Source organism: Nocardia sp. NPDC059236, from assembly GCF_042754085.1.
GTDB lineage: Bacteria > Actinomycetota > Actinomycetes > Mycobacteriales > Mycobacteriaceae > Nocardia.
The window spans coordinates 1-57,671 of sequence record NZ_JBHZAF010000025.1 but is presented as its reverse complement, the minus strand read 5'-3'; the positions used below and the strand labels follow the sequence as shown (position 1 = coordinate 57,671).

At 65.0% G+C, this 57,671-nt stretch carries 52 protein-coding genes (1 of these 52 running past the window's edge); 20 read left to right on the top strand and 32 right to left on the bottom strand.

Annotated features, from left to right (window positions below; all coding sequences use genetic code 11):
- From ACFXIV_RS40995 to ACFXIV_RS40980, 4 genes are all read right to left on the bottom strand, one after another.
- A protein-coding gene (locus tag ACFXIV_RS40995; protein ID WP_379402258.1) for an NAD(P)/FAD-dependent oxidoreductase crosses the window boundary here: on the bottom strand, positions 1-937 show its 5' portion. It extends 470 nt beyond the left edge of the window; the window shows 937 of its 1,407 coding nt (coding positions 1-937); it begins with the start codon at positions 935-937; its stop codon lies off the left edge, out of view.
- Between the two features lie 45 nt (positions 938-982).
- On the bottom strand, positions 983-1,780 hold the full coding sequence (locus ACFXIV_RS40990; RefSeq protein WP_379402259.1) for a MoaF C-terminal domain-containing protein: 798 nt from the start codon (positions 1,778-1,780) through the stop codon (positions 983-985).
- A gap of 103 nt (positions 1,781-1,883) precedes the next feature.
- Positions 1,884-3,587, bottom strand: coding sequence for an FAD-dependent oxidoreductase (locus ACFXIV_RS40985; RefSeq protein ID WP_379402260.1), 1,704 nt, complete (start codon positions 3,585-3,587; stop codon positions 1,884-1,886).
- Positions 3,588-3,598: 11 nt separating this feature from the next.
- Positions 3,599-4,870 carry a cytochrome P450 gene (locus ACFXIV_RS40980; RefSeq protein ID WP_379402261.1) on the bottom strand — a complete coding sequence of 424 codons (1,272 nt, stop codon included), beginning with the start codon at positions 4,868-4,870 and terminating at the stop codon, positions 3,599-3,601.
- Between the two features lie 170 nt (positions 4,871-5,040).
- On the opposite strand from ACFXIV_RS40980, the gene ACFXIV_RS40975 reads away from it, so the two are divergent.
- The 10 genes from ACFXIV_RS40975 to ACFXIV_RS40930 all read left to right on the top strand — a co-directional run bounded on the left by ACFXIV_RS40975 (position 5,041) and on the right by ACFXIV_RS40930 (position 16,975).
- Entirely contained in the window at positions 5,041-6,558 is a 1,518-nt protein-coding gene (locus ACFXIV_RS40975) for a fumarylacetoacetate hydrolase family protein (RefSeq protein WP_379402262.1), read from the top strand.
- 29 nt (positions 6,559-6,587) lie between these two features.
- Positions 6,588-8,093, top strand: coding sequence for a 5-carboxymethyl-2-hydroxymuconate semialdehyde dehydrogenase (gene hpaE, locus ACFXIV_RS40970; RefSeq protein ID WP_379402263.1), 1,506 nt, complete (start codon positions 6,588-6,590; stop codon positions 8,091-8,093).
- Positions 8,094-8,133: 40 nt separating this feature from the next.
- Positions 8,134-9,288, top strand: a complete 1,155-nt coding sequence (gene hpaD, locus ACFXIV_RS40965) for a 3,4-dihydroxyphenylacetate 2,3-dioxygenase (protein WP_379402264.1) — start codon at positions 8,134-8,136, stop codon at positions 9,286-9,288.
- Between the two features lie 35 nt (positions 9,289-9,323).
- The gene (gene hpaH, locus ACFXIV_RS40960) at positions 9,324-10,112 is read left to right on the top strand and encodes a 2-oxo-hept-4-ene-1,7-dioate hydratase (RefSeq protein ID WP_379402266.1); all 789 of its coding nucleotides are present in this window, start codon (positions 9,324-9,326) and stop codon (positions 10,110-10,112) included.
- Entirely contained in the window at positions 10,097-10,900 is an 804-nt protein-coding gene (locus tag ACFXIV_RS40955) for an HpcH/HpaI aldolase/citrate lyase family protein (RefSeq protein ID WP_379402267.1), read from the top strand. The genes hpaH and ACFXIV_RS40955 overlap by 16 nt, the downstream gene beginning before the upstream one ends.
- A 73-nt stretch (positions 10,901-10,973) precedes the next feature.
- The gene (locus ACFXIV_RS40950) at positions 10,974-12,434 is read left to right on the top strand and encodes an NAD-dependent succinate-semialdehyde dehydrogenase (RefSeq protein WP_379402268.1); all 1,461 of its coding nucleotides are present in this window, start codon (positions 10,974-10,976) and stop codon (positions 12,432-12,434) included.
- 54 nt (positions 12,435-12,488) lie between these two features.
- The gene (locus ACFXIV_RS40945) at positions 12,489-14,390 is read left to right on the top strand and encodes an FAD-binding monooxygenase (protein ID WP_379402269.1); all 1,902 of its coding nucleotides are present in this window, start codon (positions 12,489-12,491) and stop codon (positions 14,388-14,390) included.
- A 60-nt stretch (positions 14,391-14,450) separates the two neighbouring features.
- On the top strand, positions 14,451-15,176 hold the full coding sequence (locus ACFXIV_RS40940; protein ID WP_379402270.1) for an IclR family transcriptional regulator: 726 nt from the start codon (positions 14,451-14,453) through the stop codon (positions 15,174-15,176).
- Positions 15,177-15,555: 379 nt separating this feature from the next.
- Positions 15,556-16,233: an MspA family porin gene (locus ACFXIV_RS40935; RefSeq protein WP_379402271.1), complete on the top strand. Its 678-nt coding sequence runs from the start codon at positions 15,556-15,558 to the stop codon at positions 16,231-16,233.
- A gap of 106 nt (positions 16,234-16,339) precedes the next feature.
- Positions 16,340-16,975 (top strand): MspA family porin, encoded by a 636-nt coding sequence (locus ACFXIV_RS40930; RefSeq protein WP_379402272.1) that lies wholly within the window; start codon positions 16,340-16,342, stop codon positions 16,973-16,975.
- Between the two features lie 95 nt (positions 16,976-17,070).
- Here the strand turns inward: ACFXIV_RS40930 and ACFXIV_RS40925 are convergent, their stop codons facing one another.
- On the bottom strand, positions 17,071-17,799 hold the full coding sequence (locus ACFXIV_RS40925; RefSeq protein ID WP_379402273.1) for an IclR family transcriptional regulator: 729 nt from the start codon (positions 17,797-17,799) through the stop codon (positions 17,071-17,073).
- Positions 17,800-17,848: 49 nt separating this feature from the next.
- Positions 17,849-19,294 carry an aldehyde dehydrogenase family protein gene (locus ACFXIV_RS40920; RefSeq protein WP_379402318.1) on the bottom strand — a complete coding sequence of 482 codons (1,446 nt, stop codon included), beginning with the start codon at positions 19,292-19,294 and terminating at the stop codon, positions 17,849-17,851.
- Between the two features lie 339 nt (positions 19,295-19,633).
- On the opposite strand from ACFXIV_RS40920, the gene ACFXIV_RS40915 reads away from it, so the two are divergent.
- Positions 19,634-20,269, top strand: coding sequence for a 3,4-dihydroxy-2-butanone-4-phosphate synthase (locus tag ACFXIV_RS40915; protein ID WP_379402274.1), 636 nt, complete (start codon positions 19,634-19,636; stop codon positions 20,267-20,269).
- Between the two features lie 98 nt (positions 20,270-20,367).
- Here the strand turns inward: ACFXIV_RS40915 and ACFXIV_RS40910 are convergent, their stop codons facing one another.
- A complete protein-coding gene (locus ACFXIV_RS40910; RefSeq protein ID WP_379402275.1) occupies positions 20,368-21,966 on the bottom strand; it encodes an ABC transporter substrate-binding protein in 1,599 nt (532 codons plus the stop codon).
- A 217-nt stretch (positions 21,967-22,183) separates the two neighbouring features.
- On the opposite strand from ACFXIV_RS40910, the gene ACFXIV_RS40905 reads away from it, so the two are divergent.
- A complete protein-coding gene (locus ACFXIV_RS40905) occupies positions 22,184-22,756 on the top strand; it encodes a helix-turn-helix domain-containing protein (RefSeq protein WP_379402276.1) in 573 nt (190 codons plus the stop codon).
- A 51-nt stretch (positions 22,757-22,807) separates the two neighbouring features.
- Here ACFXIV_RS40905 and ACFXIV_RS40900 read toward each other — a convergent pair whose 3' ends face one another.
- From ACFXIV_RS40900 to ACFXIV_RS40890, 3 genes are read right to left on the bottom strand one after another with little or no spacing between them, the layout of a single operon-like run.
- Complete coding sequence (locus ACFXIV_RS40900) at positions 22,808-23,122, bottom strand: DUF2218 domain-containing protein (RefSeq protein WP_379402277.1); 315 nt, start codon at positions 23,120-23,122, stop codon at positions 22,808-22,810.
- A 21-nt stretch (positions 23,123-23,143) separates the two neighbouring features.
- Positions 23,144-23,791, bottom strand: coding sequence for an NAD(P)-dependent oxidoreductase (locus ACFXIV_RS40895; RefSeq protein WP_379421430.1), 648 nt, complete (start codon positions 23,789-23,791; stop codon positions 23,144-23,146).
- A 47-nt stretch (positions 23,792-23,838) separates the two neighbouring features.
- Positions 23,839-24,342 (bottom strand): flavin reductase family protein, encoded by a 504-nt coding sequence (locus tag ACFXIV_RS40890; RefSeq protein WP_379402280.1) that lies wholly within the window; start codon positions 24,340-24,342, stop codon positions 23,839-23,841.
- 124 nt (positions 24,343-24,466) lie between these two features.
- Here ACFXIV_RS40890 and ACFXIV_RS40885 point away from each other — a divergent pair, with 124 nt between their 5' ends.
- Positions 24,467-25,099, top strand: a complete 633-nt coding sequence (locus ACFXIV_RS40885; protein ID WP_379402281.1) for a TetR/AcrR family transcriptional regulator — start codon at positions 24,467-24,469, stop codon at positions 25,097-25,099.
- On the opposite strand, the gene ACFXIV_RS40880 is transcribed toward ACFXIV_RS40885, so the two are convergent.
- The 17 genes from ACFXIV_RS40880 to ACFXIV_RS40800 form a co-directional block, all read right to left on the bottom strand.
- Positions 25,049-26,710 (bottom strand): ABC transporter ATP-binding protein, encoded by a 1,662-nt coding sequence (locus ACFXIV_RS40880; RefSeq protein WP_379402282.1) that lies wholly within the window; start codon positions 26,708-26,710, stop codon positions 25,049-25,051. The genes ACFXIV_RS40885 and ACFXIV_RS40880 overlap by 51 nt on opposite strands.
- Positions 26,707-27,612, bottom strand: a complete 906-nt coding sequence (locus tag ACFXIV_RS40875; RefSeq protein WP_379402283.1) for an ABC transporter permease — start codon at positions 27,610-27,612, stop codon at positions 26,707-26,709. Before ACFXIV_RS40875 ends, ACFXIV_RS40880 begins: the two co-directional genes overlap by 4 nt.
- Positions 27,609-28,562, bottom strand: a complete 954-nt coding sequence (locus ACFXIV_RS40870) for an ABC transporter permease (protein ID WP_379402284.1) — start codon at positions 28,560-28,562, stop codon at positions 27,609-27,611. Before ACFXIV_RS40870 ends, ACFXIV_RS40875 begins: the two co-directional genes overlap by 4 nt.
- 216 nt (positions 28,563-28,778) lie before the next feature.
- Positions 28,779-30,131 carry an LLM class flavin-dependent oxidoreductase gene (locus ACFXIV_RS40865; RefSeq protein WP_379402285.1) on the bottom strand — a complete coding sequence of 451 codons (1,353 nt, stop codon included), beginning with the start codon at positions 30,129-30,131 and terminating at the stop codon, positions 28,779-28,781.
- On the bottom strand, positions 30,128-30,943 hold the full coding sequence (locus ACFXIV_RS40860) for an alpha/beta fold hydrolase (RefSeq protein WP_379402287.1): 816 nt from the start codon (positions 30,941-30,943) through the stop codon (positions 30,128-30,130). The genes ACFXIV_RS40865 and ACFXIV_RS40860 overlap by 4 nt, the downstream gene beginning before the upstream one ends.
- Before the next feature lie 18 nt (positions 30,944-30,961).
- Positions 30,962-31,999: a hypothetical protein gene (locus ACFXIV_RS40855; protein ID WP_379402288.1), complete on the bottom strand. Its 1,038-nt coding sequence runs from the start codon at positions 31,997-31,999 to the stop codon at positions 30,962-30,964.
- The gene (locus tag ACFXIV_RS40850) at positions 31,996-32,382 is read right to left on the bottom strand and encodes a Rid family hydrolase (protein WP_379402289.1); all 387 of its coding nucleotides are present in this window, start codon (positions 32,380-32,382) and stop codon (positions 31,996-31,998) included. The genes ACFXIV_RS40855 and ACFXIV_RS40850 overlap by 4 nt, the downstream gene beginning before the upstream one ends.
- A 29-nt stretch (positions 32,383-32,411) precedes the next feature.
- A complete protein-coding gene (locus ACFXIV_RS40845) occupies positions 32,412-33,149 on the bottom strand; it encodes a metal-dependent hydrolase (RefSeq protein WP_379402290.1) in 738 nt (245 codons plus the stop codon).
- Complete coding sequence (locus tag ACFXIV_RS40840) at positions 33,146-34,204, bottom strand: hypothetical protein (RefSeq protein ID WP_379402291.1); 1,059 nt, start codon at positions 34,202-34,204, stop codon at positions 33,146-33,148. The genes ACFXIV_RS40845 and ACFXIV_RS40840 overlap by 4 nt, the downstream gene beginning before the upstream one ends.
- Positions 34,201-35,499 (bottom strand): LLM class flavin-dependent oxidoreductase, encoded by a 1,299-nt coding sequence (locus ACFXIV_RS40835; RefSeq protein ID WP_379402292.1) that lies wholly within the window; start codon positions 35,497-35,499, stop codon positions 34,201-34,203. The genes ACFXIV_RS40840 and ACFXIV_RS40835 overlap by 4 nt, the downstream gene beginning before the upstream one ends.
- Before the next feature lie 38 nt (positions 35,500-35,537).
- Positions 35,538-36,761: an acyl-CoA dehydrogenase family protein gene (locus ACFXIV_RS40830; protein WP_379402293.1), complete on the bottom strand. Its 1,224-nt coding sequence runs from the start codon at positions 36,759-36,761 to the stop codon at positions 35,538-35,540.
- A gap of 17 nt (positions 36,762-36,778) precedes the next feature.
- Positions 36,779-38,215, bottom strand: coding sequence for a DHA2 family efflux MFS transporter permease subunit (locus tag ACFXIV_RS40825; RefSeq protein ID WP_379421429.1), 1,437 nt, complete (start codon positions 38,213-38,215; stop codon positions 36,779-36,781).
- Between the two features lie 8 nt (positions 38,216-38,223).
- Positions 38,224-39,795, bottom strand: coding sequence for an ABC transporter substrate-binding protein (locus ACFXIV_RS40820; RefSeq protein ID WP_379402295.1), 1,572 nt, complete (start codon positions 39,793-39,795; stop codon positions 38,224-38,226).
- A gap of 36 nt (positions 39,796-39,831) precedes the next feature.
- The gene (locus ACFXIV_RS40815; protein ID WP_379402296.1) at positions 39,832-41,208 is read right to left on the bottom strand and encodes a flavin monoamine oxidase family protein; all 1,377 of its coding nucleotides are present in this window, start codon (positions 41,206-41,208) and stop codon (positions 39,832-39,834) included.
- The gene (locus ACFXIV_RS40810; protein WP_379402297.1) at positions 41,205-42,554 is read right to left on the bottom strand and encodes an LLM class flavin-dependent oxidoreductase; all 1,350 of its coding nucleotides are present in this window, start codon (positions 42,552-42,554) and stop codon (positions 41,205-41,207) included. Before ACFXIV_RS40810 ends, ACFXIV_RS40815 begins: the two co-directional genes overlap by 4 nt.
- Positions 42,551-43,351 carry an alpha/beta fold hydrolase gene (locus tag ACFXIV_RS40805; RefSeq protein ID WP_379402298.1) on the bottom strand — a complete coding sequence of 267 codons (801 nt, stop codon included), beginning with the start codon at positions 43,349-43,351 and terminating at the stop codon, positions 42,551-42,553. Before ACFXIV_RS40805 ends, ACFXIV_RS40810 begins: the two co-directional genes overlap by 4 nt.
- Positions 43,352-43,457: 106 nt before the next feature.
- Positions 43,458-43,811: a VOC family protein gene (locus ACFXIV_RS40800; protein WP_379402300.1), complete on the bottom strand. Its 354-nt coding sequence runs from the start codon at positions 43,809-43,811 to the stop codon at positions 43,458-43,460.
- A gap of 670 nt (positions 43,812-44,481) precedes the next feature.
- Between ACFXIV_RS40800 and ACFXIV_RS40795 the strand changes: the two genes are divergently transcribed.
- The 5 genes from ACFXIV_RS40795 (at position 44,482) to ACFXIV_RS40775 (ending at position 48,680) form a co-directional block, all read left to right on the top strand.
- Positions 44,482-45,066, top strand: a complete 585-nt coding sequence (locus ACFXIV_RS40795) for a VOC family protein (RefSeq protein ID WP_379402302.1) — start codon at positions 44,482-44,484, stop codon at positions 45,064-45,066.
- A 22-nt stretch (positions 45,067-45,088) separates the two neighbouring features.
- Positions 45,089-46,048 (top strand): fumarylacetoacetate hydrolase family protein, encoded by a 960-nt coding sequence (locus ACFXIV_RS40790; RefSeq protein WP_379402303.1) that lies wholly within the window; start codon positions 45,089-45,091, stop codon positions 46,046-46,048.
- Positions 46,041-46,427: a carboxymuconolactone decarboxylase family protein gene (locus tag ACFXIV_RS40785; protein WP_379402304.1), complete on the top strand. Its 387-nt coding sequence runs from the start codon at positions 46,041-46,043 to the stop codon at positions 46,425-46,427. The genes ACFXIV_RS40790 and ACFXIV_RS40785 overlap by 8 nt, the downstream gene beginning before the upstream one ends.
- Before the next feature lie 101 nt (positions 46,428-46,528).
- The gene (locus ACFXIV_RS40780) at positions 46,529-47,983 is read left to right on the top strand and encodes an NAD-dependent succinate-semialdehyde dehydrogenase (RefSeq protein WP_379402305.1); all 1,455 of its coding nucleotides are present in this window, start codon (positions 46,529-46,531) and stop codon (positions 47,981-47,983) included.
- A gap of 457 nt (positions 47,984-48,440) precedes the next feature.
- Complete coding sequence (locus tag ACFXIV_RS40775; protein WP_379402306.1) at positions 48,441-48,680, top strand: hypothetical protein; 240 nt, start codon at positions 48,441-48,443, stop codon at positions 48,678-48,680.
- Positions 48,681-48,766: 86 nt separating this feature from the next.
- Here the strand turns inward: ACFXIV_RS40775 and ACFXIV_RS40770 are convergent, their stop codons facing one another.
- From ACFXIV_RS40770 to ACFXIV_RS40760, 3 genes are all read right to left on the bottom strand, one after another.
- Positions 48,767-52,012: a protein kinase gene (locus ACFXIV_RS40770; protein ID WP_379402307.1), complete on the bottom strand. Its 3,246-nt coding sequence runs from the start codon at positions 52,010-52,012 to the stop codon at positions 48,767-48,769.
- 524 nt (positions 52,013-52,536) lie between these two features.
- On the bottom strand, positions 52,537-52,764 hold the full coding sequence (locus ACFXIV_RS40765) for a transposase (RefSeq protein WP_379402308.1): 228 nt from the start codon (positions 52,762-52,764) through the stop codon (positions 52,537-52,539).
- A gap of 79 nt (positions 52,765-52,843) precedes the next feature.
- Positions 52,844-52,993, bottom strand: coding sequence for a hypothetical protein (locus ACFXIV_RS40760; protein ID WP_379402309.1), 150 nt, complete (start codon positions 52,991-52,993; stop codon positions 52,844-52,846).
- Positions 52,994-53,251: 258 nt separating this feature from the next.
- Between ACFXIV_RS40760 and ACFXIV_RS40755 the strand changes: the two genes are divergently transcribed.
- Both ACFXIV_RS40755 and ACFXIV_RS40750 read left to right on the top strand, forming a co-directional pair.
- Positions 53,252-54,688 carry an NF041680 family putative transposase gene (locus ACFXIV_RS40755; protein WP_379421428.1) on the top strand — a complete coding sequence of 479 codons (1,437 nt, stop codon included), beginning with the start codon at positions 53,252-53,254 and terminating at the stop codon, positions 54,686-54,688.
- 138 nt (positions 54,689-54,826) lie between these two features.
- The gene (locus tag ACFXIV_RS40750) at positions 54,827-55,972 is read left to right on the top strand and encodes a transposase (protein ID WP_379402311.1); all 1,146 of its coding nucleotides are present in this window, start codon (positions 54,827-54,829) and stop codon (positions 55,970-55,972) included.
- Positions 55,973-56,290: 318 nt separating this feature from the next.
- On the opposite strand, the gene ACFXIV_RS40745 is transcribed toward ACFXIV_RS40750, so the two are convergent.
- Positions 56,291-57,211 (bottom strand): IS3 family transposase, encoded by a 921-nt coding sequence (locus ACFXIV_RS40745; protein WP_379402313.1) that lies wholly within the window; start codon positions 57,209-57,211, stop codon positions 56,291-56,293.
- A complete protein-coding gene (locus ACFXIV_RS40740) occupies positions 57,208-57,504 on the bottom strand; it encodes a transposase (protein WP_379402314.1) in 297 nt (98 codons plus the stop codon). Before ACFXIV_RS40740 ends, ACFXIV_RS40745 begins: the two co-directional genes overlap by 4 nt.
- Positions 57,505-57,671: the final 167 nt, after the last annotated feature.

Genomic DNA, 57,671 nt, shown 5'->3' with positions numbered 1-57,671 from the left:
ACGGCACCCGCGGATCGTCGCCGCCGATGGTGATCCGGTCGTCACTGGTGAACTGCAGGTGCAGGAACGGATGCTCGGCGAGCAGCGCCTCATGCCCGGACCAGCGCAGCTGCGTGATCTGGTCGGCGGTGAGCACCTCGGTCGCGAGCATCGAGGTATGAATGGGCACCACGGCGCGTTCATGCCCCTCGATGGAGCGGCTGTAAGCCTCGGTCGCGCGAATGACATACCTGGCGTGTACCGCAGCGCGGGCGGTGATCGCCTTACCCGGCTCGATCCGGACGACCGCGGAGTTCTCGTAGATCACGCCGCCGCGACGCTCCACGGCTTGCGCCAGCCCGCGGGCCAGCCGGCCGCCGTCGACGCTGGCGCAGTGCGCACTCCAGCGCGCGCCCAGCGCACCCGCGATCTCGATGCGCTCGAGCACCTCGGCCTGCTCGAGATAGCGGGAGTCCTCCGGACCGAAACCGTAGGTGCGATCCTCACGCACGCCCGCGCGAAAACGCTCTGCCTCCAAGGGAGTTCGCGCCACCATCAACACGCCGTTGTGGGCGTAACCGCAGTCGATGCCCTCCGCCTGGATGACCTTCCCGACCTCGGCCACCGCATCCTGAACCGCCCGCTCCATCGCGCCCGCGGCATCCCGGCCGCCGCCCTGCTTGGCCCAGAACGCGCGGGAACCGTTCATCTGCGCGATGACCGCGCCGCCATTGCGGCCCGAAGCGCCGAACCCGGCGACATTGGCGTCCAGCAGCACGACTTTCAGCGTCGGCTCCGCCTTCAGCAGCTCGAGCGCAGTGTAGAGACCGGTGTAGCCGGCGCCCACGATCGCGACATCGGCTTCCTCGTCGGCCTCGAGCGCGGGACGTTCCGCGATCGGGCCACCGTTGGCGATCTCCATCTTGTGCCACCAGTGTGAAATCAGCGACTTGTCCATGTCCTCTTCTTCTCTGTTCTGTCTCACGTTCTCAGCCGTTCTGGGTCACGCGAAGGGTTCGGGGTAGGTGGTCACGTTCAAAAGTGCTCCGCGAGCGCTGAATTGGTGATGCAGGATCTCGCCGGTGCGGGCCTCCCAACCGAACATCCGGCCGCTGGTCCGCAGCTCGCGCAGGTCGACGAACAGCATCGACTCGACCGGCTGCACATGCTCGCTCCAGCCGAAGAAGTACAGGCCGTCGGCGACCTCGTAGGTCCGGGTCCGGTCCAGCTCGGTCAATCCCGCTTCGACGCCGGATACGCACTGCCACGCGAAATTGTGTGCGTTTAGATACACGTGGTCGTAGCGATCGGTATCGCTGTACTGCCAGATCACCCGCTTGCCGGCCAGTCCGGACGAGGGTTCGTGGCGGCCGGCGCGCGGGCCGTCCGCCAGCCACATGTGCCGATCGACGCTGCGGACCCACCACTGTCCGTCGGTGCGCTCGCGGACGAAAGACGTTGTGGCCGTTACTCGCCCGGATGTCAGATCGAGGGCCCAGGTCTCGTTGACCGGCAGGCCGGGCACCGCGTCCGGGTGGCTCGATCGTTCCCACATCATGTCGACCAGGTAGATGCCATCACGAATGACCGTGGCGTCGTAGGACCCGGCGCCGATACCGTCGGTTCGCACGGTGTGCGCGTCCTCGAAGTAATAGGCGCGCCCATCGCCGTCGCCATCGACGAGGGTGAGCGTGCGGCCGGCGAGTTCACCGGTGAACGGCAACCGATATTGCGTCTGCTGACTGATGCCTACCGCCAATAACGGAAGCTCATCGAGCGATTCCCAATTGACCAAACTCATGAATCATCCTTCGGATGCGTTTCTCATCCCCGCTCAGACCGGCCCCGCCGTTCACTTTAGATGATACGTATGTAGTACTCAAATAAACGCAGTATGGCTCGGGTCACACGCAGGCAGGCACCCCGAGCAGGCCGGTAGGACCCTCAGGCCCCCCACGGGCAACCGCCAGCATGTCGCCGATATCGACGAGCTTGACCCGGGGACGTGCCACCGACCGACCGGCGACCCGCTCGTACTGATCGATGCGACGCCAGCCTTCGGCCAGGATGTGGCCGGGCGCCAGACGTGGAATGTCCTGTGCCGCACGGTCGGGAGTGCCGAGACGACCTTCCCGGTAGTGCGCAAGAATGCCGGCGACGGTCTCCTGCGCGCAGGTCTTGTTGGTGCCGATGACGCCCGACGGCCCCCGTTTGATCCAACCGACGACGTACCTGCCCGGGACCGCCGCGTCGGTCGACGGATCCACCACCGTCCCGCACCGATTGGGGATGACACCCCGAACATCGTCGAACGGGATTCCGGGTACCGCCGAGCCACGGAAGCCGACCGCGCTGAGCACCAGGCCGCAATGCAGGTCTTCGACGACATCGGTTGGGACGGCCTGCACTTCGCCCGATGCCCTGAACTCGAGCTCGGTCCGCCGCAGCCGGATGCCTTCGACCTCCGTGCGGCCGAGGATCTCGATCGGTTCGGCCAGGAACCGCAGCACGACTTTTCGGTCGCCGCCCCTCGAGCCCTCGGTCAGACCGCGCAGCAGGTCCAGCTTGAACCGACCGGAAACCGAACCGGATCGCGACAATTCCTCGCCGAACTGCTCGATGTCCAGATCCTCGGCGAGTTCGACCGATATCCCTGGCGTCCGGACCAGCGACAGCAGCTCCTTCGCCGCGAAGGCCGCCTGACCGGGACCGCGCCGGCCGATGATTGTGACTTCCCTGATCTTGCTGGAACCCAGTGCGGCCCAGGCATGATCAGCGATATCGGTCCGCGCGAGATGATCCGCGCCGGAGACGAGAATCCGCGCCACGTCCAACGCCACATTGCCGTTCCCGACGATCACCGCCCGCTCGCCCGAGAGGTCGAAGGCGCGGTCGCGGAAATCCGGATGACCGTTGTACCAGGCGACGAACTCGGTCGCCGAATGGCAGCCGGCCAGCTGTTCGCCGGGCACACCGAGCGGACGATCGCGCAGCGCGCCGGTGGCGACGATGACCGCGTGATAGCGCTCGGCCAGATCCGACATGGACAGGTCCGCGCCGATCTCGGTATTGAGATACAGCCGGAAACCCTTGCGGGACATGGTCGTCTCGAACAGTTCGGCGACGGACTTCGTGTCCTGATGGTCGGGCGCGACCCCGTAACGCACCAGACCGCCCGGCACGGGCAGTCGCTCGAACATATCCACCTCGACGTCGAGGCCGTGCTGGGTCAGCAGTTCATCGGCCGCGTAGAAGCCCGCCGGGCCGGAACCGACGATCGCGACCCGCAGGTGACCGGCGCTCCACTTCTTCGCGGTCAGCGGGATCGGCGTGCGGCTGTAGTCGGCATGACCGGGCTCGGCGAACCACAGCGCATTGATATCAAGGTAGGGCTGCTGATCCTCGGACAGTTCGTATTCGTGGACGATCGCGGCCGCGGGGCAGGCCGCGACGCACGCACCGCAGTCGACGCACACCGCCGGATCGATGTAGAGCATCTCGGTCTTGCCGAAATCCGGCTCGCCGGGCGAGGGATGAATGCAGTTGACCGGGCAGACCGCAATACAGGACGCGTCCGTGCAACAGGAGCGAGTGATCACGTGAGCCATGAGGATTCCTTTCAGACCGCAGCGCGGAAGGTCAGATGGACAGCGGTCGGGATTCGGAATCCGTAGCTCAATTTGGGCAGCAGATCGCTGGACTCGGTGTCGAGGCTGATCTCGGAAAGTCGGTCGAGCAGGCGATTCACGGTGACGTCGACCTGTAGTTTCGCCATCTCAGCGCCGACGCATCGATGTTCACCCCGGCCGAGGGTGAGGCCGTCACGCTCGATATTGGGTCGATCGATATCGAATACCTCCGGATCCGGAAACTCCTGCGGATCATGGTTTCCCGACACCTGAGCGACCATAACGACTGCGCCCGCAGGGATTTCGACACCGCCGAGCGTGGTGTTCGCGATGCAGCGGCGAAACAACCACGGCAGCGGGCTCTCGATGCGCAGCGATTCATTGGACAGGGCGCGGACCAGTGAGCGGTCCTCGCGCACCCGTCGCTGCAGTTCGGGATCGCGGCCCAGCCGCGCGACGATATCGGCCAGGTGGCCGCCCATGGCGTGATCGGCTCCGAAGACCGTCGCGGCGAGATGTTTGGACAGGGCATTGAGATCGAGTGCGCCGTCACGTGACACCTGCCGCTGAACCAATTCCGATACGTAGTCACCGTCGATCGGCCGCGCTTCACGGCTCAGCAGGAGGTCTGCGTTGAGATTCAGGACGCCCGTCCACGCCTCCCGCAGCTCGGCGACCATATCCTCGGTCTGATTCGGGTTGTTGTCATTGATCTCGAGCGCCGCGGAGAGTCGCTTGATCATCGGATCGGCGGCCTCGGGCAGGCCCATCACCCTGCGGACGACCTTCATCGGCATCACGTCGCTGAACTGTGCGCGGAAGTCGCAGCGGCCGTCGCCGATGAAGGTGTCGATCAGCGTGTCGACCTCGGCCTCGACCATGGGACGGACCCGCGCCAGCCGGGCGCGCGACACCAGCGGCGTCACCCAGGATCGCTTGACCTTGTGATCCAAGCCATCGGAGAAGAAGACGCTGTTCTCGTGGTAGAAACTGCCGGCGTCGGGCGCAACCAGCGGCTCGCGATTGTTCTCGAAGGCTTCCATGCCGTCGAGGCCGCTGACGAAATCATCCGCACGCAGCAGGACTTCGACGCATTCCTCCCAGCGGGACACGACATACAGGTGGCCGCCGTCGGGACCCGGTTCCGGGAATCGATGAACCGGCGCGGCCTCTCGTAGCTGGGCAAAGTAGCCGAATGGGCAGCGCACCGTCTCCTCCGACGGCGGCCACGCGGTGAACTCCGCGAGTGTGTGTGAGTCCATTTGCCACCTCCACCTTCCTTCATGTACCGATGTACAGAATGGTTACTATAAGCGTACGCTCGTTTACTGTCGACACGTGGTGCACGTCACCACCCACCCGCTAACGACCGAGCGGCAGACCACAACCACCACACCCCGCCAGCGGGTCTGATAGCAGATTGATGTGAGACATGAACCAGGATGAAGCGGATCCGGCCACCGGACAGGCCGGAAACCGGCAGCGCACCGGGCCGATCTCCACGCCGGGCAAGATCATCGCGGTCCACCTCAGCTATGAGTCGCGAGCCGCCCAGCGCGGCCGGCGACCGGCCGCGCCGTCGTACTTCTTCAAACCCGCCAGCTCGGTCGCGGCACCCGGATCCGAAATCGAACGCCCCGCCGGAACGGAGTTGCTGGCCTACGAGGGCGAGGTCGCCCTCGTAATCGGCACGCCCGCACGCAATGTCACCGTCACAGACGCCTGGAACCACGTCGCATGGGTGACCGCCGCGAACGACTGGGGGCTCTACGATCTGCGCGCCAATGACAAGGGCTCCAACGTGCGAAACAAGGGGCGCGACGGGTACACCCCGCTCGGCCCGAAACTCATCGACGCACGGCAGGTCGACCCCGCCACGATCCGGGTACGGACCTGGCACAACGGGCGACTGACGCAGACCGACACCACGGCGGCCCTGATCTTCCCGCTCACTCAGATCGTCGCCGATCTGTCGCAACACTTCACGCTCGACACCGGCGATGTCATCCTCACCGGCACCCCGGCGGGATCATCGGTCGCGCAACCCGGTGACATCGTCGTGGTCGAGGTCGATGCGCCGACCGCCGCGGACGCCCCCACCAGCGGCCGCCTCATCAGCCGCGTAGTCGAGGGTTCCGCGGCCTTCGATCCCACACTCGGCTCCCTCCCATCGGTCGACGACCGGCAGCGCGAAGAGGCGTGGGGATCACGAACGGCCGCAGGGCTTTCCGACGAACCAGCACTCTCACCCGGCCTCCGTGCGAAGTTGATGGAGGCACCGGTGGCGGGCCTGTCGCAGGCACTGCGCAGGCACGGCCTCAACAATGTCGCCATCGACGGGGTGCACGCGATCCGGCCGGGCACCAAACTGGTCGGAACCGCCAAAACCCTGCGCTTCGTACCGAACCGCGAGGACCTGTTCCACAGCCACGGCGGCGGCTACAACGCGCAGAAACGCGCCTTCGACACGGTCGCACCCGGAGAAGTCCTCGTCATCGAAGCCCGCGGCGAACGCGACTCCGGCACGCTCGGCGACGTACTCGCACTCCGCGCCCGGGCACGCGACGCCGCGGGCATCGTCACCGACGGGGGCGTTCGCGATATCGCCGCGGTCGCCGCGATCGGCATCCCCGTATTCAGCCAGGGCGGGCATCCCGCCGTCCTCGGCCGCAAACACGTCCCGTGGGACATCGACGTCGCCATCGCCTGCGGCGGCACGACCGTGCTCCCCGGAGACGTGATCGTCGGCGATGACGACGGCGTCATCGTCATCCCCGCCACACTCGCCGAGGACATCGCCGACGCGGCGCTCGCCCAGGAAACCGAGGACGCCTGGATCGCCGAACAGGTCGCGGCGGGACATCCCGTGGACGGGCTGTTCCCGATGAACTCCGAATGGCGGGCCCGCTACGACCGCCGCCACCACGACTCCCCGGCCGCAACCCGTTGAACAGCGTCCGAACGCATGAAGGAAAACCCATGACAGACAACATGACTCAGCATCACATCCCGTCGGGACTACCCGAGATCATCCGGCACTACATCGACGGGGAATTCGTCGACTCCATCGACGGCGACACCTTCGACGTGCTCGACCCGGTCTCGAACGCCACCTACGCGCAAGCCGCCGCGGGCAAGAAGGCCGACATCGACTGCGCCGTCGCCGCGGCCCGCAAGGCGTTCACCGAAGGCCCATGGCCGAAGCTGCTCCACCGCGAACGCTCCCGGGTGCTGCACCGCATCGCCGACCTCGTCGAATCACGGGACGCCCGGCTGGCCGAACTGGAGAGCTTCGACTCGGGCCTGCCCATCACCCAGGCGCTCGGCCAGGCCCGCCGCGCCGCGGAGAACTTCCGATTCTTCGCCGACCTGATCGTGGCCCAGGCCGACGACACCTACAAGGTGCCCGGACAGCAGATCAACTACGTCAACCGCAAGCCGATCGGCGTCGCGGGCCTGATCACCCCGTGGAACACGCCGTTCATGCTGGAGAGCTGGAAGCTTGCGCCCGCACTGGCCACCGGAAACACCGTGGTGCTCAAGCCCGCGGAGTTCACTCCGCTGTCGGCGTCGCTGTGGGCCGGCATCTTCGAGGAAGCCGGACTGCCGCGAGGCGTGTTCAACCTCGTCAACGGCCTGGGTGAGGACGCCGGCGATGCGCTCGTGAAACACCCTGACGTGCCGCTCATCTCGTTCACCGGGGAGAGCCGCACCGGCCAGATCATCTTCGGCAATGCCGCGCCGTATCTGAAGGGTCTGTCCATGGAGCTCGGCGGCAAATCGCCCGCCGTGGTCTTCGCCGACGCCGATCTCGACGCCGCGATCGACGCCACCATCTTCGGCGTGTTCTCCCTCAACGGCGAACGATGCACCGCGGGCAGCCGCATCCTCGTCCAGCGCGAGGTGTACGACGAGTTCGTCGAGCGCTACGCCGCCCGGGCCGACCGCGTGCGGGTCGGATACCCGCACGACCCGCCCACCGAGGTCGGCGCACTGGTGCACCCCGAGCACTACTCGAAGGTCCTCGGCTACATCGAGATCGGCAAGGCCGAGGCCCGGCTGGTGGCAGGCGGCGAGCGCCCGGCCGAGTTCCCGACCGGAAACTTCGTGCGGCCCACCGTGTTCGCCGACGTGAAACCCGACACCCGGATCTTCCAGGAGGAGATCTTCGGCCCCGTCGTCGCGATCACGCCCTTCGATACCGACGACGAGGCGCTCGCACTCGCCAACGGCGTGAAATACGGCTTGGCGGCATACATCTGGACCAACGACCTCAAGCGTGCGCACAACTTCTCCCAGGCAGTCGAGGCCGGAATGGTCTGGCTCAACTCGAACAACGTGCGCGACCTGCGCACCCCGTTCGGCGGCGTGAAGGCCTCCGGCCTCGGCCACGAGGGCGGCTACCGCTCCATCGACTTCTACACCGATCAGCAGGCCGTCCACATCACGCTCGGCAAGGCACACAACCCGACCTTCGGTAAATGAGCACCGACTCCAATTCACCAGCACAGCAAGGCATTACACGATGAATGAACGTATCCCCACCTCCTCCGGCTTCTTCATCACCCAGGAAGCCCCCATCGTGTCGGCGAATCCGGTACCAACACCGTCCGCAACACCGCCGGACATCCTGCGCGTCGCCTACGCCGAGCTCATCGTCACCAACCTGGCGGCCTCCCGCGAGTTCTACGTGGACGTGCTCGGCCTGGTCGTCACAGATGAGGACGAGGACGCTATCTACCTGCGCACGCTCGAGGAATTCATCCACCACAACCTGGTGATCCGCCGCGGCCCGGTCGCCGCGCTGGCCGCACTGTCCTACCGGGTGCGCACCCCCGAGGATCTCGATCACGCCGAAGCGTTCTACACCGAGATCGGCTGCCGCGTGGAGCGGCGAAAGACGGGCTTCACCAAGGGCATCGGCGATTCCGTGCGCGTCGTCGACCCACTCGGCTTCCCCTACGAGTTCTTCCACGACACCGAACACGTCGAGCGCCTGGCCTGGCGCTACGACCTCCAGACTCCCGGCGCGCTGGTCCGGCTCGACCACTTCAACCAGGTCACACCCGACGTGTCCCGTGCCGTCAAGCACTACCAGGACCTCGGCTTCCGCGTCACCGAGAACATTCAGGACGAGGCGGGCACCACCTACGCCGCGTGGATGCGCCGCAAGCCCACTGTTCACGACACCGCCACCACCGGCGGCGACGGCCCGCGCCTGCACCACGTCGCCTTCGCCACCCACGAGAAGCACAACATCCTGGCAATCTGCGACAAGCTCGGCGCACTGCGCCGGTCCGACCGGATCGAACGCGGTCCCGGCCGGCACGGCATCTCCAACGCCTTCTACCTATACCTGCGCGATCCAGACGGGCATCGCATCGAGATCTACACCCAGGACTACTACACCGGCGACCCCGACAACCCGGTGGTGACCTGGGACGTGCACGACAACCAGCGCCGCGACTGGTGGGGCACCCCGGTCGTGCCGACCTGGTACGCCGAGGCCTCCCTCGTCCTCGATCTGGACGGCAACCCGCAGCCGGTGGTGGCGCGGGTCGAATCCAGCGAACTCGAGGTCACCGTCGGCGCCGACGGCTTCAGCTACACCCGCGCGGGCGACCAGAACGACATGCCCGAATGGAAAAAGGGCGAGTACAAGCTGGGCCACCAGCTCTGACACCCGAAACTCGGCCCGACTGAAAGGAATTGGGGATGGCGCTCGACGCCGAAACCATCACGGCGATCGCCGGCGAACTCGCGGCGGCGGAACGCGACCGCACCACGGTGCCGCTGCTGACCGCCCGGCACCCCGGCATGACGATCCAGGATTCGTACGCCGTGCAAAACGAATGGCGACGCCGCGGCATCGCCGCCGGCCGCAAGCTGGTGGGCCGCAAGATCGGGTTGACGAGCAAGGTGATGCAGGCCGCGACCGGCATCACCGAACCCGACTACGGCGCGATCTTCGCCGACGCCGTCTTCGCGAACGGCTCGGTGATCGAGCATGCGCAATTCTCCAACGTCCGCATCGAAGTCGAGTTGGCGTTCGTCCTCGCCGAACGGCTGCAGGGCCCCGACGTGACGGTCTTCGACGTGCTGCGCGCCACCCGCTACGTCGTCCCGGCGCTGGAGATCCTGTCCTCCCGCATCGAGCTGCCGGGCCGCACGATCGTCGACACCATCAGCGACAACGCGGCCTTCGCCGGCCTGGTGTACGGCGGAAATCCAATGCCGCCCAGCGAGATCGACCTGCGCTGGGTATCTGCGCTGCTGTACCGCAACGAAACCATCGAGGAGTCGGGGGTCGCGGCGGCGGTGCTGAACCACCCGGCCACCGGGGTCGCATGGCTGGCGGACAAGCTGCACCAGCACGGCGATCGACTCGAGGCCGGCGAGATCGTGCTGGCCGGGTCCTTCACGCGGCCGATGTGGGTCGAATGCGGCGACACCGTCCTCGCCGACTACGGACCGATGGGAACGATCTCGTGCCGCTTCGTCTGAACCCGACCTTCCGCGACCGGCTCGGCGGCACCGACTGCACCCTGTACGGCGGCTGGATCTGCTCGGGCTCACCGGTCTCCGCGGAGATCATGGCCGGAGCCGGACTGGACTGGCTGCTCATCGATATGGAGCACGCCCCCAACGGGCTGGAATCGGTACTGGCACAGCTGTATGCCGTGTCCGGGTATCCGGCGACGCCGATCGTGCGCGTGCCCGAGGGCGACACCGTGATCATCAAGCAGGTGCTCGACCTGGGCGCGCAGAACATCCTCGTGCCCATGATCTCGACCCCCGAGCAGGCGCGAGCCGTCGCCGTGATGACCCGGTACCCACCGGCCGGCGTCCGCGGCGTCGGCAGTGCGCTGGCACGATCGGCCCGCTGGAACCGGATCGAGGGATATCTGCGCGACGACGCCGAACACGTCTCGCTGTTCGTGCAGATCGAGACGGCCGAGGGTGTGGCGAACGCCCGCACGATCGCCGAAACACCTGGCGTGGACGGAGTTTTCGTCGGACCGAGCGACCTCGCCGCCTCGATGGGCCTGATCGGGCAGCAAACCCACCCCGAGGTCATGGCCGCCGTGAAGGAGGCCTTCGCCGGTATCGCCGCCGCGGGAAAACCCATCGGCGTCAACGCCTTCGATCCCGCCGCGGCCCGCGACTACGCCGCGGCCGGCGCACGCTTCATCCTCGTCGGCGCCGATGTGGCGCTGCTCGCGCGCGGCTCCGAACAGTTGGCGCGGGCATTCATCGGAAACACGGACTCAGCTAGGCCGACCTCCTACTGACCCGAACCAGGCGAGAACCATCCACAACCTGGCCGCGCCGTGCGCTGCCGACAAGATCTTCAGGAGTGATGACGTGACCGAACGTGAGAAGACACTGCTCTCCCTTGCGCCCCGCCAACTGTTCATCGGTGGCCGATGGGTCGACGCCGCCGGCGCAGCGGTGTTCCCGGTGCACGACCCCGCCACGGGCGAGGTCGTGTGCGAGGTGGCCGACGCCTCTGCCGAGGACGCGATCCTGGCGCTGGACGCCGCGGTAGCCGTCCAGCGGTCATGGGCGGCGACCCCACCGCGCGGGCGCTCCGAAATCCTGCGCCGGGCCTGGGAACTCGTGCAGGAGCGGAAGGAAGACCTCGCTCTGCTGATGACAGTGGAGATGGGCAAGCCGCTCGCCGAGGCCCGCGGCGAAGTCGCCTACGGCGGCGAATTCCTGCGATGGTTCAGCGAGGAGGCCGTCCGGATCCAGGGCAGGTACGGGCTCAACCCGGAGGGCACCGGGCGGATGGTGGTGTCCCAGCGGCCGGTCGGGCCGTCGTTCTTCATCACCCCGTGGAACTTTCCGTTCGCGATGGCGACCCGCAAGATCGCTCCCGCACTGGCCGCCGGGTGCACGGTCGTGATCAAGCCGCCGCAGCTGACCCCGCTGACCACCCTGTACTTCACACAACTCCTGGCGGAGGCAGGGCTGCCCGCGGGCGTGGTCAATGTCGTAACCACCACCTCGTCGCGTCGGGTCGCGACGCCGATCATCGCCGATCCGCGATTGCGCAAGCTCTCGTTCACCGGGTCGACCGAGGTCGGCCGACAACTGATCGCGCAGACCGCCGAGAACGTGCTGCGGGTCTCGATGGAACTCGGCGGCAACGCGCCGTTCGTCGTATTCGATGACGCCGATCTCGACCAGGCGGTCGAGGGCGCGCTCGCGGCGAAATTCCGCAATATCGGGCAGGCGTGCACCGCCGCCAACCGGTTCATCGTGCACGAAGCCGTCGCGGCGGAATTCGCCGAGCGGGTGACCGAACGCGTCAAGTCGATGCGGATCGGCCGCGGCACCGAGGACGGCGTCACCATCGGCCCGCTCATCGACGACGACGCGGTCCGCAAGGCGGCCGAACTCGTCGCCGACGCGACATCGCGCGGCGCGACGGTGCGCACCGGCGGCGCGCGGGTCGAGGGACCCGGCAGTTTCTACCAGCCGACCGTCCTCACCGGAGTGGCCGCGGGCAGCGACATCCTGCGCGAGGAGATCTTCGGCCCGGTCCTCGCGATCTCGACCTTCGCGTCTGAGGAAGAGGCCGTGCGCTTGGCGAACAACACCGAATACGGTCTCGTCTCCTACGTTTACACGCGCGACCTCGCACGCGGTCACCGCATGATCGACGACCTGGAGACCGGCATGATGGGCCTGAACGCCGGCGTCGTCTCCAACGCCGCGGCTCCCTTCGGCGGTGTCAAACAGTCGGGCATCGGCCGCGAGGGCGGTTTCGAGGGCATCCACGAATTCCTCGCCACCAAGTACACCCTCATCCCCGGCTGAACGCCGATCCCTCGCAAGTCTTTCGAAACTCAGCTCCCACAGGGAGGACAACCCATGCAGTTCCATCACCACGGCTACGTATCCACCGATCCGCGCGTCCGACCGCCCGCCGGCACCGGCATCGAACGCCCCGCCGACCTTCCCGACCAGGTCGACGTGCTCATCGTCGGCGCGGGGCCGGCCGGCATGATCGCCGCGGCCCAGCTCGCCCAGTTCCCGGCCATCAGTACCCGCATCATCGATCGCCGACCCGGACGCCTCGACGTCGGGCACGCCGACGGCATCCAGGCCCGCAGTGTGGAGACATTCCAAGCCTTCGGCTTCGCCGAACGCATCACCGCCGAGGCATACCGAATCACCGAAACCGCCTTCTGGAAGCCCGATCCGGAGCAGCCGGCCAATATTGTGCGTGTCTCCCGCACACCCGACGACGACCGCGGCATCAGCGAATTCCCGCACCTCATCGTCAATCAGGCGCGGGTCCTCGACTATTTCGCGGAGGTGGCCCGTAACGCGCCGACCCGGCTCGAGCCGGACTACGGCTACGAGTTCGTGACGCTGGAGGTCGCCGACGAGGGTGAACGACCGGTCACCGTGACCCTGCGCAACACCACCGGAGAGCACGCCGGCCAGGATCGAATCATCAAGGCCAAGTATGTGATCGGCTGCGACGGCGCGCGCAGCCGCGTCCGGGAAGCGATCGGGTGCCGGTTCATCGGCGATCAGGCGAACCACGCCTGGGGCGTGATGGACGTCCTCGCCGACACCGACTTCCCCGATATCCGCCTCAAATGCGCCATCCAGTCCAACGACGGCGGCAGCATCCTCAATATCCCGCGCGAGGGCAACTTCCTGTTCCGAATGTACGTCGATCTCGGCGAGGTGCCCGCCGGCGACAACGGCAGGGTCCGCGAGACTTCACAGACGGACGTCGAAGCCCAAGCCAACAAAATCCTGCACCCGTACACGCTGACCGTGAAGCATGTCGCCTGGCGCAGCGTCTACGAGGTCGGCCATCGCGTGACCGACCGGTTCGATGACGGGCCCGCCGAACACCGAAACCCGCGTGGGCCACGGGTTTTCATCGCCGGTGACGCGTGCCATACGCATTCGGCCAAGGCCGGCCAGGGCATGAACGTGTCCATGCAGGACGGGTGGAACATCGCCTGGAAGCTGGCTCATGTGCTCGACGGCCGGGCACCCGAATCGCTGCTGGACACCTACTCCGCCGAACGACAGGTGGTCGCCCAGAACCTCATCGACTTCGACCGCGAATGGTCGACCCTGATGGCGACCCGGCCCGAGGAGATGGCCGACCCCGGCCACCTCGAGGAGTTCTACCTCGAGACCGCCGAGTTCCCAGCCGGGTTCATGACCCGATACGCGCCGTCGATGCTGGTCGCCGAGGCCGGGCACCAGGAGCTCGCGACTGGGTTTCCACTGGGCAAGCGGTTCAAATCGAACATGGTGACGCGGGTGTGCGATGCGAATCCCAAACACCTCGGTCACCACGCGACCGCCGACGGCCGGTGGCGGATCTATGTTTTCGCCGACACGCCCGCTGCGGGCGAACCCTCGAAGACGAGCGAGCTCGCCGACTGGCTCATCACGTCGGCCTCGTCGCCACTACTGGCCCATTCCCCCGACAGTTCGGACCTCGACGCGTGGTTCGACGTGAAGGTCATCTACCAGCAGGACCACGCCGGCGTCGATCTGAGCAGGGTGCCCGCGGTCTTCCTGCCGAAGGTCGGGCCGTTCCGGGTCACCGACTACGAAAAGGTATATGCGGCCGCGCCTTCCGACGACATCTTCGCGGCGCGCGGTATCTCTCGCGACGGCGTGATCGTCGTCGTGCGGCCCGACCAGTACGTCGCCGACGTCCTTCCTCTCGACGCGACCGACGAGCTCAGCGCGTTCTTCGACGGCGTGTTCGTGAAACGACGCCAGCGCGTCTGAAGCACCGCACGGAATGCCCGTTGCATAAGAAGGTGTTCGAATAACGGTACGATGCCGGGCATGGCCGAGATCGCTCAGACTGCCGACCACGCACTGCGGATCCTCCTCGAACTGGGGAACGGGGAACCGCTGAGCCCAGCCGTGCTCGCCGAACGTCTCGACCTCAACCGCACCGTCGTCCACCGGCTGCTGGCCACCCTCGCCGCGCGCGGCTTCGTCTCACGCTACGGTTCGCTGTACCGGCCGGGCCCGACGCTCATCAGGCTGGCGAAAGTCATTCAGCCCGATCTGCGATTGATCGCGGCCCCCGTGCTCGAAGCCCTGGCTCAGCAGACGGGCGAGTCGGCGGTCCTGCACGTCCCGGACAATCAGGATGCCGTCGTCCTCGACCAGGCGGTTTCCAACCGACACATCGTGCAGGTCAACCACGAGATCGGATCTCGCCACTCGCTGGCCGTCAGCGCCAGCGGCAGGGCGATTCTCGCCTATTCCGAACCGGCTCTCATCAAGCTGATGACCCGAAACTCCGACCAGCCCGCCGGCCTCGAGCGTACGCTCGAAGCCGTTCGGCAGCTGGGTTATTCGACGTCGCACGATGAACTCCAGCAGGGTGTGCACGGGGTCGCGGTGCCGATCCTCACCCCGGACAACACCCCCCTCGGCAGCCTGGCGGTGCTGACCCCGGTCATTCGCTCGACCGGGATCGAGCAGTACATCGACGCGCTGCTCGCGGGGGCGAAGCAGATCACCGCAGCCCTCTTCGCCGGTCCGAGCGACGAGGGCTGACGGTGTCATCGCGGCACTGATCATCGGCTGACCCACGGGTTCCGTGGTTGCCGCATGCGCCAGAAATAGAGCCCATCATCCGATGATTTGCGCCCATCAATCGGTGATCAATCGTTTCCGATATTCGAAATCTCTTGATCTATATACGGTCTCATGTGCTAATGTCTGAGCCACTTCCAAGGCACTGGTTCCCTCGAACGAGGACACTTCGGCCGGAAGCAAACACCCCCCACCCCGTCGAAGACCGTCCAACCGTTGAAACGGCGACATTCATTCACCGAGCGAAACCGCCATGACGCATGGCCGGTATTCGCCGATAACGAATTCGGTTGGTCCAGTGTCTTCCGACCCCAAGACCCCTTTTTCACGGAGGATCTCCATGGCCCGCAACCGGACGCAGAAAAGGACCCAGGTCCTTGCTTCAGTCGGCACCATTGCCGCGTGCGGAACATTTTTCGGCACCGTAACAATCGGGCCGGCCACGGCCGACACATTCGTTCCGCTTCCTGACGGTCAGCGCCAGGGCCCCGATTCGGTCACCATTACCCGCAATGGCGAACACGCCATCATCTCCCCGTCCCTGGCGGCCAACGGAGCCGGCCGGAACGTATGGGTCAGCGGAAATGTCAGCGCCGATGTTCCGAACGCGCCCTCGACCACCCCCGGCCCGTTCAACTTCCCGTCCGGAAATCCCGGCACGAACAATTCGTCCACCCACGGAACCTCGCAGCTCAACACCGGATACATCATCGGATGCCAGGTCAGCATCGCCGACGACGCGATCAGCGCCGGTATCGCGGCGGGCATCTCCACCACCGGCGCGAATGCCTCGGGCTCCCTCGGCGTCAATATCGGTCCCGGCGAAGTCAAATTCGTTCCGATCGATTTCAAGGACATCACCGCGCCCGGCACCTACTCCGTCGAATACCAGGACGTCCAGATGGATATCCAAGGCTGCGCCGGCTATGCCCAAGCCCGCGCGTACACCGTCGTCGAGGTCGTCGGCGACCACTATTCGAAGACGTCCTTGTACGGTCAGCCCTTCAGCATCGGCTGACCGCATCCATTTCGGAAACCACCAAATCCTCGCAGGACATCAATAGGGAGAGGGACACTCCATGAAATTTCATAGCATTACAGGCAGATGCGGTGCCGCCGGCGTAATGGCCGCCGCATCGATTGTTCTCGCCGACACCGCGATCAGCCACGCCGACACCATCGTCCCGCTGGCGGGCGCGGAACTGACGAAAACGCTGTCCGACGGCACCGCGGTCACCGTTCGCATCGCCGGCGAGTCCGCGAATATCAACCCCTCACTGGGCGATACGCCGCTGCACCGGAACGCATGGGTCTCGGCGAGCGCACAAGTCGAACTGTCGGGCAACAACTCCGACGTCGGCGGGTCGATCTACCCCGGGTACATCGTAGGCTGCCAGGTCAATATCGCCGGCGGCAACGTCAACGGCGGTCCGAGTGGCGGACTGGACTGGAGCGACGGCCAGACCGTGCGCCCGAGCGCCGGAGCCAATGGCGGAGCCAGCCTGACTCTCGGTCCGGGACAGGCGAAGTCGTTCTATGTGCTGGATCTGGAAGCACCCGATCCGTTCGGCGCCGACACCCACAACAACTTCAACATGTTCAAAGGCAACAACGGCTCGGTGACGTGGGCAGATGAGACCATCGGGCTCAGCGGCTGCGCCGGGTACGCGCAGGCTCGCTCCTTCGTCAGCGTCGAGGTGATCACCCCGACGGTCACCTCCTGGATCACCGTCTACGGGCAGCCGTTCAGCATCGGCTGATCCGGACGGAACCGAACGAGCGCCCTGATCTCCGCCATCGGCGAGGATCAGGGCGCTCGTCGCTCGGCGTATTGCCGGAATTCCCAGCACAACCCCTAGTGGGATCCGCCGATCACACTGCGCGACAACGCATTCGAGATCTCGGCACCGACCGTCAACAGCACGTCGGCATGCCTGGTCAGATCCTCCGAACGCGATGTCGGCACCAGGATACCCACGCTGGCCACAGCCCGTCCGTCGTCCCCGAAGACGGGAACCGCCAAACCGTGTACGCCCTGCTGCAATTCATCATGTGACAGCGAATAGCCGAGCCGCCGCGTCCGGTCGAACTGTTCCAGCAGGACCTCCGGATCGCGCAGCCGCTCGACCACGCGCCGCACCGACGCATCATCGAGGAACGCGAGAATCGCACGGCCACTCGCCCCGTCCTCGAGCGGATGGCGGGAACCGATCGTGTGCTCCACCCGCACGATGTGCCCGGTGGACACCACCTGTTCGAGCACCACCGCCTCCTCGCCATCGCGCACATGCATCACGATGCTCTCCCCGACCTCCTCCGCCAGCCTGGTCATCGCGATGCGCCCCAACGCCCGAAGCTCCGGCTGCACACGCTCCGAAAGCCGCAGCAACGAGATCCCCGGGATGTATCCGCCCTCAGCGCGAGTGACGAAACCGCGCTCGCGCAGCGTGGAGAGCAGCCGGTGCACCACCGTCCGGTTCAATCGAAGATCGCGCGCCAGCTGAGCCGATGAGCGCGGCCCCCGCTCGGCCACCGCGAGCAGGATCGTCAACGCCTGATCGGCCGTCTTCGAGATCTCCGCCATCTCCCCACCTCTTCACCCAGCGAATTCACAGTGATAGCGCGGCCACGGGTCAACCGCTGATGAAGTTGACCGTCTTCTCGACGGTGTTCGCCGTGATCGCCTCCGTACCCAACTCCACGCCGACCCCGCTCGACCGCTGACCCGACCACGGCAGCGCCGGATGCGGCGGACCCCAGGCGTTGATCCAGACGGATCCGGTCTTCAGTGCCTTCGTATAGCGGGCGATCGCGGTCGCGTCGTTCGTCCACAGCACCGCGGTCAGGCCGTAGGCCGTATCGTTCGCCAGCCGCAGGGCTTCCGCGTCGTCGGCATAGGGGATCACCGTCGCGACGGGGCCGAAAATCTCTTCCCTGGCGATCGTCATATCGTTCGTACCGATGAAAACCGTTGGCGCGAAGAAGAATCCGGTATCACCGATCTGACTGCCGCCGATGATCAGGCGGGCGCCCTCGGCGATGCCGGACTCGACGTACCGCCGTACCCGATCTAGTTGAGCGCGGCTCGCCAGTGCACCCATCGTAGTCTCCGGGCTCATCGGGTCCCCGACGACGATCGACCGCGCGATCTCTGCCAGACCCGCCGCGACCTCCTCGACCCGCGATTCGTGCACCAGCACCCGCGACCCCGCCGCACAGGTCTGACCCTGATTGGCGAAATTCGCGTTGGCCACCACGGGCAGCGCCTGCGCGAGATCGGCGTCGGCCCTGATGATCTGCGGCGACTTGCCGCCGAGTTCGAGGGTGACCTTCTTCAACCCGTCGCCCGCGATCGACGCGATCCGCCGGCCGACCTCCGGGCTGCCCGTGAAGCTGATCTTGTCGACGTCGTCGTGCCGAACCAGCGCCTCGCCGGCCACCGCCCCCGATCCGGTCATCACATTCACTACACCGTCAGGAAACCCGGCCTCCTGAATCAACTGCGCGATATGCAGGGTGCTCAGCGACGCCAGCTCGGCGGGCTTCACGACCACGGTATTGCCGACTGCCAACGCGGGCGCGAGCTTCCACGACAGGATCATCGTCGGCGCGTTCCACGGGGTGATCGCCCCGACCACGCCCACCGGCTGGCGCAGCGTGTAGGACATTCTGTCGCGACCCGCGAACGGCGGCAGCGAGAACGTCGACCCCGTGACCTTGTCGGCCAAACCCGCGAAATAGCGGAAAGTATCGGCCGCGAGCGGAATCTCGAAGAGGAACGGTTCATTGAACGGCCTGCCGACATCGGCGGCTTCGAGACGAGCGAGCGTCTCGCGGTCACGTTCGATCAGGTCGGCCAGCTTCCAGAGCAGTCGTCCCCGTTCGCTCCCGGACAGCTCCGGCCAGGGGCCGCTCTCGAATGCCCGCCGAGCCGCCTGGACGGCCGCGTCCACGTCGGCGGCGGTTGCCGCGCTCAGTGTGGCGAGCGGCTTTTCGGTGGCGGGATCGACGACATCGATCTCCCCTCCATCGGCGGAGGGTAGCCAGACGCCTCCGATGAACAGGCGCGTATTCGGCATTCGGATACGAGTCACGGTGTCTCCTCACTCAAGTCGATCCAATCGGATCGATTATCGCACAGCATGTTCGTTATACGAACACTTTCGGTGGAGCCTATACCAGCCCACAGCCCGTTGCCGCAGCCCGTTATCAACGGGCCGAACCGAGATCCAAGCAGGCTGCTGTCTCGACCCAGACCATCCCGCGATGCTTGACGGATCGCCCGGCCTGCCGCACACTCACAGACACATTGTCCGATTTTCGGTACATTGTTCACCATATTCGAACTTTCCGATCGATGGCGATCATGCCGCCGGAGCCCGGCCATGCGCACCATGAACCCGCAGTAGGAGCAGCAGATGACCGAACCCCGCTCAACCCTGGACGACTGTCTCCATGATCTGACTGCGGGCCGAGCCATAGTGCTACGCGAAGATCCGGAGCTGGCCACCCGCACCGCCCTCGTTTTCGCCGCCGGAGCCGCGACCACTGAACTCTGCGCCTTCGCCATCCGGCACACCTCCGGACTGCTGACCGCCACCCTGTCGTTCCAGCGAGCCACGCAGCTCGGGATACCCGCCCTCGCCCCGTCCTTCTTCGCCGCCGAACAATGGTGTGTGAGCGTCGATGCCGCCGACGACATCACCACCGGCATCTCGGCGGCCGACCGCGGACTCACCGCACGCCTGCTCTCGCGGGAGAGTTCCACTGCGGATTCCTTCCGTCGGCCGGGCCACCTGATGGTTCTCGCGCTGGATCCACAGGCGCGGACACCCGGATTCGCCGGTGCGGCAACCGCTCTCGCCGTTTGCGCGGGACTGCCGCACACGATCGTCATGGCCGATCTCGTCGGCCTGTCGAATCCGACCGGCCTGGCGAACCTCGATGACGCGGCAGCTTTCGCGAATCTGCACTCCCTGCCGCTCGCCGACGCCGGCGATATCCGCCGCCGGGTAGCCGCGGAGTCCGACGGCCGGGTCCCGTCTCACCATTGATTCCGATCCGGACATCGAAGCAGAGCGGAGTATCGACTCCGCTCTGCGATCCGCGTTGACCGCTGTCCTCACCTGACCGTCTTCGGTTTATCCGACCGTCAGACCTTGTAGACCTGCTTGAACTTCGCACGCCCCAGACCGAAGCCGGTGAGATCTGGGGTGGCCCATCCCGCGAAAGAACCGCTGTATGCGTCCACCGAGTTCGGGAAGAACGGGATCAGATAGGGGCCCCGGTCGAAGAGGATCCGCTGCATCTTCTTCACCAGCACGCTCCGCTGACCCGCATCCAGCGTCGCCTCGGCCTGCTTGTAGACGGCGCGATACTCCTCATCGTTGTAATTCGACGGGTTCCCCTCGGTCGCGTCGGCGACTGCCGCGGTGGTGAGGAAGGACACCGACGGCCACGTCGTGACTGCCAGTGGCCATTCCGCGCTGTTCTGCGCGCCCACACCGAACAGGGTGGCCGGATCCACCTTGCGGACGACGAGATTCAACCCCGCCTTCTTGGCGTTCTCCGCGATCACCGAACACACCTCGACGACACCCGCCGCGATCGGGCTGGTCACCAACTCGATCGGCGCACCGTTGTATCCGGCATCGGCCAGCAGCTTCTTCGCCGCCGGAATGTCCTGCTTGCGCACCAGTGACGTATCGAACGCCGCGTCGTAGGGCGAATACACGTCGCTGGCCGTGACGCCGTGACCGGACAGCGCCACCGCGACGGCCTGATCTCGGTCCACGCACAGCCGCAGCGCCTGCCGCATCCGCGGATCCGCGAAAACTCCCTTGTCGCTGCGCATCACGATCGGCGAGAAGGCCCCCGTCTTGGATTCCAGCATGTTCAACCCGTTCTGCTTCAGCACCGGAATCTGCGCGTACGGCACCTGCGTGATGGCATCCACCTGACCACTGATCAGCGCGTTCACCCGCGCCGCGTCGTCGGTAATGTCGACCAGCACCAGACTGTCCAGCAAAGCCGGTGTGTCCCAGTAGTTCTCGAACCGATCGAACACGCTCTGCTGCCCCGGAGTGAAGCTCACGAACTTGAACGGTCCCGTACCGACCGGCTTCAGCGGGTCGTAACCCACCGGAACCACATTGCACAGCTGGCCGTCACCCAACCGGGTGGCGAAGGTCGCGCACGGCTGCCGCAGCGGAACCTGAACCGTCCGCGCGTCGATCTTCTTCAGGCCGGCCACATCCACCGGGCCCAGCTGATTCGCGCCGAACGCGACCAGCTTCGGGTCGAAGATGCGCTGCAGCGTGAAGATCAGATCATCGGCATCGAGGCTCTTGCCGTTGTGGAACTCGATCCCCTGCTTCAAACGAATGGTCCACGAATCCGCGGTGGCGTTCGATTCGACAGTCTCGGCCAGCCGGAAGCTGAACTTGAACTCGTTGTCGATCTGTGTCACCTGGTCGTAGAGGTTCGCCAACCGGAAACCGTCGGGAACCGTCGCGGTCTGATGGGCGTCGAGCGAATCGGTCACGCCGCCGCCGGCCAGCCCGACCCGCAGGGTTCCGCCCTTGGTGGGGTTGCCGGTCAGGCCGGGGGCCGAGCCGTTATTGCCGTTACCACATGCCGCGAGCAGCCCGCCGAGCACCAGAAAGGAGGCTCCGGCGGTCGCACCCTGCAACAGGCGACGACGAGACAATGGCTGCTCGAGCCTGCTCGACGCAGATCCATTTTCATTCATGTCTTTTCTCCACTGTCTGATATCGCCTGGAGCTGCGGCACGGCAGGCCGATGATTTCGCCGATAAGCACAGCCGCCCATGCGCGGGCGGTCTTATCGGGAATTGCGGTAGGGGGCCACTCCATGGGAGCGTTTCCTCTGAGAGTATATACGTAATTCTTTAGTAGACAACCGGTACGACAAAGAAGTTGCTCCGCAACCATGGAAGGATCGCTGGCATGACAGACCACCTCCAGGCACTCGCTGCCAACGTCAAACGTCTGCGCGAGGTGCACGGACTCTCACTGGCGCAGTTGAGTGACCGGTGTGGCGTCGCGAAGGCCACGTTGTTCAAGGTGGAACAGGCTCGAACGAATCCGACCCTGGAAACCATGGTCGCCATCGCCGACACCTTCGGCGTTCCGTTCGCCGACCTCGTCGGCGTTCCCGACCGGGCAATCGTCGAGGTGGTCCGGCCCGGCGAGGGCCAGAACATCTCCGACAACGCCTCCGACGGGAGCATTCTGCGCAGCCAGGTGATCGGCGCGGGCACCCTCGAGGTGCACTCGCAACGCTTCCACAGCGGCGTCAGCGAGGTCTCCCCTTCCCACGGCACCGGCGCCCGCGAACACGTCCTGGTCCGAACGGGATCGATCACACTCGGCCCGGTCGGGTACGAGGTGACGGTGACGGCCGGCGACTACGTCACCTACCCCGCGGACCGTCCGCACCGCTGGCAGGCCGTCGACGGCGACGCCGAACTGTGGATCGTGCACACCTATCCCGGTGGCACAGCGCATATCGAAATCTAGTGCGCCGCATGGATTCTCACCCGCTCATCGATGGGCGGGTGATCGATCCGCTCAGGCATCGCTCCACGACCAGGTGATATCCAGCTTGTCCGTCTTGGCCGAGAATCTCACCAGATGCTCGGTGAGCGCCTCGCAGATCGCCTCGACCGTGCCGGCGTCTGCCGCGCTCACCCGGAGCTCGAGGGCCGCATCGGAACTGGCAAACTCCACGACACACGCCGAGAACTTCTCGTCGGCATCGAAGTGCATCGTGGCCTGCCCCTCCGAATCCTCCAGCCTCGCCGCACGCCGGCCCCAATGGCCGACGAACTGCTTGACGTAACGGGCACCGCGGTCCGTCGCGATCGATGACGTATTGGTGAACATTATTATTTACCTATCGTTGTTCTAATATCCGACAGTGAATCTCTGGTCCACGAAATGCGGTTCCTCGATCTCATCGAGAATGGCGGTGGCGAAATCCTCATACGAGATCGACGATCTCCCGGCCGCGTCCACGACAGGGCCATCGAGTCCCGTGCGATACATACCCAGACGTTGCCCCGGCTCGAAATACACCGGAGGCGGCGAGATGAAAGTCCAGCTCACGCCACATGCCGATGCATGCTCCCGATAGTGATCCAATGCCGCGGCCTGCGCCCGGGCAGACCCCAGGAAGGCCACCGGAAATCCGGGCGAATCGACAATTCGCGTTCCATCCGGGGTGAGCAGACTGCCTCCGCCACCCATATGAATCAACCGCGGGCGCGGGACCTTCGCCGCAGAAACTACCGCGACCATATTCTTCGCGACTTCGAAGGCCGGATTGCCGTCTCGAGATCCCACCGCGATCACGATAACGTCGACACTCGGACAGATTCCGGCCACGAAGTCCGCATCCAGTGCATCTCCCTCCACCAACTCCGAGCCGGGCATAATTTGTGTGGATGCCGCATTGCGAACCACCGAAAGCACCGTATGCCCACGAGGCAGCGCTTCACCGGCGATACGCACTCCAGCCGTTCCAGCGGCACCGAATATTGCGATTCTGGACAAAATACCTCCACCTACCCGGTCAGAACTTCGGTAATCGGCCGGCCCGATCAATCCCGCTCGGCGCCGACAATCCGATGGAACCCGCTGCGATGAAAGACGAGCGGATCGGAGTGCGCGCCGATATCGATGAGATTCAGTGCGAGAACGACGATCAGATGGTCACCGGCGACCGTCGACGAATGAATCGAGCCTTCCATCCACGCCGCCGCGTCATCGATCAATACCGCTCCCGACGGACGCGCCGAATAGCGCACGTTCGCGAACCGATCGCCTTCCTTGGCAGCCAGATCCCGCGCGATCGACCGGTTCGCCTGACTGAGCACGCTGACCCCCAGCACCGCACTCTCGGCCAGGATCGGCCAGGTCCGCGACGTATCCTGAATGCACACCGCTACCAGCGGGGGATCCAGGGACACCGGCACGAAGGTGCTGACGGCCATGCCCACCGGCGACTCGCCGTCCAGGGCGCACACCGCGACCACGCCGCTGGGGCATTCACCGAATACCCGCCGCAGTTTCACGGAGTCGAACTCTCTCGTAGCAGACATCATCAGTATTGCCTCTCAATTCGAGACGACCGGATTCGAGGCGAAGTAGGTACCACGACATCGAGTCGTCCATCGTATAATCTTGCGCACATTCCGGTATCTGTGACCGATGTTCTATGCTTGGGCCATGGCCAAACGAACCCCAGGGTCCTCCGAGCACGACTCGGATACGAAGTCCAAGGAGAAGCCTGCCAATCCGGGTTCATCGGATCGGTCGACCTGGCGGCCGCGTGACCCGAAGGCCCGGCGCGCACTCATAATCGCCACCGCCAGGGATCTCATCATCGAAGTCGGCGTTCGACAACTGACCCACCGCCTGGTCGCGGAACGCGCGAATATTCCGCTCGGATCGACCACCTATTACTTCGCTTCATTGGAAGACCTCCTCGCCGAAGCCATGGAATATCAAATGCAGCAGCAGGACGCCACCATGCAGTATTGGGATGACCGGCTGATGAGTTCGACTGATCTCGCCGCCGAAATGGCCGATCTGGTCGCCACTTATCTGGAGGATGGCGGAATGCCGACCGCTGAATTCGAACTCTTTGTCGCGGCATTCCGGTCCGAACGTATTCGCGGCATCGCGAAAGAATCACTCGGCCGCATAGTCGGGGTGCTGACCCCGCTGATCGGAGCCGAGTCCGCGACCGAATTGGCGAGCTTCAGCGAAGGAATCATCCTGCGTTCTCTCATCACCGACGTCATTCCGTCACGACACGATCTGCGCCGTTCCTTCGCGAAGATCCTCCGTACCGACTGAGTCTGCTCGAAAATCGAGGACCAGCTCGGTCGGCAGGACCGGAGTGTCGGCCAGCAGTCCGCGGGTATACGCGGCCCGGGGGCTGAGCAGCACTTCGGCCGCGGTCCCGATCTCGTCGATGCTGCCCTGATGCAGGGACATGACAGTGTCGGCGATCTCGCTGACCACCGCGAGATCGTGGGTCACGAACACCAGCGCCAAGTGCTCTTCTTCTTGAAGCTCCTTCAGCAGCCGGATGACGCCCTGTTGCACGGACACATCCAGCGCCGAGGTCACCTCATCGCACACCAGCACCCGCGGCCGGCTGATGAGCGCACGGGCGATCGCCACCCGCTGCCGCTCGCCGCCCGAGAGCTGAGCCGGGTATTCGCTGGCGATCGATGCCCTGAGCTGGACCCGATCCAGCACGCTGCTGATCCGCGCGTCCTTCTCCGACCGCGACAGCGAGGTCAGCAGGTCGAGCGGCGCGCCGACCGAATCCCGCACAGTACGACGGGGATTCAACGCACTGAACGGATTCTGGAAGATGTACTGGATCTCGCGTCGCTGATCGCGGGTACGCCGCCGCGCGTGCGGGCGCAGTTGCGCACCGCCGAGTTTCACGGTTCCGGCATGCTGATGATGCAGGCCGACGATCGACCGCGAGAGGGTCGACTTTCCAGAGCCGGACTCCCCCACCACCGCGAGACACTCGCCCGCGTTGAGGGAGAAGCTGATACCGGACAGGATCGGCGTCCGCCCATAGGAGGCGCTGAGGTTCTCCACGGTCAGCACGGGCGGACCGGCCGCGGTCACGGCCCGCACAGGCGTTTCCGTGCGTGTCGCCGCCGTCATCAGGGTCGGCACCGCCGACAGCAGCCGGCGCGTGTATTCGTGCTCCGGCCGGGTGAAAACCTGTTCCACCGCACCTGACTCGACGATGCATCCCTTGTACATCACCATCAGGCGGGTCGCCATATTCGCGATCACCGTCAGATCGTGGGTGACGTAGAGGGCGGCGACGCCGTGCGCGCTGCTCATCTCCTTCACGATCTTCAGGACCCGCGCCTGGGTGGTCACGTCGAGCCCGGTGGTCGGCTCGTCCAGGACCACGAGTTTCGGCTTGAGCAGAAATGCCATGGCGATGGAGACGCGCTGCTGCTGGCCGCCGGAAAGCTGGTGCGGAAAGCGTTGTGTCACATTCATTTCCGGGCCCAGGCCCACCTCGACCAGGGCGTCCGCGATGCGCGTCTCGACCTCCGATTTCGCCAGGCCCGGTTCATGGAATTCGAACAGCTCGCGCAGCTGAGTTCCGATGCGGTGCGCCGGATTCAGCGCAGTGGCCGGGTCCTGCGGAATGTAGGCGACCGTCCGGCCGCGCATGTCCCGCAGCTCCTCCGCGGACATCTCGGCGATATCGCGACCGTCGATCACGATATGGCCGCCGGATATCTCGGCGCCGGCGCGAACGTCACCGAGCAGGGCGACACCCGTGGTCGTCTTCCCGGAGCCGGTTTCCCCGACCAGTCCGACGATCTCGCCAGGAGCGATCTCGAAAGCGACATCCTCGACGATGACGGTTCCGCTGCTCTCCAGCCGGACCTGCAAACCATTGACGGAAACTGTGTTCATTTTCCGGCAGTTCCCTTCTTGCGATTGCGACGCGGACCGATTCGGCCGATGACGCGACCGACGCCCTCGGTCAGCAGATTGGTGCCCAGCGTGAAGACGGCGATACACAGCACCGGTGCGATCAGGCCCCAGGGTTGGATGGCGAGTCCGAGGCGGTTCTGATTGACCATGAGCCCCCAGTCGGCGGCGGGCGGTTGCAGGCCCTGACCGACGAAACTGATGGCTGCGACGACGCCGATCGACCAGGTCAGCCGCAGGCCGAACTCGACCATGATCGGGGTGATCACGTTCGGGAGAATCTCCCGGAACAGGATGTAGGGCGTCGACGCCCCCAATGCCTGTGCGGCCTGGGTGTATTCGCGTTTCGCGACCTCCATCGTCGCGCCGCGCACCACGCGGGCGACACCGGGAATCCACGCCAGCGCGACGACGCCGGAGATCAGCAGGGGTTTCGGGCCCAGCAGGGACACGAACAGCAGCACCAGCACAATTCCGGGGAAGGCCAGAATGATGTCCATGATCCGCATGAGCGTGTTGTCGACGAGGCCCGACGAATAGCCGGCCAGCAGCCCGATCGCCGAACCGATGACAACGCCCAGAATGGTTGCGAGCGCGGCCATCCACACCACGCTGCGTCCACCCAGCAGCGTGCGCGACAGCACGTCCTGCCCGAGGTAGTCGGTGCCCAGCGGGGTCGCTGACGAAGGCCCCTGATAGGGCATTCCGACGAGATCTCCCGCGCTGTGCGCTGCGAAAACCGGTCCGATGAAGGCGATTGCGAGCACGATCGCCGTCAGCGCCAGCCCGGCCACGAATCGCGGTTCGCGTAGACAGCGGGACCAAAGGGTGTGCCGGTCAACCGTTTTCGGCTCGGAAGTGATTGTTTCTGCGGTTGCGGTCACAGCTGCTCCGTCCTGAGCCGGGGAGAAACATAGATCGTGACGACGTCACCGATCAGATTGAGAACTACATAGGCGAGGGCGAACAGCAGTGTGACCGCCTGGATCACCGGGAGATTTCTGTTCGACACCGCGTCGGAGAGGGTCCGGCCCAGACCCGGATAGTTGAACAGGTATTCGACCACGACCGTGCCGCCGGTGAGATAGGCCAGCGTCATGGTCGCACCCTGAATGGTCGGCACCAGGGCGTTCGGAAGCACGTGTCGGCGGACGATCGCGGATGCCGGGACACCCTTCAATCGCGCCATCCGCACATATTCACTTTCGAAGACTTCGATGACCGAGCCGCGGGTGAGCCGGGTGAGATACGGGAAGCCGGCCAGTACCAGTGTCGCGACCGGCAGGATCAGCTGCTCCGGCTTGTGGAACGGGCTCTCCCCCGCGGCGATGACGCTCACCGCCGGAAGGACGTGCAGGATCGATGTCGCGAACACCCCGACGAGGATGAGCCCGACGACGAATTCGGGGATCGCGGTCAGCGCGACCGAGGCGCCGAGCACACCGACATCGACCGCGCTGTCGCGCCTCGCGCCCGCGTACGCGCCCAGCAGGATCGACAGCGCCACCACGATCCCACCGGCCAGCAGGACCAGGGTCAGAGAATTGAACAGCGGTCCCGAAATAACCTTCGTGACCGGTTCCTTGCCGCCAAGCAGCGAGTTTCCGAAGTCCCCGTGGAACAGGTTGCCCAGCCAGGAGAAATACTGTTCCACCAGCGGCCGGTCCAGACCGAGCTGGTTTCGCAGGGCCGCGACCCGCTCGGGTGTCGCGGAATTTCCCAGGATTGCGCTGGCCGGGTCGCCCGGTAGCGCCTGGGTCGCGGCGAATACCAGGACCGTCACCGCGAAGGTGGTGAGAAGCCCGTATGCGACCCGCTGCGCGGTGAAAACCAACCTGGCTCTCCCACCCCCAGAAGCCCGAGCCGGTCGTTCAGTTTTGCCAATATGCACCGACGATCCGCGGTGCAGATCGTCGCTACTCACCGGTTGTTCATCGGTATCTGGGTGGTGAGAAAGAGTCATGTTGGATCATTTCATCTTGGATTTGTGCAATGACTGCGACGCAATTCCCGGAAAGCCACGCACCGGCGAATTCGATCGCGACTCATATCAGATGACCGGCACCCGGAGTTCGTCCACGTGCGATGTCATCACATCGAGCATTCCCTCGCCCTCGACATGCGCGTGCGCCGGACGCGGCGGACGCGGCGACCGTGCGCCGGCCTCGGCCAGGGTCTCGTAGCCGGCTGGCGGGGTGTGGGCCCAGAACGGTCGTCCGCCCGGGGCACGGAAACGTGGGATCACCTCGCGGGCGAACATGCTCATGCTCTTGCGGGTCATCCACTCCGGCATGGTTCCGCCATCGGCGGTGACGACCACCTGTCCGGCGCCCAATTCGTCGACGACCTGTTCCAGGCCCGCCGCCACGGTGTCGGGAGAGCCGACGATGGCCATGCCCTCGCGCACCAGATCATCGAAATTCAATTCCGACGGCGACTTGGAGCGATATCCGCCGCCCATCATGCCCTGCAATGACTCGACGCTGGTATATCCGGGCGGGAACGCATCGTGGAAAGCGGACCGCATCAGGTTCTGGTGGAACCACATCAGATGCGGTTCGGCTTCCTTCCGGGCCTGCTTATCGGTCTCGGCGACATAGATATGGACGACGGCGGCGATCTGGTCTCGGTTCGTCTCGTAACCGTATTGGTCCGCCGCGATCTGACGGAACGTCTGCGTATTGCGGATGAGGGTCTTCCGCGGATTCATGATCGCCATGTAGGTGTGCTGGCCGGCGGCCGCCACCTCCAGCGATTCACGGGAACCGGCCGCACGAATCCACATCGGCGGCACCCGCAGCGGCCGCGGGTAGATATTGGCGATGGGGAGGTGGAAGTACTCGCCGCGATGCTCGAACGGGCCCGGCTCCGACAGCGCCCGCTTGATGAGCGACAGGCTCTCCTGGTACCGGCCGCGCGCGGTGGTCGGGTTGACGCCCATCTGGTGGTAGGCGGGACCGATGCCGAGCGGGAAGCCCACATAGAAGCGTCCACCCGACATGATGTCGAGCAGCGCGATCTCCTCGGCGACCTTCAGCGGGTTGAGGTAGGTGTTGATGACCGGACCGACCGCGCCGACATGAATGCGGGACGTGCGGGCGAGCAGCCACGAGGCCAGCAGCATCGCGCTCGGGAACGGGCCCGGCGCACGCTGTTCCATGGTGACCATGCCGTCGAAGCCCAGCTGCTCACCCATTTCCAGGGTGGTCAGATACCTGGCGAGGGCCTGCTGGGACAGCAGGGGCTGGCTGAACTCCCCGTTGGGAAGGTCGACGTAATTGGATTTGCGACCCTCGTTGATGTCGGGGATGTAGCCGTCGTTTCCCGACATGAAGAGGTGGAATTTCAGCCGGGACAGCTCGGCCGCGCCGCTATTCGATTCGGTGTCAACGGTATTGGTCACGAGTGCACTCCCGCGGTCGTCGCGATCTGCGCCGCCAGGCGCTTGGGTTCTTGAATGATGAGCAGATGCTCGGTGGGGGCCGCGGTGCCGGTCAGCGTCGTGAGACTGGCCTGCGGAAGGATTTCGGAGTACTTGCGCGCGATGGAGAGCGGCAGCACCCCGTCCCGCTCGGGGACGATGACCTGGGCCGGCACCTGGACCCGCGGCAGTCGCGTCTCCAGCTTGAGGTTGTAGCGCGGGTTCCAGGACACGCGGGCGAGCGCCGTCGCCTCCTTGTAGTTGTGGATCATCTGCGCGGCGGGGTCGCCCTCATCGAGATAGGCGACCCAGTTCGGGCCGTCCGCGCCGAGCATGGCGTCCAGCCCCTCCTGTTCGTTCATCCGGAACAGGTCCGGCATGGCATCTTCCGCGTCGGGCCGCAGGCCGCCCGGCGCGACGAGGGTCAGCGACCGCAGGCGCTCGGGATAGAAGGACGCGAATTCGGCGGCGATCCAGCCACCGAACGAATGACCGACCAGGTGCACCTTGTCGAGCTCGAGCGCGTCGAGGAGATCGGCGTAGTGGATGGTGAGGTCGTCGAACGTCGTCACCCAGTCGGGCAGCGGGGTGTCGCCGAAGCCGGGGTGCTCGGGGACGATGACGTCGAAGGTCTGCGACAGTTCCTCGTACAGCGGCAGCCAGCGCCGCGTCAGGCCGGCGCCGTGCAGGAACAACAGCGGTTCACCGGATCCTTTGCGCCGGTAAGCGGTCGGCAGTCCGCGGACATCGAGGGTGGACGGCGGGGTGTAGTCGTCCCATGTGGGTTCGCTCATCGGAGTTTCCTCTTCTCTCTAACTGGACTGAATGCCGGCGGTTTCGGGTCGCGCTAGGTGATGCCGGTATTTCGGGGTGGGCAGACTCGACGCCTGGATGTATCCCGGGGGCGCGGCGAGCACATCGGGGATCCGGTTGATCACGGTCGCGTTGACCGCGTCGGGTCCGGGCACGATTTCGTGGCCGAGGGTGATGGACGGATCGGCGTCGAGGATCGCCTCGAAGGTGGCGTCCACGTCCGGTCGCCGTGCGGTCGTCGAATGGTCGGCGGACAACACGAATCCGTTGTCGCTGGTCAATGTCGCGAATTCGCGGACACCGATGATCTCTCCGACGCCGAAGGTGTGATCCAGCGTTTTCGAATACAGCGGTTCGGTGGCGAGCACCGGTGTGAATTCGCGTTCGATCCGGCCCATTTCATGCCCGAGTTCGCCCGCGATGATCGGGAGCACCGAGCCGAGGACCGAGGGCATCGTCCGCAATCCGGCGACCGCTTCGGCGAATCCCTCCGGTGTGGCCCCGATTCCGAGCTCGTCGAAGAACTCTCGCGGGTACCCGTCGACGCCGTGATGCTGCCGCACCAGGATCGAGCGCAGGTTCCGGACCGCCGCCGAAGCGTGCACGACCAGGCCGACCCAGCACACGTCCTGGATTCCGGTGGCGACGATGGAGACGCCGTACCGCGTTGCGATCTCGTCGAGTTCGGCGACAGCCTTCGGATCCAGGTCATAGCGGCTGAACAGGAACTCCGAAATGGTCAGTACATCGAGGCCGTGCGCAGCGTAGGAGCGCGCGATGTCGATGAACCCATCCAGTCCCACCCGGGCCGCGAGCAAGGCGATATCGGCGGCTGGCAGTATCGGCACGATATCGTCGATACTCGCGCTGACCCGCACCTCGAGGGCGCCGGCCTGCCCCAGGACATCGGTGAGAGTTGTTCCGGCCCACCGCGGATCGACGGCGGCGATCACCTCGATGCCGGCGTCCAGCGCGAGCCGGGCCACGGCGCAGCCGTGTTCCCCGAGTCCCACGATGATTGCGCGGATCGGTGTCATCGGAGTTCGGCACCCTTTTGCGCCACGATCTCGACTTCCATCTTCATCTCCGGGTTGAAGAGTTCGCAGATGGTGAGAGCGGCGGTGTAGGGACGGGGTTCGGGCAGTGCCTCGGCGAAGGCCGTATCGAATTGTCCGGCAACTTCACGGGAGGTGACGTACGGGCGGATCATGACGATGTCGGACATCGAGAACCCGGACTGTTCGAGACGATGCGCGATCTTGGCGATCGCCGTCTTCGTCTGCTCATAGGTGCTCTCGGACAATTCACCGGTGGCGGGATCGTGACCGGCCTCGGTGATGAACATCCATTCGCCGTTGTCGATGGCGGTGGAAAACGGGAATGGTGCGCCGGGCGGGCTCCAAGTGGTCCACGTGGTCATTGCTTTCAAACCCTCTCTTGTTGTTCGAATTACGTGTTGGCAGTGGGAAATTCGAGTGGTTGCGTGCGAGCCACCAGGTCGACCCACGCACCCGGCGTCAACTCGATGACCTCGACGCCCTCGGGCACGTGCTGTCGAAACTCCGCGACGGTTCCGGCGAGGAACGGCTCGGTGCCGTAGTGGGTCGGTACGACCCGCGATACCCCCAGCAGTTCGACCGCGATTCCGGCCTCGAGCGGGCCCATGGTGACGTGCCCGCCGATCGGCAGTACGGCGAGATCCGGTGCGTGGATGCGCGCGATCAGCTGCATATCCAGGAAGGCACAGGTGTCACCGGCGAAATAGACCCGGACACCGTCCTCGAGTTCGACCACGATGCCGCAGGCTTCACCGAGTGCCGTACCGTCCGGAGCGCTGGACGAATGGCGGGCGTCGGTGAGGCTGATGGTGACGCCGTCGATGGTGGTGGAGCCGCCACGATTGAGCGATTCCCCCACATTGACCTCGAGCCCCTGCGTCGCGAGCCAGAACCGCAGCTCCCAGGCGGCGATGACCGGGCAGCCGAATCGCTCGTACAGTTCGACGGTTTCCCCGACGTGGTCGAAATGCCCGTGCGTCAACGCGATCAGATCGGCTTTCTCCGGATGCCGTTCTCCCTCAGGGCAGGTCGGCGAGGAAAGCCAGGGATCGATGTAAATGGTCTTGCCGCCAGGGGTTTCGATCCGGTAGGCGTTGTGACCGAGCCAGGTCAACGTTCCGTTCGTCATCTGGTGACCCCGTATGTGCTGTCATCGGTGGAGGCGAGGGCCGCGACTCCGCCGCCGGCGAGCGCTGGCGAGGAGGGCGGGAAGTGAGCGGGGTCGAGAACTCCCGGATCCGCGTTCACAACATCGACCAGGCGGGCGACCACGGCCGCGTCGGTGAGCCGCGCGCCCGGGAAGGGCCGGTGTTCGAGCCGCAGGTCCGGATCGCCCCGAAGGATCACGGTGTCGGAGGGATCGGCGTCGGACGGGAGGAGTCTGCTGATGAAGCGGCCGGTGAACTCGACGCCCGCGGCCTGGAAGCGGATCGTTTCGACGGCTCCAGCGAGGCTTCCGGCCGGGATCGTGCCGCCGTGACCGTCCGGCAGGACAGTCTCCGCGATTACCGGTTCGAATTGCCGTTCGATCGCGCCGGCGCGCAGGCCGATCCGGCGGGCGAGAACACGTAGAGCGGCACCCAGTATCGCGGCCTCCTGTGACAGCAGTTCCTCCACCGCCGCGAACTGGGAGACATCGGCCCCCAGCTGAAATACCTCGCCCACCGATTTCGACAAGTCGCCCAACCCGACGATGTGGTCGATATCCACGCCGTGCAGATCGGCCACGAAATTCGTCACCAGCGCGGGCAGCTGCACCCACCACAGGTCCTGAATGCCGGTCGCCAGCACCGACACACCCGCCGCGCGCGCCCGCTCATCCATCGCGAACCGCCACTGCTGCGACGGATCGAACACCTCGGTTTCCAGGGTGACGGCATTGACCCCGTGGTCCAGGCAGGCCAGTAGTACCGCATCGTGCGCGTCGACGGGCCCGGAGATGGCGAGCACAGCGATCACCGGCCTCCGCATGGCCGCGGCGAAGGCCGCCGCCACCTCGCGCTGGATGATGACAGCATCGTCGGCGCCCTCGATCACCTCGGACAGGGCGCGGCCCGCATCACCGCGATCGACCGCGGCGACGATGTTCGCACCGCGCTTCACCAACAGCTCACCGATGCGCCGGCCGTGAAAACCGATGCCCACCAACGCGATATCGAGGCCGCGCAGTCCGACGGCGGTCATTTCGCGTACTCGTTCCGCACCTCGACGACCCCGCGGCCTGCCACCGACGCACGCGGCTGCAACTCCGGGCGGCCGTCGCGGGCGGCGAGTTCGGAGATCGTCCGCCAGCCGGCGGCCGGTTCCCCGCGATCCCACACCGGGCGACCGTCACGCCGGAACCGCGGCATAACCTCCTCGGCCAGCAAGCCGAGACTCTTGCGCACCAGCCAGGTCGGCATGGTGCTCTGATCGGCGATGACGATGACGCGGCCGGCCTGCAGGCGCTGCGCCACGAATTCCAGCTTCTCGGCGACGGTATCGGGGGATCCGGCGATGAGGGTGTGGTCGGCCACCGCCTCCTCCCACGTGGTGTCGGCGACCTCCTTGCTGCGGTAGCCACCGCGCATCATTCCGCTCAGCGACGCGGTGCTGACGTGTCCGGGCGGGAATGAATCGTAGAAGTGCGATTTCAGGAAGTTCTGGAAGACCCACATCAGATGCGGTTCCATTTCCTCGCGGGCCTTCTCATCGGTCTCCGCCACATGCAAATTGACGACGGCCACTGTCTGGCGCGGGTCGGCTTCATAACCAACGTCCCGGCACAGTTCCCGGAACAGCGCGGTGTTCTTCTCCAGCACCGGCCAGGGCACATTGACCGCCTGATAGGCGAGCCGCTTCTCTGCGCACAGTTCCAGGGTTTCGCGGGAGCCGGCCGCGGGAATCCACACCTCGGGATGCGGGGTCTGCATCTGGCGCGGCCACGGATTCACATACGGAATGTGGAAGTACTCGCCGCGGTGCTCGAACGGGCCGTCTTCGGTCCAGGCCCGCAGCATCAGATTCAGTGCCTCGCGGTAGCGTCCGCGCGCCTCGGCCGGGTTGGTGACACCGTAGGAGTGGTACTGCATGCCGATACCCATCGGCAGTCCGAGAATGAATCGGCCGCCGGAGAGGGTGTCGAGCACATTCACCTCTTCGACCAGTCGCATCGGGCTCGCGTAGGCGTTGAGGATCGGCCCGACTGCGCCGACACGAATATTCGAGGTGCGCGCCGCGACCCAGCCTGCGGTCTGCATGGCGGCCGAGCTCAGCCCGATCGGCCCGTTGTGCTGTTCGGTGGTGAGGACACCGTCGAACCCGAGGTGCTCGGCGTGGACCAGGGTATCCACATACTCCGACAGCACCTGTTGTCCGCGCAGCGGGCGGTACATGCTGTTCGGCGTCGAGACGAACAGGCTCTTGCGATCTGTCTCCACCGCGCGCGGCACATACGGGTAGCTGCCGTTATTGAATAGGTAGAACTCTAGTTCCGTCATATTTCGTACCGTTTCGTCGTCGTTGGTGTACCGGCCGACTAGCCGGCCAGCTCCTCGGTGAGGGGTTCCTCGAGCAATTGCCGTCCGGCCAGCTCCAGGTGGTCCTTTCGGAAATATCGATGCCGGACCGCGGTGGCCATGTCCCGGAAGATCCGCTCATAGGGTTCGGTCTGCAGAATCGACCGTGAACCGAAGATCTCCATAATGAGGTCCATGGCCTGCCAGCACAGCCGCGCGGTGATTATCGGGGCGCTGGTCAGCGCGGCTTCCTGTGCGGCGGAAAGGGGTTCATCGGCCCACAGGGCATCGGAGACCTCAGAGAAGAGCGACATCGTCGAGGCGCGCGCCGCCTGCCATAGTCCGTGTGCTTCGGCGAACGCGACCTGCACCGAGGTGCGGGACTTGAGGGTCGCGCCCCGATGGGATTTCGCGTCGGCACTGAGGTATTCCTGCAGTTCGTCGAGTGCGCGTTTCACCAAACCGAGCGGAACACCGGCTTGATTGGCGATGAAGACCGCGTAGTACCGCATGAGTCGATGCCGCTCGGGCGCGCCTTCGAACAATTCCCCGAACGGGAACAGCAGATGCTCGGGAATCTCGTACCCGGACACGGACCAGCCGGTGCTGCCGCTGCCGTTCAGGCCGGTGGTGAACCAGGTGTCGTGAGTTTCGATCACCCGCTTGGGAACCCACGCCATCCAGGTTTGCGGCTTACCGTCCGGACCGCACACCACCTGGCCGTCGTCGTATTTGTGGAAGGAGGCTACCGCCAGATCGCAGTTGCGGATTCCGGTGCCGAACGCCCATGTCCCGCTGAGCCGGTAGCCGCCCTCGATTCGCTCGGCGCGGCCGATCGGATGCATTGTCGCCGAGGTCGGCATGTCCATCGACGCATACAGTTCCCGCGCGACCTCGTAGGGCAGCAGGCTCGCGAACATCCCGGCGTCGGCGAGGATCGTGACGTTCCAAGCGGTGGAACCGTCGTGGTAGGCCAGTTCCTCGAGCAGTTCGACCTGCTGGTCCAGCCGCATCTCGGGTCCACCCCACGACGCCGGGAATCCGATGCGGAACGCACCCGAATCCACAAGTGCCGCAAGCACATTCGCGGTCAGCTGCTGCTCCCGCTCCATCTCCGCGGCATCGGCGGCGATGACCGGGCCCAGCGCCCGCACGCGCTGCATGATCTCGTCGGAGCTCAGATACTGGTCCTGATTCCAGGTCGCCTCGGTGGTCACGGAAGTGCCATCGGTATCGGTGGTCATTCTTTCGCCTGTCTCCTTCATATGGAAAGCTCCCGCCCCGTCATCGCGGAATTGCCCGGCACTTCGGCGGCCGCGGCGTCGTCGCGCCGCATGGCCGCGTGAACTTCATCCCGGCCCGGGATCAGCGAGGCCACTACCGCCGCAATCGCGAGCAGCACGGCGCCGCAGCTCAATGCCAGCCGATAAGAGAAGAGTCCGTCCGCTTCCGCGGACCTTCCACTGGCGATGATCGTGCTGAGGAGGGCGACGCCGGCCGCCGAGGCGAGTTGCATTATCAGCGTCCACAGGGTGGAGGCCGACGAATTGTGTTCCTGGTCGACGGTGGCGAAGGCGATCGTCTGACCCGGCAGCATCGAATACGCCATCGCAGATCCCACCAGGAACATGCACAGAGAGATCACGGGAATCGATGCGACCGGAATGATGATTACCAGCAGCGCGACGAATGCGGCGGCAGCAATCTGCCCGATTACCAGCAACAGCCGAACACCATAATGTTTCATCAGTCGCATGGCAATTTGAGTGGAAATCGCGACGCCCACGGCCTCGGGAAAAGTGGCCAGGCCGGCCGCGAGCCCCGAGGAATGCATCCCCTCCTGCAACAGCACAGGAACAACGAACAGCAGACCGCTGAACCCGATATAGGAGGGGACCATGACCGCGGCCGTGCGGGAAAGAAAGCGATTGCCGAGCAGCCGCAGTTCGATGAGCGGATGATCCGATCGCAATTCGATCCGCACGTGCGCGGCGATCAGCAGGATCCCGAGCACCCCGGCGGCCGGCACATCGGGGCTACTCCAGCCGCGGGACGGGCCGATCGCCAGCACGTACATCAGCCCGCCAACCCCCAGGCTGGCGGTGAGAAAGCCGCCGAGATCGAACTTCGCGGGGGTCCGCAGCTCCTCTCGCCGCATGTACTTCGCGCCGAATAGCAGGGCGACTACCGCGATCGGAATGTTGACGAGGAATATCCAGTGCCAGGACAGGGTGTCCACCAGCAGACCGCCGACGACCGGCCCCGATGCCGGGGCGATGACCATCGGGAACATGAGTATTCGATTCGCGCGCGCCCGTTCCGAGGGCGGGAAGGCGTGCAGGAACATGGCCAGCCCGACCGGTGAGAGGATTCCACCGGCGGCGCCTTGCATCATCCGATACACGCCCAGTTCGACGAGACCGGTGGCGGTCGCGCAGAGCAGCGATGCGACCGTGAATCCGATCAAGCCGGCCAGGAATATCTTCTTCCGCCCGAATCTGTCACTCAGCCATCCCGAGGCGGGCATCGCCAAACCGAGGAAGACGAGAAAGCCGACGACAGCTATATCGACATCGGATGCTCTCCTTCCCATTGATTCGGCGATGCTCGGCAGCGCGACGTTGACGATCGTCGTATCCATCATGGTGATGAACATGACGGCCACGTAGACGACGGCGACCGCGGCTTTGGTGGACACTTTCATCGTCAGGCCGACCTGTAGACTTTCTTGAATTGCGCGCGGCCGAGACCTATTCCGGTCAGATCCTCTTCGATCCATCCACCGAACGAGCTGTTGTGGGCATCGACGGAATTCGGGAAGAACGGAATCAAATAGGGGCCGTCGTCGAAGAGGATCCGCTGCATCTTCTTCACCAGCGGCGCCCGCTGCGCCTCGTTCACCGTCGATTCGGCCTGCGCGGCCAGCGCACGGTAGGCGTCATTGCGGTAATGCGCACCGTTTCCTTCGACCATGTCGGCCACCGAGGCGGTCGTCAGGAAGTACTCGGCGGGCCAAATAGTCACGGCCAGTGGCCATTCCAGGTTGTTCGCGCCGAACAGGGTCGCGGGGTCCACCTTGCGGACGACGAGATTCAACCCCGCCTTCTTGGCGTTCTCCACGATCACCGAACACACCTCGACCACACCCGCCGCGATCGGGCTGGTCACCAACTCGATCGGCGCACCGTTGTAGCCGGCCTCGGCCAGCAGCTTCTTCGCCGCCGGGATGTCCTGCTTGCGCACCAGCGAGGTATCGAAGGCCGGATCGAACGGTCCGTAGACGTCGCTGGCGACGACGCCGTGACCCGACAGCGCGACCGCGACGGCCTGATCGCGATCCACGCACAGCCGCAAGGCCTGCCGCATCCGGGGATCCGCGAAAACTCCGGTGTCACTGCGCATCACGAGCGGGGCGAAGGAGCCGGTCTTGGATTCGACCAGGTTCAGATTGTTCTGCTTCAACACCGGAATCTGCGCGTACGGCACCTGCGTGATGGCATCCACCTGACCACTGATCAGCGCGTTCACCCGCGCCGCGTCGTCGGTAATGTCGACCAACACGAGGCTGTCCAGCAAAGCTGGTGTGTCCCAGTAGTTTTCGAACCGATCGAATACGCTCTGCTGCCCGGCCGCGAAGCTCACGAACTTGAACGGCCCGGTGCCAACCGGCTTGGCCGGGTCGTAACCGACCGGAACCACATTGCATAGTTGCCCGTCACCCAACCGGGTGGCAAATGTCGCGCACGGCTGCGCCAGCGGAATCTGAACTGTCCGCGCGTCGATCTTCTTCAGGCCGGCCAGGTCCACCCGGCCGAGCTGAGTGGCACCGAACGTCACCAGCTTCGGGTCGAAGATGCGCTGCAGCGTGAAGATCAGATCATCGGCGTCGAGCGTTTTGCCGTTGTGGAACTCGATTCCCGACTTCAGGCGGAGGGTCCACAGATCTGCGGTGGCGTTCGATTCGATGGCCTCGGCCAGCCGGGGGCCGTACTTGAACTCGTTGTCGACCTGCGTCACCTGGTCGTAGAGGTTCGCCAGCCGAATGTTGTCGGCCTGGGTGATCCCGAGGTGTGCGTCGAGGGTGTCGGTCTCGCCGCCACCGGACAGGCCGACTCGAAGCGTTCCGCCGTTGGTCGGCGTACCCGATGTACCGGATCCGGATCCGCCGCCGCTGCCGCACGCCGCGAGCAGCCCGCCCACAGCCAGCAGGGAACCGCCCGCGAGCGCGCCCTGCAGCATGCCGCGGCGAGTTATCGGCTGGTCGATACCTTTCGACACAGAATGTCCTTTGTTCATCGCATCTCGCTGTCGCGGTTAGGGTTTCGCCGCCGCGACGGCGCTATTCTCGAGGTGTCGGATGGCTTCGGCCGCGGATCGTAATCCCGCCCGGACCGCGCCTTCGACGCTGCCCTGCCAGCTCTCGGCGGTATCGGTGCCGGCCCAGAAGACCGACCCTTCCGGTTCGCGCAATTGCGGGCCGAACTGTGTCCACACGCCGGGGTAGAGCCCATAGGAGCAGCCGGCCGACCAGTCGTCGGCGATCCAGTTGTATTCGGTGACCGCGGTGGGCGTGGCGGCTTCCGGGCCGAAATACTCGACGAGAGAACGCAATCGGGCCGTGGCGCGGGCCTCCGGGTCCTCCAGGAGGGCCCAGTCCGCGTGCTCGTTGGCGTTGTAGAAGCAGACGAGGACGCCCTCGGCCTGGCCGGGCGGCGTGTTGTCCTGGATCCACGAGGCGGCGGGCAGGTCACCGTTCGCCATGCCGGACAGTCCGGCGTCTCGCCAGAACGGCCGCTCGTACTGGATGAGCGCCTTGATGCCGGGGATCTCGAGCCAGTTCCGGGTGAGCAGCTTGCGGCGCAGGCTGAGTCGAGGTTCGAATTCGATGCGTTCGAGCAGCGCGGGGCTCATGGCCACAATGACGGCCCGGCCGCGGAGGGTGACGCGGTCGCTGACGACTTCGACGCCGTCGGTGTCGGTCCGGATCGCGCGCACCGGGGAGTCGTAGATGATCGAGTCGCCGAGGCTGTCCGCGATCGCCTCCGGCAGCGTGAACAGTCCGTGCTTCAGGGTGAAGAATTCCGGCGGCAGGCCCAGACCGCCGACGCTCTGGATGAAGTCGAGGACTCCGAGCAGCGAGAGTTGTCCGCCGCTGCCGCCCAGTGCGTTGGCGAGTCGGCTCTCGACCATGTGCCGGGCGGCCTCGTCCTGAATGTTCTCCTGGACCCAGGACCGGAAGGTCTGCTGGTCCCATTCCTGTGCCTGCGGAGCGGTCCACGGCGAGGCCGAGGTGAAGGTCGCGGCCATGGCCGACAGTGCACCGAGTGCCGTCTCCATCTCTCGAGCGGCGGCGGTGTCCGGCGGCGGCACGGTCGGATCGACGACGATGCGTGTCCCGCCGAAATGGTTGACCATCTTCCCGGTGGTGTACGCGGGGACCGTCTCGAGCCCGAATCGTCGTACCAGTTCCATGATTTCGGGCTGCGTGTCGAAGACGAACTGTGCGCCGGCGTCGTAGTCGCGGGTGAATCCGGGTCCGCCGACCCGCGCGACGCGACCGCCGGCGCGTTCCCGCGCCTCGAGGACGGTGACCGAGATTCCGGCGGTGCGTAGTCGATCCGCCGCCGCCAGGCCGGACAGTCCACCGCCGACCACGATCACATCGGTGGAAATGGTTTCACCCGTGGTCATTTCGTTGCCTCCAAAGCCGAGCTGTCCGCGTATTCCGGATTCATTTGTTGTGTCTCGAGGCGTGCGTCGACGACGTGGCCGAGCCTGAGTTCGATCTCCCCGACACCGTCGAGATCGACGAGCTGAGGCGCTGTCCGCTGTCGCGGGCTGCCGACCTCGGAGACGGTTTTCGGTCCGGGCGCGCTGCGCCACACCGGTCCGCCGGAGTGTTGCCGGAACGCCGGCAGCACCTCTTCCGCCATGAGGGTCAGGCATTTCTCCTTCATCCACATGGGCATGCAGGCGGAGTCGAAAACGATGCGGCCCGCGCCGAGTTCGTCGGTGATCGCGCGGAGCTGTTCGACCACGGTGGCCGGTGAGCCTGCCACGAGCCAGCGCTCTTCGATGGCCTTTTCCCAGGTCATGGCGTCCGGATTGTCGTCGCCGATGCGGTAGCCGCCGGACTGTACGAGTCCGCGGAAGGACGGCAGGCTGACCTGCCCGGGCGGGAACGCGTCTTCGAATGACAGCCCGAGGGATTGGAAGATCCAGGCCTGGGTAGCCTCGAACTCGAGGCGAGCTTGTTCGTCGGTTTCCGCGACGTAGATGCTGCCGACCCAGACCACTTGCCGCGGATCGGGTACGTAGCCCTGTTCGGCGCACAGTTCACGGAAGAGCTGCGCGTTCTTCCGCTGCACCGTCCACGGCACCAGCACCTGCATGTAGGTGTGGCGGAATTCCGCTGCCAGGCCCAGGCTTTCGCGGGAGCCGGCCGCCGGAATCCAGATTTCGGGGTAGGGCTGCTGCAGCGGCCGCGGCCACAGGTTCACGTACGGGGCTTCGAAGTGCGCGCCCTGGAAATGGAACGGCCCAATCTCGGACATGGCCCGGATCAGCAGTTCGTGGGCCTCCTGGAAACGTCCGCGCGCCCAGGACGGGTTGGTGACACCGTAGGCGTGGTACTGCGATCCGATGCCCATCGGCAGTCCGACCGACAGCCGTCCCCCCGACAGGTTGTCGACCAGGGCGATCTCCTCGGCGAGCCGCACGGGGGTCAGGTAGCTGTTGAGCACCGGCCCGACCGCCGCGATCCGCAGGTGCTGGGTGGCCGCGGCCATCCAGGTCGCCGCGATCATCGCCTGGGAGATGAGTCCGACGCTGCCGCCGTGCTGTTCGGTGATCAACCCGCCGTCGAAGCCGAGGCGTTCGAGTTGGCGTGCGGATTCGCCGAGCGCGGCCATCGATCGCGCACCCAGGTCGCGGTCATACATTTCGCCCGGGATATCAATCGTTTTCGGCGAGTCCTTCGGAACCCATGGATACGCGACATCGCACAGTCCATAGAATTCGACGTCGTGGCCGCTCATGCCAATTCCTTCGTGTTCGCATTTGCCACCTGATCCGCGACACGGGCCGCCAGAAGCTCGGGATGCGCGAGCACCGAGAGATGGCTGGCGGGGGTGGTCACGCTGGGATTCAGCAGCACCAATTTCGCGCCGGGAACCGCCTGCGCGAATCCGGTCGCCTGATCGATCGAGGCGACCTTGTCGTCGACGGGGTGAATCACCGTGGTGGGCGCGGAGATTCGACTAAGGCGTGTTTCGAGGCGCGCATCGTAGCGCGGATTCCAGGCCAGCCGGGCGAAAGCGATCGAATCGGCGTACCGGTCGATGACGGCCGACTCCGGCGATTTCCCGCCATCGACGAGCACGCCCCAGGTTTCGGTGTCCCCGTTCAGCATCGCGACGATGCGTTCTTGTTCGTTCCAGCGAAACTGATCGACCGCGGGTTCGCCGGGAATGCGCAATCCGAATGGCGCGATGAGCGTCAGTGAGGCGAACCGCCGGGGATAGAAAACGGCGAGCTCGGCGGCGATCCACGCGCCGAAGGAGTTTCCGACCAGATGCGCCGGGGTGTCGCCGGCCAGGGCCTGGATCAGCTGGTCGTAGTGCAGGACGTAGTCGGTGAAATCGCGCAGCCCAGGTGGCATCGTGCTGCCGCCGAACCCGGGGTGCACTGGCGCGACGGTTCGAAACCGGCTCGCGAGCTGCTCGTGGAAGGGCAGCCAGCGGCCGGCCAGGATGTGATCGGACAGGTACAGGACCGTCGATCCACTGCCGCTAACAGCGACGGAGGTGGCGTACCCGTCGATGTCGATCGACATAAGCTCGGGCGCATATTCCGAGCCGACCGGCCTCGATAAAGTGTTCAAGGAATTCTCCGATAGTCAGGGAGGCCCCGGATTCGATCCGGATATGGGCCGCACCCGTTCAGGCGGGTGGTGCCGGGGTGAAAAGAATCGTCGCGTTGCCCATCGGGTCGATCACGCCCACGCGTGTCTCGTGCGGACCCTGTTCGATTTCTGTCTCGACTCGCCCGCCGGCCGCGCGGACTTCGCGAATCGCCGCCTCCAGGTCCGGCACTTTCACCAGGATGCAGACTTTTCCGGGAAGTACCTGTTCACTGGGTGCGGCGACGAACAACGCCTGGTCGAAGTTCTTCAGGGCGCCGTATCGTTCGCCGTCCCGGAAGATGATGTCGAGGCCCAGAGTCCGGTAATAGTCCATGGCGGCGGCGACGTCTTCGACGGGAATTTGTACCCCCACCAAGGCAGATTCATTCATCTCGATATTTCCTTTCATGGGGGGAGCAGGCATGGCGGTGCCATGGCTCGTTCGTGCCGAAGTAAGGACGAATGGCCAGGCGCCCTGTGGATGCATCAACTCAACAGCGCGCCGGCCGGTACGACGAGGGTCTTCCGGAACCCGAGTCTTCCTCACGTACATATGTACATGAGGAAGACTGGCACGCACCCGAACGCTTGTCAATGCTCCGTTCCCGGCGATTGCGGGCCCTATTAGCGCCCCGGCAAACAAGCCGGACCGCTGCCCACCCGCCGCGGCAGAGCCCGTCGGCGGACAGCCCCCAAACCCCGGTCCGGCCAACCGTTCTCGCAGGTGAATCCCACAGAGTTCGACGATCGACCACGCCGCACCCAGGACCGGAAACCCGGGCCCAGACCACCGAGGCCACCGTCGCCCACGATTGCCGACCGTTGGCCAGAGTGGACCCGACCAGCCCTTGTTAACAGTTCGTGACAGGCGATTCGCGCGACCCGCACCCAGCGTCACGATCGTCCGTCCGCATTCCGGGAGCCCCTGCCACCTGCGCGTTCACCCACTCGACACCGCCTCACCCGACCCCACTGTTGACTAGCCCCCACCCGACTATTTACATTATTCGAACATCACGTTCCGATTATCGGACTTATGCGGCACGAAGGGACAACACACTATGGGCGGACGCGTTGCGCGGCTAGGGCATGTCGGGATCGCGGTGAGCGACCTCGATCGCTCCGTCGACTTCTACACCGACGTACTCGGGATGCGACTGACGGAGATCTTCCGATACGGCGAGAACGAGGTCGGGCACGGTGTCGCGGTACTCGCGGGCGCGTTCGTCCGCGGCTGGGAGGACACCATCCACCACCGGATATCGATCTTCACCCTGCGCGATCCGAGCCCGCAGCGCCCGGACGCGCGGGCACTCGGCTTGCACCACATCGCCTTCGAGATGGACTCCAGCCAGGACCTGGTCGATCTGTACCAGCGATTCAAAGAGCGGGAGGTGCCGATCATCAACGCTCGCATCGGCGGGCCGGGCAATCAGCCCCGCTTCTACGGTCTCGACCCCGACCTGAATCTGCTCGAATTCTATTGGAATATCGACCATATCGGCTGGGACGGCATTCCCCGCGCCTACCCGCCGATCGAGAATATCGAGCTCGAGGACTTCGACTTCGACGCCTATTCCGCGCATCGCGAGGCGCAGGCCGAGGCCGAACGGACGCTCCGTACCGCCGCGCTGCGCTCCGAGTAGAAGACAGCGGAGGAGAAACGTCATGACGAAACTCGTCAGATTCCATCACCTCGGCGCCGACAAACTGGGTGTCGTCGCCGGCAAGCACTACATCGACGTCAACCGGGCGCTGGCCGCCCGACTGCAGGGTCAGGGTGTCGCCGCGGCGACCGCGCTGGCCGACGCGATGCTCCCCGCGGACGCACTCGCCTTCTTCCAGGGCGCCGAGGACAGCCTGAAGGCGTTGCGGGAGGCCGTATCCCACGCCGACAGCCTCGACGAATCCGATGCCTTCGACCAGGGCATTCTCATCGAGGCCTCGAAATCGCGGGTACTGATACCGATTCCGAACCCGCCGAAGATCGTCTGCGTGGCCCGGAACTACCGCAAGCATGCCGCGGAGGCCGGTCTCGAGGTCTCCGAGATCCCGATCCTCTTCCCCCGCTTCGCCGCGACGCAGGTCGCGGACGGTGAGCCGATCATCGTTCCCGATGTGTCGCATCAGGTGGACTGGGAGGGTGAGCTGGCGGTCGTTATCGGTGCCGGCGGCAGGCACATCACCAAGGAGCGGGCTTTCGAGCACGTCGCCGGATACACCGTGTTCAACGATGTCTCGGTGCGCGACTACCAGTTCCGTGTCACGCAGTACACGGGCGGTAAGAACTTCCACGCCTCGGGTCCGGTCGGCCCGCATATCGCGCTGGCCGACGAGGATCTGGATCCGCACAATCTGCGGATCACCACGACGATCAACGGTGTCGTCAAGCAGGACGCCTCGACGGCGGAATTCATCTTCGACATTCCGACCTTGATCGAGCACATCTCCGAGTTCATCGAGCTCGAAGCCGGCGACATCATCGCCACCGGCACTCCCGCCGGCGTCGGGTTCAAGAGGAATCCTCCCGAGTTCCTGAAGGACGGCGACATCGTCGAGGTCACCGTCGAAGGTATTGGCACCCTGCGTAATCCCGTACAGAATGAAAGAAGGGCACAGAATGACTGAATCCGGTTTCGATCGTGGTCTGAAGATCCGCAAGGAAGTTGTCGGCGACGAGTACGTCGACCGTTCGTTCGCGAACGCCGGCGCCTTCGGCAAGGAGTTCCAGGAGCTGGTCACCGAGTTCTGCTGGGGTGCTTCATGGGGTCGGGAGACGTTGTCCCGGCGAGATCGCAGCCTGCTGAACCTGGCCATCATCGGAACGCTGGGCCGCACCGCCGAGTTTCGTCTGCACACCCGTGGCGCGCTGCGCAACGGCGTGACCATCGACGAGATCAAGGACACCCTGATCCATCTCGCGGTCTACGCGGGTATTCCGGCCGGTGTGGAGGCGTTCCGCATCGCGGGCGAGGTGCTCAAAGAGTTTGAGGCCGAACAGAACTAGGCCCGCCAGCTGCGCAGTGCCGTGATTTGCGGCACGGCACTGCGCCCCGCCCGGTCGCCTCCGCGTCCTCGACCCATCCGGCCATTCCAGGAGATCCCTTCATGCGCGGCGATACCGAACTGCTCGCTTCCCTCCCCACCGAAATCTGGATTGGCGGGGCGCAGCGGCCTGCCCGCAGCAGCCAAACCTTCGCGGTCCACAATCCCGCCTCCGGTGACATCCTGGCCGAGGTCGCTGACGCCGGACCGGCCGACGCCATGCACGCGCTCGATGCGGCGTCCGCGGCGCAGCCCGCCTGGGCCGCCACCCCTGCTCGCAAGCGCGCCGAGATCCTGCGCACCGCTTGGGAATTGGTGAGCGCGCGCCGAGATGATTTCGCGCTGACCATGACGCTCGAGATGGGCAAACCGCTCGCCGAGGCCGAGGACGAGGTCGCCTACGGTGGTGAGTTCCTGCGCTGGTTCGGGGAGGAGGCGGTCCGGGTGAGCGGCCGATTTTCGCAGTCCCCGTCCGGCAGCGGCCGCATTCTCGTGGTGAAGGAACCGGTCGGACCCACGCTCGCGATCACCCCGTGGAATTTCCCGCTCGCCATGGGCACCCGGAAGATCGCGCCAGCGCTGGCTGCGGGTTGCACGGTGCTGGTCAAACCCGCGCCCGAAACACCGCTCACGATGTTGCTGCTCGGGGAGATCTTCGCGGAAGCCGGTCTCCCACCGGGAGTCCTCTCCATCCTGCCGACATCGGATGCCGCACAGCTCACCGCTCCCCTGTTCACCGATGATCGACTGCGCAAACTAACCTTCACGGGTTCGACGAATGTGGGCAAACTCCTGCTCCGGCAGTCTGCTTCGCTGGTCCTGCGCACCTCCATGGAGCTGGGCGGCAATGCCCCGTTCCTGGTGTTCGCGGACGCCGACCTCGATGCTGCCGTCGAGGGAGCGTTCGCCGCCAAGATGCGCAATACCGGCGAGGCCTGCACGGCCGCCAACCGCTTCCACGTCGACAACTCGATTCGCGAGGAGTTCACGGCTCGGCTCACTGAGCGCATGCGGACATTGAAGGTCGGTCCGGGCATCGATCCGGAAGCCCAAGTCGGCCCGCTCATCACGGCGGGACAGCGCGCGATTGTGTCCGAATTGGTCGACGATGCCCTGGCCAGAGGTGCGCGAGCCACGACCGGCGGCGCGATACTTCCAGGTGCCGGCTGGTTCTTCGAACCGACGGTGCTGGCAGATGTACCGCCGGATGCGCGCATTCTCCACGAGGAGGTGTTCGGTCCGGTGGCCGCCATCACTGGTTTCGAGACCGAGGCCGCGGCGATCACCGCGGCCAATGCCACCGAATTCGGTTTGGCCGCATATATCTACACGCGCGATTTGGACCGATCGCTCCGAGTTTCCGCGGCCCTCGAGTCCGGCATGGTGGGCGTGAATCGAGGAGTCATCTCTGATGTTGCCGCACCATTCGGTGGCGTCAAGCAGTCCGGTCTCGGCCGTGAAGCGGGTATCGAGGGAATCGAAGAGTACCTCGAAACCAAGTACATCGCGTTCGCCTAGCATCGCGAGCCTCAAATTCGTTGGTGCCCCCGATGTTCAGTGTCGCCAAAGGCGGAGTCGCTCGGCCGATACGTATCCCGAACGCGGGTGGCGGAGTCCCAGCTACTCGTGAGGCGGGTGCCGGTTCGATCTCAACAGCCGACACGTGGTGGAATGCCCTGTTTCGCTGGGTTTCCACCTCGTCCACCACTAACAGCGGGTAGCAGCCGAGGTTGGTCAGCTCGGCCTGAATGCGTTCATGCGATCACCGTCGGCGGCATCGTCGGATAGACCTCCAATAGATCTTGACCTGCGGCTCGACCGCGTACACGTTCGAACCCTTCAGCACCCGCTGATATTTCGGCGGACGATCCAAAGCCAACGCGGAGCTCGTACAGCTGTGACAGACCGATATCCCGGCCGCAGCATTGGAGAAAAGCACCTGACACCTGTGGGCCGTCGCGGATCCAGTGAACAAGTGATCATCGACACCGTCACCAGCTATCTGCACCACGACAGGCAGATCGATGAGACAGGTCTAGATGAACCGGGTTCGGCCACAGAATCGGACCCCATGGGGACCACCGGTCACACGAGATTCCTCGGCGCCAACACTTCTCCCAAGCTGCTCCGCAATGTTGTCACCGCCCTTCGCCAGGACAACGAGAGCACCCCTTCCCACTTGGTCGCCATGATGAAAGCAATGCTCCCCCGCTGACGACCATCCGCCGTACGTTGCAGGATTCCAATTCAGCACGACGAGCTGGCAGCGAATCCCGCTGCATGACAACCTATTTGACAGACTCAAAGATCTGGCCGTTCGCTTACCCAGACCGCGATCTGTGCGCGGGAGGTGAATCCCAGTTTCGTGAGGATGTGTTCCACATGCCCTGCGGCGGTGCGCGGCGAAATCACCAGCCGTGCGGCGATGGCTCTGTTGGTGTGCCCTTGAGCGACGAGCTCAGCGACCTGACGCTCACGTTTGGTCAGGCATACACCTGAAGAAGCGGCCTTCTCGGTACTTGTGGCTCGTTCCCCACGCGCGAAACTCACCGCGGCATCGAAACTCATCACCGCGCCTTCCTGTAGCGCCGCCTCGAATGTTTTTGCCCCGAGGGCGTTACAGCTGCGCTGGGCGCAGTCTTCACGGAAGGCCAGCAGATTGCGAACCATGAAGGCGGCAGAGCTACCGGCAATGTTGCCCAGCGAGTCTGCGGCGCCCATCAAGACAGCCGCGCGCCTGTCGTGATGTTGCTCGGCAGCGGTCCAGGCCAGCGTCTCCAGACATGCCGCAGCCACGAGTGGATCGCCGATGAGCTCGGCCAACCGAATGCCTTCCTTCAGCGAAGCTTCGGCGAGATCGGGCGCGTCCGCTCGCCACTGCGCGAATCCGATTGCCCACATCGCCCACGACCTGACCACCGTTTCTCCGGAAGATTCGGCAATGGCGAGTGTCTTTTCAAGGCATGCAATGGCTCGTGTCGTGTCGCCCTGCAATGCATAAGCCCACCCGAGCAGGAACCGAGAGTCCAGCTGCATTGCGAGGTCACCGCATGCTTCGTATATTTCGACAGCAACGGCCGCATTCTTGTCCGCGCGGGCCAGATCACCGTCATCCTCCGCGAGGATCTTGGAGGTCTCGGCGTGCGCGAGTTGGGCAGTGACCCAGGGATTCCCCAGTTGTTCGGCCAGGGTGCCGAGTTGTGACAGGTAGGTTGTGGCTGTGGCGATGTCACCTTGCATCGCAGCCAACACACTGGCTTGGTGGAGTGCCTTGGCCCTGTCGACCGGCAGCGCATCCGGTGAATGAGCGAGTCCGCGTTCGAGCCATTGTCGTCCCTCGCTGAGTCGTCCGTTCAGCGTCCAGAACTGGCCGAGCGCAGTGGTGATCCGCGTTGTGCTCCCGTTCGGTTCGAATAGGCTGAATTCCAATGCTTTCCGCAGGTTAGGTAGTTCTCGTTCCAGTCGGGCAACCCGCTGCAGCTGGTGTGGGCTAACCCATTCCGCTTCTGCTTGCAGTGCCAACCGCTGGCACCAATCCCGATGCCGCCGAGCAGATTCCAGATATTCGCCGTCAGCCTGGGCCTTCTCCCTGCCGTATTCCTGGACGGTCTCGAGCATGCGGAACCGGACGACGCCGTCGGTGTCGTCGCGGATCAGGATTGACTTGTCCACGAGCGCGGACAATGTGTCGAGTAACTCCGCATCGGTCAGGTCGGTGCCTGATACCTGTTCGGCGGCATCGAGTTCGAACCCGCCAGCGAATACTGATAGCTGGTTCCACAATCGCTGCTCGATTGTGGTGCACAGATCGTAGCTCCAGCCGATGCACCACTGCAGGGTTTGCTGCCGTTTCGGGGCGCTTCGACTCCCACGTGTCAGCAGGGCGTATCGGTCGTCGAGCCGGGACAGGATCTGTTCGGGTGACATCGTGCGTAGCCGGGCCGCAGCGAGTTCGATAGCCAGTGGTAACCCGTCCAGCCGGGCGCAGATCCGGATTACGCTGTCCCTGTTGTGGTCGGTGACTTCGAATCCCGGCACAACTGCGGCGCCTCGTTCGGCGAATAAGGTCACCGCGTCGGCGCGGGCCGCCGCTCGCGGCGTCGGTTTGCTCGCCGAGTCGGGAAACCCCAACGGCGGCACCGTGAATACCGATTCGCCGGCGACCATCAACGACTCGCGGCTGGTCGTCATGATCCACAGCCGTGGGCAGGTCCGCAACAGTGACCCGGTCAATTTCGTGACTGCATCGATCAGGTGTTCGCAGTTGTCCAGCACCAGCAGCAGATTGCGCGCGGCCAAGTATCCGACGAGCAACTCCAACGTCGGTCCAGCGCCCAAGTTTCGTAGACCAAGACCTGCGGCAACGACGTCGACCAACAGGGTCGCCTCGCGTAGATCGCCCAGTTCGACCAGCCACACGCCGTCGGTGAAATCCCGCGTGACCTTGTGAGCGACTCGCAGTGCCAGCCGGGACTTGCCCACCCCACCGATCCCGGTCAGCGTCACCAGACGCGAGCCAGACAGCAGATTCCTGACCTCAGCCACCTGGGCTTGCCGATCAACGAAACTCGTCAGCTCGAGCGGCAAGTTCGGCACAGCCTTGTGCGCCGCAGCCATCGACGGCAGCACCCGCCGATGCTCGGCCCCCGGCTCGATCCGCAGGGCCATCTCGTCGACTGCGAACCCGTGATCGTGCTCTATTTGTCGCAGGCGTTCACCCAGCATCTCAGCGGTCGGGCGGTCAGATGGTTGGCGCGACATCGCCGTCTCTATCACCGCGCACACGTCGTCGGGGATTCCCTGTTCGCGCAGATCTGGGACAGGTTGCTCGGTAATGCGCAGGAACTGCGCGACCACTCGCTCGCCGCTGCGGCGCTCGAAGGCGGCATGTCCGGTCAGGGCGCAGAACAGCGTGGCTCCCAGACCGTAGACATCGGAGGCGCGGCTCGGGACGGCCCCGCTGAGTATCTCGGGTGCGGTGAACGCTGGTGAACCGGTGATCATGCCGGTCGATGTCTCGAAGCCACCGGTGATATGGGCGATCCCGAAGTCCGTCAACGCGGGTTCGTCGTAGTCGGTGAGCAAGATATTGCTCGGCTTGATATCGCGGTGCAGAACGTCGGCCCGGTGCGCGGTCTCCAGCGCGCCCGCAATTCTCACCCCGAGGTGCAGCACTTGCGGCAGCGGCAATGGGCCGTCATGGCGGATGCGCGCATCGAGGGAGCCGCGAGCGAGGTAGGGCATCACCAGGTATGGGCGACCGGTCGCGGTCGTCCCGACCTCGAGCATGTCGACGATATTCGGATGGCCTGTCAGCCGCGCCATCGCCCGCTGCTCACGTAGAAAACGTTCCCGATTTTCGTCGAGCTCGCCGGTCAGCACCTTTACCGCCACCGTACGATCCACGACGAGCTGGGTGCACCGATATACCTGCCCGAAACCGCCCCGTCCGATTTCCTCGGCGTCCGCGAAACCCGCAGCATCCAACTCCGTGACGACACCAGCACCACCATCACGCTGCATCTTGAAGGGACCGGTCTCGGTCATCGGCGACTCGCAAGCTTCTCGACAGGTAACAGCCAGAATATCCCGCTCGTGCCCCCCATGAGCAGCTCGTCTATGGCTCGGAAGCCATCCTCAGCTACTTCTTCGACTGCGACCAGCCAGCCTAAAAGGCCATGCACTGGACATCGTTTCGAGTGTCCGAAGAACGACCGATGAGGCTGTAATGCTGATCGCGCCGGTGATCCTGCTTCACTATCCAACCGCCGACGAAGGGGATCTCTCTCTTCGGCGGACCGCACAACCGGTATACGAACATCGGCAAGGCACGAGGTCGAAGACCGACACGATCAATGAAAGAACCTACGATGCATCACGGGTCTGCTCCTGCCTCCACCAGCGTGACTTCCTGGCGGTTTGACACACGGTCGACACCGAAGCGTGGGCCCTGATCCGGTTTGAAATTCAATGGGCTCCGTACGGCGGGGCGAGTGTCGAGGAAACTCTGCTAGCTTTCGGCACCACTCGGTGGCGATTCGTACAGGAAGTGCGCAAAACCCTAAGAACTCCTATCGGGTTCTGTTGCTGAGTCGTCGCCAGCAGATCAGTGCTGCAGCGAGGTCGAGGAATCCGTGGTGGATGTCGGTGCGTCGTTCCCATCGGACCGCCAGCCGCCGGTACTGGCGCAGCCGGGCAAAGGATTGCTCGACGACCCAGCGGCCGGCGGTGACCCTGTCACAGGTGCCGCGGCGCGCAATGTAGCCGGTGATACGTCGTTGCCGCAGTTCGGAATACACGCCGGGGTAGTCGTATCACTTTCGAGCTCGTCGGCCTGGCCGGGTAATTCCGACACCTCGGTCTCGGCCAGGATTTCGGTCATCGTTTCCCGCGCGATCGCCAGCCTCGACAAAGCTGCTCGGCCACGACCAGCTGCTCGGTCAACTCCGCAATCTGCCCCCGCAGCTGCTCGGCCTGCCCTGCGGCCGCCGCTTCGCGCCGGGTCAACTCCTCGCGCCACGACACCATTGCCGCCTCCACGCCGACTGCACCCCCGCTCCGAACGATAAACCGCCAGCCACCACAACAACAGTGCCCCAAGGATCTCCGCAGATCAGAACCCCGGAACCCCTACGCGATCAGTTTGTTCACACGCTCTTAGCTTGTTCTTTATCCTCTGGACGAGACTGATTGGCTTGCTTGAGGATTCGCCGGACAGGTAGGCGGCCTTCGCCTGATCATGTGCTCCGACCAAGGATGCACGTAATCGAGACGAAGGCCGTGAGGATGAGTCTGCCGGTTGGCGGTGGAGCAGGGGAAGCGTTCGCGGAACTGCAACGCGTGCGCAGCGAGTTCTACGCGTGTCTGACCGCGCGAGGCGATGAATTGTTCGAGCTCACCGACGCGGTGCTGTGCGCGCCGGGAGCGGTGCGGTCGATACCGGAATTGACGTTGACGCCCGAGCATCGCCGCGGCCACGGAGCACTCTACGACGGCCTCAATGACGGTCAGGTAGATATCCCGCGGTTTCGGAAACTGTTGTCCGGCATCGGTTTACCGAGATTCAGCGATGGTCGCCTCGTGTTGGCGGTGGATGTGTCGGCATGGTTGCGCTCGGATGCGGCGTGTTCACCGGAGCGGTTGTTCTGCCACGTTTACGGCCGCGCGAAATCGGCGTCGCAGTTCATTCCGGGCTGGCCGTATTCGTTCGTGGCCGTGCTCGAACCCGGTGGCAGTTCATGGACGCAGATCCTGGACGCGGTGCGCCTGGGTCCGAAAGATGATGCGGCCGCGGTCACCGCCACCCAGTTGCGTGAGGTCCTGGAGCGGCTGATCGCCGCGGGTCAATGGCGGCCCGGTGACCCGGACATCATGATCGTCGCCGACGCCGGCTACGACCTCTGCCGACTGGGGTGGATGCTGCGTGACCTGCCGGTCGAGATGGTGGGCAGGCTGCGCTCGGATCGGGTGATGCGACTGCCGAAACCGGTCCGGCTGCCCGGGACCAACGGCCGCCCACCCATGCACGGACCGGAGTTCCGCTTCGCCGACCCGCAGTCCTGGCCGCAGCCGACAGTTGCCACGATCACCGCGACCGCCAACTACGGCAAGGCGAGCGCGCAGGCATGGGATCGGGTTCACCCGCGGTTGACCCGCCGCGCGGCCTGGCTCGACCACGACGAGCCGCTACCCGTGCTCGAGGGCACCTTGATCCGCCTTCAGGTCGAGCATCTGTCCAAAGACCGTGACGCGCCACCGATTTGGCTGTGGTCGTCCAAGACCGGCGCCGCCGCCGAGGACATCGACAGAATCTGGCAGGCGTTCCTGCGCAGATTCGACCTCGAGCACACCTTCCGGCTGTTCAAACAGACTCTGGGCTGGACCCGCCCCAGGCTGCGCACCCCGCAGGCCGCCGACCGTTGGACCTGGCTGATCATCGCCGCCCATACCCAACTACGGCTTGCCCGACCGTTGGCAGCCGACCTGCGCCATCGCTGGGAGAAACCCGCTGCGCCACACCGGCTCACACCAGCCCGGGTCCGCCGAGGGTTTCGAAACCTCCGCGCCACCATCGGCTGTCCCGCCAGCGCACCCAAACCCACCCGAGCCGGCCCAGGGCGACCACGCGGACAACGAAACCGTCACCGCGCCATCCACTACGACGTCGGCAAAACCGTCAAACGACTCACAACCCTCTACCAACGCAACCGAGCCGGAGGTTAAAGACCAAGCTTAGCTTGTTCTTTATCGTCCGGACGAGACTGATTGGCTTGCTTGAGGATTCGCCGGACAGGCAGGCGGCCTTCGCCTGCTCATGTGCTCCGACCAAGGATGCACGTAATCGAGACGAAGGCCGTGAGGATGAGTCTGCCGGTTGGCGGTGGAGCAGGAGAAGCGTTCGCGGAACTGCAACGCGTGCGCAGCGAGTTCTACGCGTGTCTAACCACGCGGGGCGATGAATTGTTCGAACTCACCGACGCGGTGCTGTGCGCGCAGGGCGCGGTGCGGTCGGTGGTCGAGCTGACGCTGACCCCGGAGCATCGCCGCGGCCACGGGGCGCTTTACGACGGCCTCAACGACGGACGAGTCGATACGAAACGGTTGCGGAAACTGTTGTCTGGCATCGCTTTACCGCGATTCGGCGATGGTCGCCTCGTGTTGGCGGTGGTTGTGTCGGCATGGTTGCGTTCGGATGCGGCGTGTTCACCGGAACGGTTGTTCTGCCATGTTTACGGGCGCGCGAAATCGGCGTCGCAGTTCATTCCGGGCTGGCCGTATTCGTTCGTGGCCGTGCTCGAACCCGGTGGGAGTTCGTGGACGCAGATCCTGGACGCGGTGCGCTTGGGTCCCGAAGATGATGCGGCCGCGGTCACCACCACGCAGTTGCGTGAGGTCGTCGAACGGTTGATCACCGCGGGTCAATGGCGGCCCGCTGACCCGGACATCATGATCGTCGCCGACGCCGGCTACGACGTTTGCCGACTGGGGTGGGTGCTGCGTGACCTGCCGGTCGAGATGGTCGGCAGGCTGCGCTCGGATCGAGTGATGCGACTGCCGAAACCGGTCCGGCTGCCCGGGATCAACGGCCGCCCACCCATGCACGGGCCGGAGTTCCGCTTCGCCGACCCGCAATCGTGGCCCACGCCGACGATCACCACGATCACCGCGACCGCCAACTACGGCAAGGCCACCACGCAAGCATGGGATCGGGTTCACCCGCGATTGACCCGCCGCGCGGCCTGGCTCGACCACGACGAGCCGCTGCCCGTGCTCGAGGGCACCCTCATTCGCCTCGAGGTCGAGCACCTGTCCAAAGACCGTGACGCGCCACCGATTTGGCTGTGGTCGTCCAAGACCGGCGCCGCCGCTGAGGACGTCGACAGACCTGGCAGGCGTTCCTGCGCAGATTCGACCTGGAGCACACCTTCAGACTGTTCAAACAAACTCTCGGCTGGACCCGCCCCAGGCTCCGCACCCCAGAAGCCGCCGACCGCTGGACCTGGCTGATGATCGCGGCCCACACCCAACTACGGCTTGCCCGCCCTTTGGCAGCCGACCTGCGCCATCGCTGGGAGAAACCCGCTGCGCCACACCGGCTTACACCAGCACGGGTCCGGCGAGGGTTTCGAAACCTCCGCGCCACTATCGGCTGTCCCGCCAGCGCACCCAAACCCACCCGAGCAGGACCCGGACGACCACGCGGACAACGAAACCGACACCGCGCCACCCGCTACGACGTCGGCAAAACCGTCAAGCGACTCACAGCCCTCTACCAACGCGACCGATCTGGAGGTTTGGCAATCCCCTCGAAGTGTGGAGGCTCCTTTATGAGGCCTGGTCTCGTGACAGGGCTGCTGCCGAGGCCGCTCGGATGGCGGCCATGTGGGTTTCGTAGTTGATCGGCGACATTCCGCCGCACAGGCTGTGGCGGCGAGTCGGGTTGTAGAAGCTGGTGATCCAGGTGACGATCCGCAGCGCGGCCTCGGCGCGGGTACGGAAACGGTGCCGGTGCACGAACTCGACCTTCAGGGTGGAGTTGAACGATTCGGCCGGGGAATTGTCCAGGGCCGAGGCGACCCGGCCCATCGACTGCACCACCCCGAGGTGCCGGCACAAGGCGTTCGTGGCCGCGGCGGTGTATTCGCTGCCGCGGTCGGAGTGGAAGATCACCCCGTCGATCGCATCGAACCCGCCTCGCGTGGCGGCAGCCATTTTCAGTGCGGCACAAGCCAGCTCGGCGTCATGGTGGGCACTGGTGGCGTAGCCGAGCAGCCGACCGGAGAACCGGTCCTCCACCGCCGCCAAATACAGTTTCCCCTCGTCGGTGACGATTTCGGTGACATCGCCGACCCACAGGACGTCCTGGGCGACGGCGGTGAACTGGCGGTGCACCAGATCCGGCGCGGCATGACGTTTACCTTGCCGGGTAGTCGAGTGTTTACGTTTGACTTTCCTTGCTACCCAACCATTTTCAGCCATCCAGGTGGCGATGGTGTTGTCGGAGACCCGCCAGCCCTTCTCTCGCAGCTCCAGCCCGATGCGGGGGCTGCCGTAGGTGCGGCCGGAATCTTCGAACTCCTTTCCGATCGCGGCGGTCAAATCGGTGCGGCGCTGCTGGCGCTCGGTGGGCTCGCGGTCGTTCCACTTGTAGAACCACGACTCGCTGACATCGAGAGCGCGGCAAGAAACGGCGTGCGGCACACCGTGTTCGGTCCTCTGGGAGGCGATGAACCCGGCCACGCTCACTTGGTCGCCTCCTTCACCCATCCGACCACTGATCGCTTGAGCACATCACGCTCCATCGCCAGCTCGGCGTTCTCGCGCCGCAGCCGCAGCAACTCCTGCCGCTCGGACTCGCTGAGCCGGTCACCGGCAGCGCCGTCGCGCGCCTGCCGGTCCCGGGCCACCCACGTGGTCAGCGTGCCCTCGTTGACCCCCAGCTCACGGGCAACCTGCGCGACCGGCCGCCCGGTCTCGCGCACGATCCGGACCGCTCCCTCACGGAATTCCGCATCGAACTTGCGTCTCTTCTCCGCCATCTGACCTTTCCTCTATGGCCCGGCCTCCACGATATGAGAGGAATCGCAGTCAGGTGACTGGGCCCCGATGGCGGTCCACCGGCTATGCGAGTTGTAGCCGTTGCTCGAACTCGGTCGGTGACCATTGCTGCCGGAATGCTTGCGGGGTAAGGAAACCCAGCGATCCG

What these genes read in the sequence shown, in the direction of transcription:
- ACFXIV_RS40845 (WP_379402290.1), bottom strand. Translation starts at nt 33,149, where the DNA reads ATGACGAACGGAACGTTGACCTGGCTCGGTCACAACGCCTACCGGATC.
- ACFXIV_RS40975 (WP_379402262.1), top strand. Translation starts at nt 5,041, where the DNA reads ATGAACCAGGATGAAGCGGATCCGGCCACCGGACAGGCCGGAAACCGG.
- ACFXIV_RS40780 (WP_379402305.1), top strand. Translation starts at nt 46,529, where the DNA reads ATGCGCGGCGATACCGAACTGCTCGCTTCCCTCCCCACCGAAATCTGG.
- ACFXIV_RS40850 (WP_379402289.1), bottom strand. Translation starts at nt 32,382, where the DNA reads ATGACCACGTGGACCACTTGGAGCCCGCCCGGCGCACCATTCCCGTTT.
- ACFXIV_RS40750 (WP_379402311.1), top strand. Translation starts at nt 54,827, where the DNA reads ATGAGTCTGCCGGTTGGCGGTGGAGCAGGAGAAGCGTTCGCGGAACTG.
- ACFXIV_RS40740 (WP_379402314.1), bottom strand. Translation starts at nt 57,504, where the DNA reads ATGGCGGAGAAGAGACGCAAGTTCGATGCGGAATTCCGTGAGGGAGCG.
- ACFXIV_RS40915 (WP_379402274.1), top strand. Translation starts at nt 19,634, where the DNA reads ATGACCGAACCCCGCTCAACCCTGGACGACTGTCTCCATGATCTGACT.
- ACFXIV_RS40800 (WP_379402300.1), bottom strand. Translation starts at nt 43,811, where the DNA reads ATGAATGAATCTGCCTTGGTGGGGGTACAAATTCCCGTCGAAGACGTC.
- ACFXIV_RS40810 (WP_379402297.1), bottom strand. Translation starts at nt 42,554, where the DNA reads ATGAGCGGCCACGACGTCGAATTCTATGGACTGTGCGATGTCGCGTAT.
- ACFXIV_RS40920 (WP_379402318.1), bottom strand. Translation starts at nt 19,294, where the DNA reads ATGCCGAATACGCGCCTGTTCATCGGAGGCGTCTGGCTACCCTCCGCC.
- ACFXIV_RS40805 (WP_379402298.1), bottom strand. Translation starts at nt 43,351, where the DNA reads ATGTCGATCGACATCGACGGGTACGCCACCTCCGTCGCTGTTAGCGGC.
- ACFXIV_RS40790 (WP_379402303.1), top strand. Translation starts at nt 45,089, where the DNA reads ATGACGAAACTCGTCAGATTCCATCACCTCGGCGCCGACAAACTGGGT.
- ACFXIV_RS40990 (WP_379402259.1), bottom strand. Translation starts at nt 1,780, where the DNA reads ATGAGTTTGGTCAATTGGGAATCGCTCGATGAGCTTCCGTTATTGGCG.
- ACFXIV_RS40860 (WP_379402287.1), bottom strand. Translation starts at nt 30,943, where the DNA reads ATGAGCGAACCCACATGGGACGACTACACCCCGCCGTCCACCCTCGAT.
- ACFXIV_RS40755 (WP_379421428.1), top strand. Translation starts at nt 53,252, where the DNA reads ATGAGTCTGCCGGTTGGCGGTGGAGCAGGGGAAGCGTTCGCGGAACTG.
- ACFXIV_RS40900 (WP_379402277.1), bottom strand. Translation starts at nt 23,122, where the DNA reads ATGTTCACCAATACGTCATCGATCGCGACGGACCGCGGTGCCCGTTAC.
- ACFXIV_RS40980 (WP_379402261.1), bottom strand. Translation starts at nt 4,870, where the DNA reads ATGGACTCACACACACTCGCGGAGTTCACCGCGTGGCCGCCGTCGGAG.
- ACFXIV_RS40910 (WP_379402275.1), bottom strand. Translation starts at nt 21,966, where the DNA reads ATGAATGAAAATGGATCTGCGTCGAGCAGGCTCGAGCAGCCATTGTCT.
- ACFXIV_RS40760 (WP_379402309.1), bottom strand. Translation starts at nt 52,993, where the DNA reads ATGGTGTCGTGGCGCGAGGAGTTGACCCGGCGCGAAGCGGCGGCCGCA.
- ACFXIV_RS40985 (WP_379402260.1), bottom strand. Translation starts at nt 3,587, where the DNA reads ATGGCTCACGTGATCACTCGCTCCTGTTGCACGGACGCGTCCTGTATT.
- ACFXIV_RS40840 (WP_379402291.1), bottom strand. Translation starts at nt 34,204, where the DNA reads ATGACCGCCGTCGGACTGCGCGGCCTCGATATCGCGTTGGTGGGCATC.
- ACFXIV_RS40890 (WP_379402280.1), bottom strand. Translation starts at nt 24,342, where the DNA reads ATGATGTCTGCTACGAGAGAGTTCGACTCCGTGAAACTGCGGCGGGTA.
- ACFXIV_RS40835 (WP_379402292.1), bottom strand. Translation starts at nt 35,499, where the DNA reads ATGACGGAACTAGAGTTCTACCTATTCAATAACGGCAGCTACCCGTAT.
- ACFXIV_RS40830 (WP_379402293.1), bottom strand. Translation starts at nt 36,761, where the DNA reads ATGACCACCGATACCGATGGCACTTCCGTGACCACCGAGGCGACCTGG.
- ACFXIV_RS40855 (WP_379402288.1), bottom strand. Translation starts at nt 31,999, where the DNA reads ATGACACCGATCCGCGCAATCATCGTGGGACTCGGGGAACACGGCTGC.
- ACFXIV_RS40880 (WP_379402282.1), bottom strand. Translation starts at nt 26,710, where the DNA reads ATGAACACAGTTTCCGTCAATGGTTTGCAGGTCCGGCTGGAGAGCAGC.
- ACFXIV_RS40885 (WP_379402281.1), top strand. Translation starts at nt 24,467, where the DNA reads ATGGCCAAACGAACCCCAGGGTCCTCCGAGCACGACTCGGATACGAAG.
- ACFXIV_RS40940 (WP_379402270.1), top strand. Translation starts at nt 14,451, where the DNA reads ATGGCCGAGATCGCTCAGACTGCCGACCACGCACTGCGGATCCTCCTC.
- ACFXIV_RS40905 (WP_379402276.1), top strand. Translation starts at nt 22,184, where the DNA reads ATGACAGACCACCTCCAGGCACTCGCTGCCAACGTCAAACGTCTGCGC.
- hpaD (WP_379402264.1), top strand. Translation starts at nt 8,134, where the DNA reads ATGAATGAACGTATCCCCACCTCCTCCGGCTTCTTCATCACCCAGGAA.
- ACFXIV_RS40930 (WP_379402272.1), top strand. Translation starts at nt 16,340, where the DNA reads ATGGCCGCCGCATCGATTGTTCTCGCCGACACCGCGATCAGCCACGCC.
- hpaE (WP_379402263.1), top strand. Translation starts at nt 6,588, where the DNA reads ATGACAGACAACATGACTCAGCATCACATCCCGTCGGGACTACCCGAG.
- ACFXIV_RS40925 (WP_379402273.1), bottom strand. Translation starts at nt 17,799, where the DNA reads ATGGCGGAGATCTCGAAGACGGCCGATCAGGCGTTGACGATCCTGCTC.
- ACFXIV_RS40795 (WP_379402302.1), top strand. Translation starts at nt 44,482, where the DNA reads ATGGGCGGACGCGTTGCGCGGCTAGGGCATGTCGGGATCGCGGTGAGC.
- ACFXIV_RS40815 (WP_379402296.1), bottom strand. Translation starts at nt 41,208, where the DNA reads ATGACCACGGGTGAAACCATTTCCACCGATGTGATCGTGGTCGGCGGT.
- ACFXIV_RS40770 (WP_379402307.1), bottom strand. Translation starts at nt 52,012, where the DNA reads ATGACCGAGACCGGTCCCTTCAAGATGCAGCGTGATGGTGGTGCTGGT.
- ACFXIV_RS40945 (WP_379402269.1), top strand. Translation starts at nt 12,489, where the DNA reads ATGCAGTTCCATCACCACGGCTACGTATCCACCGATCCGCGCGTCCGA.
- ACFXIV_RS40935 (WP_379402271.1), top strand. Translation starts at nt 15,556, where the DNA reads ATGGCCCGCAACCGGACGCAGAAAAGGACCCAGGTCCTTGCTTCAGTC.
- ACFXIV_RS40785 (WP_379402304.1), top strand. Translation starts at nt 46,041, where the DNA reads ATGACTGAATCCGGTTTCGATCGTGGTCTGAAGATCCGCAAGGAAGTT.
- hpaH (WP_379402266.1), top strand. Translation starts at nt 9,324, where the DNA reads ATGGCGCTCGACGCCGAAACCATCACGGCGATCGCCGGCGAACTCGCG.